Raw genomic sequence first — 47,225 nt, 5'->3', positions numbered from 1 at the left:
TTGAATGGGTGTTCCCAAAACAGTCGTGCATAAAAAAGCGCCGCCATCCCGGCAGCGCTTTGACCAATCCCTGTTGTTCTTCTTATCCTTCCATTACAGCCCACAATGCATCCAGTTCGGCCTCGCTGAACAGGCCAGCGGGGTAACGCTCGATCATCGTCCGGCGCGGATCAGGTTCCCTGATCTGACGCGTTCCATTGGACTTCAACCAGTGCGCGACAATCTGGAGCGATTCGCCGTTAACGGCCATGGGATGCAACGTCCGCTCGCTGACTACGTTCACTTCGGCGTTCATTTCAGCGCTCTCTCCCCGTTCATGAGCGGCTAAGTTATCCAAGGTTTATGACAGAACTGTTGAAGTTCTCCCCCCTCCCTAGTGCATGGGTGATGAATACAAGAGCTATGCCAAGGTTTCGCATTTGTCGACAAGCGGATACAAAGAAGCCCGCAATCCAACCGGGCTGCGGGCTTCTTCACATGCATAGCGAGCTAATCACTGCTCGGCCGATTTGTTAATCAACTCAAGCTGTTACGACTCAACTCACTCTTTGTGGGGTGCGGGTTGCTGTTGGGTAAGGCAGTGGATATTGCCGCCACCCAGTAACAGTTCGCGGCCCGGCACCATCACCACTTCGTGCTGCGGGAATAGTTTCTGCAGAATTTCCCTGGCCGGGGCATCCATCGGATCGTCGAAGCTCGGCGCGATGATGCCGCCATTGACGATCAGAAAGTTCACGTAGGAGCCGGCCAGGCGCACGGACGGATTGCGCTCCTGCGTGCCGTCCACCGGGTCGACACCATCGCACTCTTCTTCGGTCGCGTACAGCGGCCCCGGAATCGGCATTTTGTGCACCGTGAACGGGCGACCTTTGGCATCGGTGCTGCTTTGCAGGACTTTCATCGCAGCCTGGCAGCGCGGGTAGTTCGGATCCTGTGGATCGTCGGTCCACGCCAGCAGCACTTCGCCCGGACGCACGTAACAGCAGAAGTTATCCACATGGCCGTCGGTTTCGTCGTTGAACAAACCGTCCGGCAGCCAGATGATCTTATCCACAGACAGATTGGCGCTGAGCACCGCTTCGATTTCTTCGCGGCCCAGGTGCGGGTTGCGATTGCGGTTGAGCAGGCATTCTTCGGTGGTGATCAGCGTGCCTTCGCCGTCGACGTGAATCGAACCGCCTTCGAGCACAAAACCTTCAGTGCGATAACGCGGGCTACGCTCGATCTCGAGGATCTTGCCGCCGACCTGCGAATCACGATTCCACGGCGAATACAGACCACCGTCGAAACCGCCCCAGGCGTTGAAGTCCCAGTTCACACCGCGCACTTCGCCGCTGTTGTTGATGACGAAAGTCGGGCCGCTGTCGCGTACCCAGGCGTCATCGCTGGACATCTCGACTACGCGGATATTCGGTACGTCGAGGCGCGCGCGGGCGTTTTCGTATTGGCCGGCGGACACGGCCACGGTCACTGGTTCGAAACGTGCGATGGCTTTGGCCACCGCAGCGTGTGCGGCTTGCGCCGGTTTGCCGCCCAGACGCCAGTTGTCCGGGCGCTCGGGCCAGATCATCCAGGTCTGCGTTTGCGGCGCCCACTCGGCCGGCATGTGAAAGCCGTCGGCGCGCGGGGTACTTTTCAAGGTGGTCATCGGGATCAGGACTCCAGGGAACCGTCGAGGGTTTTCAACGCACCGTACAGGTTCGGACGGCGGTCACGGAATGAACCCCACGCGCTGCGAATGTGTTCGAGCTCGTCGAGGTTGAAAGTGTGCACAAGAATACCTTCTTCGGTTTTATTCAGCTCCTGCACTTTTTCGCCGAACTGGTTGGCGATGAACGAAGAGCCGTAGAACGTGATGTCGTAGCCGTCCTGTTCTTCATTGCCGATGCGGTTGCTGGCGATCAGCGGCATCAGGTTGGCGCCGGCGTGGCCCTGTTGTACGCGCTGCCAGTGATCGCGCGAGGAGATGCTCTTGTCGTGCGGCTCGCTGCCGATTGCGGTCGGGTAGAAGAGGATTTCCGCCCCTTGCAACGCCATGCTGCGCGCGGCTTCCGGGAACCACTGGTCCCAGCAGATACCCACGCCGATCTTCGCGTAACGGGTGTTCCACACTTTGAAACCGGTGTCGCCCGGGTTGAAGTAATACTTCTCGTGGTAGCCCGGGCCATCCGGGATGTGGCTTTTACGATAAATCCCGAGGTTGCTGCCGTCGGCATCGATGATCGCGATGCTGTTGAAACGTGCGCGGCCGGCCAGTTCGTAGAAGCTGATCGGCAGCACCACTTGCAGCTCTTTGGCGATTTTCTGGAAATGTTTGATCGCGACGTTTTCTTCCACCGTCGTCGCCAGTTGCAGGTAGTCCGGGTTCGGCTTCTGGCAGAAATACGGCGCCTCGAACAGCTCCTGAATCAGGATGATCTGCGCGCCTTTGGCGGCGGCTTCGCGCACCAGCCTTTCAGCGATTTCGAGGTTGGCTTCCAGATCCCAGGAACAGGCCATCTGAGTGGCGGCAACGGTAACGATACGGCTCATGAATCATCTCCGGGCAGTGCTTTGACGGTCGACAATTCGACCGAAAAGAAAAATGCGCGCACCGGACATGAGATCGCCATGCCGGAGCAATGGCGACTTTATAGCCGATAAATATCGGCTTTAGAAGCTAAAGAAATGCATTCCGTCTAATTTTACCCACAAAATACCGATACAAATCGAATTAGCTCCGAACCTCTGTAGGAGCTGCCGAAGGCTGCGATCTCTTGATTTTGCTCTTGAAAAACAAGATCAAAAGATCGCAGCCTTCGGCAGCTCCTACATGGGGTGAGTGTCAAAGGCCCTCGGTGAGCACCCGATCGAGCATGTCGACAAAGAAATCCACACTCTTACGCGACGTCACCATCGGTGGCTTGATCTTGAGAATGTTCAGATCATCCCCAGTCGGCTGCATGAAAATCCCCAACTCGCGCAGGCGATCACACAGCAACACCGTCTCCTCGGTCGCCGGCTCCAGCGTCTCGCGATTGCGGATCAACTCAAGCCCGAGATAGAACCCGGAACCGTGCACCGCGCCCACCAGCGGATGTTTATCGATCAGCGCTTCGAGTCGCGCCTTGAAGTGGCCACCGACCACCTGCGCGTTCTCCCAGAGCTTTTCTTCTTCCATGACATCGAGCACCGCCATGCCGATCTGGCAACTCACCGGGCTGCCACCCGCCGACGAGAAGAAATAGCCCTCGGCCTCCAGCGCTTCGGCGATTTCCCGGCGAGTGATTACTGCACCCAGCGGTTGACCGTTGCCCATGCCCTTGGCCATGCAAATGATGTCCGGCACCACGCCCTGCTCTTCAAAGCCCCAGAAGAAATGGCCCATGCGCCCGTAACCGACCTGCACTTCGTCGGCGATGCACACGCCGCCCTGCGCGCGCACCAGCCCGTAAACCTGTTTCAAATATCCCGGCGGCAGCGAGATGCCCCCGGCATTGCCATACACCGGCTCGCAGATGAACCCGGCCAGTTGGCGCTTCTGCTCGGCGAGTTTTGCCAGGTGATGCTCAACGCTGCGCACGTAATCCGGCGCCGAATCGAGGCCTCGGAATTCACCGCGATAGGTGTTTGGCGCAGGCACCGGATGCACCCAGTCCGGGCGGCTTTCCAGGGCTTTCGGGTTGTCGGCGACCGAGGTCGATACCGCATCGGCGCCGACCGTCCAGCCGTGATAGGCCTCAAGCACACTGATCATGTCGCGGCCGCCGCTGTAAGCCCACGCCAGACGGATCGCCAGGTCGTTGGCCTCGCTGCCGCTGTTGACCAGAAACACCCGATCCATGCCTTCCGGCGCGAGTTTCAGCAAGCGCTCGGAAAACTCCGCCACCGCCGCATAGTTGAACCGCGAGTTGGTGTTGAGCAGTGACCATTGGCGCGCCGCGACCGCCGCCATGCGCGGGTGACCGTGACCGAGCACTGCCACGTTGTTGAGCATGTCCAGATAGGAGCGGCCCTGCATGTCGATCAGGTGATTGCGCCAGCCACGTTCGATGCGCGGCGGATCGACGTAGTAGTGTTTCTGGGTACGGGCGAAACTGGCATCGCGGCGTTCGAGCAGGGTTTTCGCGTCCAGCTCCGGTTCGGCATCGCAGGCCAGCCCCAACAATGCGGCCGGCGATGGGCACAGCGCCTGCCAAGCCGCTGCTTGCGCCGGGGTGCAAAACAACGGTGCATCGAGCTGCCCGCCCCGACACAACTGCACCCGCAACGGGCCGCTGACCGCACCCAGCACCTGACCTTTGACCAGCGCCGCGTCGCTGTGCAGCGACGGTGTCACGCCCCACAGCCGCAGGCTGAGTTGCGGGCCATCGAGTTGCAGCACACCGTCTGCGGCCTGATGCACGACGCCTGCGAACGGCGCCTCCACGGCGCTGCCATCGGGTACGCGCAATTCCACGTGCAGCGGGAAGGTGTCCGGTTCAACGGCACTGTCGGCACGAGTGCGCGACAAACGGTACTGACCATAACGGCTCGCCGCCAAACCATGCGCCACAGCCGCTTCAGTCAGCAGGCGCTGGTCGATACCCTCCTGCTCCCAATTTCCAGCGTCGAAATGCGGACTCAGCACGCCAAGATCGATCAGCGCAAATTCGCGTCCGACCAGACCGGGCAACAATGGCGCAAAACCTTCACTCTCAATCGCCGGCAAAGCCTGTCCCACCGCCGCCAGAATCGCCGCCTCCATCAACGCCTGAGGCACCGATGTCGCCACGCGGAAAATCTCCCACTCGTGGGTAAGGTTGTCCCGGCTGTACGTATTCGCCGGGTCGATGCTGACTTGCTGCTCGCCACTGAGCACCAGCACCGCCGCGCGCGCCACAATCAAAGGCCACAGCGCTTGCAACTCTTCGTGTTGCAGTGGGTTGACCGCGTGGTAGGCCTGCACCGCCGGCAGGATGACAAACGGATCACCACCAGCGTGATGCAGCAACGCCGCACACGTCACTGACAGATCGGTGATGCGCCAGGTGCGCACCAGATCGCCAAAGTCGATCACGCCCTGCAACTGCCAGTGACGCTGGGCATCGCGCGCCCAGACAGCGTTGTCATCGGTGATGTCCATGTGAATCGCCTGCACCGGCAGCTTGTCCAGCCACGGCTGCAAACGGCGCTCGGCCTGAGCGGCGGCCTCGGCGATCAATGTGCGTTGCTGCTCGTCCTTGATCACCGGCAGCAGATGGCTGATCAGAGCACTGGCGTGGCGCGCATCCCATTGCAACGTGCGCTCAAGGCCCGGATGATCGAAACCGGCCAGCGCCAGATCCATCTCACCGCAGAGCCGGCCAAACCCCGCCACTACGTCGCGCCCCAAGTGATCAAGATGCGTGAGCGGCTGGCCCTCGATGTAATCCAGCAGCCGCACATGGACGGCTTCGCCGCCGACCTCGAGTGACAGCAGATCCTCGCCATTATTGGCCGCGATCACCCGTGGCACCGTCACCGCCGAGTGCTCGGCCAGGTACTTGAGGCCGGCATGCTGGGCTTGCAGCTCCACCAGAGCGTAATCGCCACGGCAGATTTTCAGCACGAACCGACCGCGCGGACTGTCGACGCGAAAATTCAGATCCTGCTGGCTGCCGAGCGCCTGCAACCTGCCGCTGAGCCCGTAATGCTCCGCCAGCCATTGCTGGGCCTGCTCTGCAGAAACCTGCGGGCTGGGCAAACTGGCGCGATGAATCAACGTGGCGAGCGGCATGAAACGACCCCTGAAATTTTATTAGGCGCCTATATCGCCATTGCTTGGCAGGATCCGCAACCCCCATCCACGAAAAGGCGTCAGGGCTATTTGTCTTCCTGCACTCGCGCCCTCCAGCACTTTGCGCAAGAATGTCGACCATTAACACTGGCCTATGGAAACCCCATGAATGTAATCACCACCGACCTGCCCGGTGTCCTGATCATCGAACCCAAGGTGTTTGGTGACGAGCGCGGGTTTTTCTACGAAAGTTTCAATGCCAAGGCTTTTCAGGACGCAACGGGGCTGGACACACAATTCGTTCAAGACAACCACTCGCGCTCGCAAAAAGGCGTATTGCGTGGTCTGCATTACCAACTGCAAAACACTCAGGGCAAACTGGTCCGCGTAACGGTCGGTGAAGTATTGGATGTCGCCGTGGACATTCGCCGCAGCTCACCGCACTTCGGAAAATGGATGGCCGTGCGCCTGTCGGCAGACAACCATCGTCAGTTGTGGGTCCCGGAAGGTTTCGCCCACGGGTTCGTCGTGCTGAGCGAGTTCGCCGAATTCCTCTACAAGACCACCGACTACTACACGCCGTCGGCAGAACGCAGCATTCGCTGGGACGATCCGGATCTGGCCATCGATTGGCAACTGGACGAAGCCCCGAAGCTGTCCGCCAAGGATCAGGCTGCAGCCTTCTTCAAGGACGCTGACGTCTTCGCCTGAGGCCGGGCATAATGCGCCTGTCCCTACAGGCGCTTCCGGCTCATGAAACCAACCCTTCCCCGCAGACCTCGCTGGCGCAGCCTCGCGCTGTTGGCCCTGTGTCTGGCGCCGCTGTTGTGGCCGCTGGAACATCTTGCCGAGCGCTATTACCGCAGCGAACTGGCCGGCCAGAACCGCCAGACCCTCGACCTGTACGTCGCCAACCTGCTGGGCACCCTGCACCGCTATGAAGTGTTGCCACAGATTCTCGGCGACCTGCCGGCCCTGCGCTCGGTACTCGGCGCACCGGACGACGGCGTGACCCAAGGCAATGCCAACCGCCTGCTGAAGAACATCGCCGCGCAGACCGGTGCCGAAGTCATGTACCTGATGGACACCAGCGGGCAGACGCTGGCAGCATCGAACTGGGACAAGCACGACAGTTTCGTCGGCCGTAATTTCTCCTTCCGTCCGTACTTCAGCGAAGCCATGGCCGGGCGCCTCGGGCGCTTCTTCGGGCTCGGCACCACGTCGGCCAAGCGCGGTTATTTCTTTGCCGCCGCCGTGCGTAACGGCGAAAAAATCATCGGCGTGCTGGTGATCAAGGTTGACCTCGACCACACCGAAAGCCTCTGGGGCAAAACCCCGGAACAACTGTTGGTCACCGACCACAACGGCGTGGTCATCCTCACCTCGCGCCCGGAATGGCGTTTTCGCTCAACCCGTAATTTGAGCGACAGCGAGCGCTCGGCGATCACCGCGATCCAGCCTTACCCGACCCGCGAGCCGCGCCCGCTTAACCTTAGCCCGACGGCGTGGCTGATCCAGACCCACGACATTGCCGAAACCGGCTGGAGCGTCAGCATCCTTGCCCCGCGCACGCTGATCGACCGTCCAGTGCGCACCGTGGTCGCCATCGGCGGCGCCACGCTGCTGGTGCTGATGTTGTTGCTCGGTCTGATGATGCAGCGCCGCCGGCATTATCTGGAGCGCATCGCCTTCGAGGCCAAGGCACGCCGCGAACTTGAGGGCCGCGTGGCGGAACGCACCAGCGACCTTGAAGGCCTCAACCGGCGCTTGAAGGAAGAAGTGCTGGAGCGTGAACAGGCCCAGCAGGAACTGGTGCGCGCCCAGGATGACTTGGTCCAGGCCGGCAAGCTGTCGGCGCTGGGGACCATGTCAGCGAGCATCAGCCACGAACTCAATCAGCCGTTGGCAGCGATCCGCAGCTACGCGGAGAACGCCGAAGTGCTGCTCGATCATCAGCGCACCGACGACGCTCGCGGCAACCTCAAACTGATCAGCGAACTGACCGGGCGCATGGCCTCGATCATCGCCCACCTGCGCGCCTTTGCCCGCCGCGATCGCCACGCGCCGGAAAGCGTTGCCCTGCAACCAGCGCTCGACGATGCCTTGGCGCTGCTGGCCAAACGGCGCCGGAGCATGGAAGTCGAGCTGATCCGCGATCTGCCGGCCGCCACGCTGTGGGTCGAGGCCGGGGAAACGCGCCTGCGTCAGGTGCTTGGCAATCTGCTCGCCAACGCCCTCGACGCGCTCACCGAAAAAGGTCCGCCGCGCAAACTCTGGCTGAGTGCCGAATCCACCGCCGAGGGCGTCAATCTGTACATTCGCGACAACGGCCCGGGCTTTTGCATGGAGGCCCTCGGCCGCGCCAGCGAGCCCTTTTACACCACCAAGACCCGTACTCAGGGTCTGGGGCTGGGGTTGGCCATTTGTGAAACGCTGATGCGCGCCTTCGGTGGTGAACTGTCGTTCGCCAACCACAAGCAAGGTGGCGCCTTGATTACCCTGCGACTGCGCGCCGGTGCGCCCGGGGTCAGCCTGCAACCGTCCGAGGATCGAAGTGCATGACCATCGACAATCGCATTCAGGTGGTGTTGATCGACGACGATCCACACCTGCGTCAGGCCCTCGGCCAGACACTGGATCTGGCCGGTCTGAAAATTTTGCCGCTGTCCGAAGCCAAGGGGCTGGCCGCACAGCTTGAACGCGACTGGCCGGGCGTGGTGGTGAGCGACATCCGCATGCCGGGTATGGACGGCCTGGAATTGCTCAGCGAATTACACGCGCAGGATCCCGAACTGCCGGTGCTGCTGATCACCGGCCACGGCGATGTACCGCTGGCGGTGCAGGCCATGCGTGCCGGCGCTTATGACTTTCTCGAAAAACCTTTCGCCAGCGATGCGCTGCTCGACAGCGTACGCCGCGCGCTGGCCCTGCGCCGCCTGGTGCTGGACAACCGCAGCCTGCGTCTGGCCCTCAGCGACCGCAATGAATTGAGCGCGCGTCTGGTCGGCCATTCGACGCCGATGCTGCGCTTGCGTGAGCAGATCGGTGCGCTGGCCGCGACCAAGGCTGACGTGCTGATCCTCGGCGAAACCGGCGCCGGCAAAGAAGTGGTCGCCCGTGCGCTGCACGATTTGTCCAGCCGTCGTAATGGCCCGTTCGTGGCGATCAATGCTGGCGCACTGGCCGAGTCCGTGGTGGAAAGCGAACTGTTCGGCCACGAACCCGGCGCCTTCACCGGCGCGCAGAAACGCCGGATCGGCAAATTCGAATTCGCCAATGGCGGCACGCTGTTTCTCGATGAAATCGAAAGCATGAGCATGGACGTGCAGGTTAAGTTGCTGCGCATGCTGCAAGAACGCGTAGTCGAACGCCTGGGCGGCAATCAATTGATCCCGCTGGACATCCGCGTGATTGCCGCAACCAAGGAAGACCTGCGTCAGGCCGCCGATCAAGGCCGCTTCCGCGCCGACTTGTATTACCGCCTCAATGTCGCGCCACTGCGCATTCCACCGCTACGCGAACGCGGCGAAGATGCGTTGGTGCTGTTCCAGCATTACGCCGATGAAGCCAGCGCCCGCCACGGCCTGCCGCCCCACGAACTGCAACCGGCACAACGCGCCTTGCTGTTGCGCCACACCTGGCCGGGTAACGTGCGCGAACTGCAGAATGCCGCCGAACGTTTCGCCCTCGGTCTGGAACTGGCACTGGATAACAGCGGCGCCGAAGGCACTGGCAACACACCGGTTGAAGTCATCAACGGCGGTCTCAGCGAGCAAGTGGAAAACTTCGAGAAGTCGTTGATTGCCGCCGAACTGGCGCGCTCTCACAGTTCAGTGCGCAGCCTCGCCGAAGCCTTGGGCGTGCCGCGCAAGACCCTGCATGACAAGTTGCGCAAGCATGGCCTCAACTTTGGCGATAGCAGCCATGGGGATGAAAACGAATGAGCACTGACAGTCGCTATCTGGAATCGGTCCTGCATCACGACATTCCCCTGACACGGGACATGGGGCTGAAGGTGCTCGACTGGCATGCACACCAATTGAGTCTGCATCTGCCACTCGAGCCGAACGTCAATCACAAGAGCACGATGTTCGGCGGCAGTCTTTACTGCGGTGCGGTGCTGGCCGGTTGGGGCTGGTTGCATCTGCGTTTGAAGGAAGAAGGCATCACCGACGGGCACATTGTGATTCAGGAGGGGCAGATCAGTTATCCGCTGCCGGTCACGGGCGACGCCACGGCAATCTGCCCGGCACCGGACGCGAAGGTGTGGAGGAAATTTCTGGCGATGTATCAGCGTTATGGGCGGGCGCGGTTGACGTTGAGTACGCGGATCGTCAATCAGGGCAGCGAAGAAGACGCCGTGACATTTACCGGGCAGTACGTTTTGCACCGCTGAAGATCAACGGCCCCTCACCCTAACCCTCTCCCCGAGGGAGAGGGGACTGATTGGGGGATGCTTCAGACGTACACCGACCTGATGGCGCTTTGCTGAATCCTTAATCGACCTCATCTTACAGGTCGATGACGCAAGACAACTCGGTCGGCTCCCTCTCCTGGGGGAAAGGGCTGGGGTGAGGGCGATTGCCGATCAGCCCGCTTAACCGCGAGCCAACTCCAACAATCTGGAACGCCAGGCCGCCTTCGCCGGCAGCGCCAAAAAGAACTCGTTCAACAGCGATTCCCGCGCCGGATAGCAGAACGCATCCCCGCGCAGATCCAACACTTCACCGCCCGCTCCTTCCAGCACGCCTTGCGCCGCCGCCGTGTCCCACTGCGAAGTCGGCGCCAGTCGCGGATAGCAATCCGCTGCGCCTTCCGCCAGCAGACAAAATTTCAGCGAGCTACCAATGTTCGCCAATTGCAGCTCGCCCAGACTTGCACTCAGCCCTGCCAGCAGACGCTCCTGCTCGGGACTCGAATGCCGCCGGCTGGCCACAACCGTAAACGCCTCGCCCGGCCCCGGCACATCTCGCACCTGAATCGCAACCGGCGTGCCGCCCTCGTCGCAGCGCCACGCACCAAGCCCGGCGCCGCCAACGTAGAAACGACCATTGGTCGGCATCGACACCACACCAAACACCACGCGACCGTTTTCGATCAGCGCGATGTTCACGGTGAACTCTTCGCTGCCGCTGATGAACTCCTTGGTGCCATCCAGCGGATCGACCAACCACCAGCGCTGCCAACCCGCGCGTACGCTCTGGGGGATGTTGGCGTCTTCTTCCGACAACACCGGAATGCTCGGATCCAGCGCCGTCAGCCCGGCGAGAATCAGGTGATGCGCGGCCAGATCCGCCGCCGTCACGGGCGATTCATCGGACTTGGCCGTGACTTCAACGCCGGCGCGCCAGAACGGCAAGATCGCCTCGCCGGCCTGCAAGGCCAGTTCAATCACCGGCGCCATCAACGGATGGGGAAACTTCATCGACATTTCACTCATGCTGGAAAGAATCCGCGATCGGTCAGCAGATCGCGGGTCAAATACAGTGCAGCCAATGCACGGCCTTCGGAAAACTGCGGATTGAGCGCCAGCGACGACAATTTACGCAGATTCACCTTGTCGACGCGCATCGGCTCTGGCTCGTCGCCTTCCAGCCGCTCTTCGTACAAATCGGTAGCCAGAACGACCTGGATCTTCTGGCTCATGTAACCGGGCGACAGCGACAGCTCGGTCAGATGCTCCAGTTGTCGCGCGCCAAATCCGGCTTCTTCCTTGAGCTCCCGCTCGGCTGCCGCCAATACGTCTTCGCCCGGTTCGATCAAACCTTTAGGCAAGGACAGTTCGTACTCATCGGTACCGCCGCAATATTCCTCGACCAACACCGCGTGTTCGGCATCCAGCATCGCCACGATCATCACCGCGCCGTAGCCCGCACCTTTGCCGACCAGACGCTCGTAAGTGCGTTCCACGCCATTGGAAAAGCGCAGTTTGAGTTCTTCGACGCAAAACAGACGGCTGGTGGCGACGATCTCGCGGGCAAGTACGGTGGGTTTCTGGCGCATGCAAAGCTCCTTGGCGTGAACGCGCTACTATAACGCGGCTTTCCCGATTGTTTATGTCGGATATCTTTCTACCGTTCGAGACGTTGCCATGCCTTCATTACCGTGGTCCGACATCGATACCGTTCTGCTGGACATGGACGGCACGCTGCTGGATCTGCACTTCGACAATCATTTCTGGCTGGAACACCTGCCCCAGCGTTACGCCGAACTGCACGGGGTCAGCCGGGCCATGGCCGAGATGGAATTGCAGCCGCTGTTCGAACGCCACGCCGGCCAGTTGCAGTGGTACTGCCTGGATTTCTGGAGTGCCGAGTTGAAGTTGTCGGTACGTGAATTGAAGCTGGAAACCGCGCACCTGATTGCCTTGCGGCCGGATGCCGATACCTTTCTGGAAGCGATCAAGCGCGCCGGTAAACGGGTGATCATGATCACCAACGCGCACCGCGATTCACTGTCGCTGAAGCTGGAACGGATTGAGCTGGCGCCGTATTTCGAACGGCTGATCAGCTCGCATGATTATGGGTTTCCCAAGGAGAACCCGCAGTTCTGGGATGCCTTGCAGGCGGACATCGGCTTTGATCCGGCGCGCAGTCTGTTTATCGACGATACCTTGCCGATTCTGCGCAGTGCGCGGGATTTTGGCGTGGCACATTTGCTGGCGGTGAAAGAGCCGGACAGCCGCAAGGGGCCGAAGGACACGGCTGAGTTTGCGGCGGTTGAGGATTACCGCAATCTGATCGCTGGCCTTTGATCTTTGTAGGAGCTGCCGAAGGCTGCGATCTTTTGATCTTGTTTGGAAAAATCAAAATCAAAAGATCGCAGCCTGCGGCAGCTCCTACAGGAGTGTTGTGTTACTCAGGAATACGCAGTGTCTGCCCCGGATAGATTTTGTTCTCATCCTTGAGCATCGGTTTGTTGGCCTCGAAAATTTTCTTATATTTGTTGGCATCCCCGTACACACGCAGAGAAATCGCGCTGAGGGTGTCACCAGACTTGACCACGACAAACTGTGCGGCAGTAACAACCGGGCCGGTCACGGTGATCTGATCATCCACGCTGCCAACTCCGGCAATATTGCCCACCGCCAGCAAAATCTTCTCTTTCTCTTCCTGACTCGCGACTTCACCGGTGACAGTCACTTTGTCGCCATCCACCGTTGCCTGCACATTCGGATTGCCCAAGCCGACCTTGCTGATGTGTTCCTTCAACTGCTCACTGGCATTGGCGTTGCCCGGGGTCAGCAGATCGATCAGCTTCTCACCGGCTTCTTTTACAAAACTTAAAAGACTCATCGTGGTTCTCTCCATGGAATAAAAGGATCAGTCGTCCAAGCCTAGACCACCGCAGACAAACCCGGTTCCAAGCCGACCAATGACCCTGCCACCGCGCAAGCGGTAGAATCCCCCACCCCTGCCAGCGCCCGGAGCGAAGATGGACATCAAGCAGCTGAAATTCCTCATCGCCCTCGACGAAACCCGCCACTTCGGCCAGGCCGCCGCGCGTTGCCATATCACCCAGCCAACGCTGTCGATGCGCCTGCGCAGTCTTGAAGAAGAACTCGACCTGCCACTGGTCAACCGTGGCCAGCGTTTCGAAGGTTTCACCGCGCCGGGCGAGCGCGTGCTGGCGTGGGCACGTTCGGTGATGGCGGCGTATGACGGTTTGCACGCGGAAGCGGCGGCGTGTCGCGGCAATCTGATCGGCACGCTGAGGCTGGGCGTGGTGCCGCTGTCGAGTTTCGATCCGCTGCCGTTGATGCAACGCCTGCACAGCGCCCACCCGAATTTGCGCTTTGAAATGTCGGCGCTGAGTTCCGAGCAGATCCTCGAGCATTTGGCGAATAACCGCATCGATCTCGGCGTGTCCTATCTGGATCGTCTGGATAACGAGCGCTTCGAATCCCTGGCCTTCAGTGAAACGCGCATGGGCCTGCTCTACGATCAGCGCTCATTCACATTTGGCGACGCCGCGTTGAGTTGGCAGTCGCTGATCGAGCTGCCGTTGGGCATGCTCACCAGCGGCATGCATTTTCGCCAATCCATCGACCACAACTTCCACAGCCGCGGCCTGACTCCACAACCGTTGCTACAAACCGATGCCGTGCATCAATTGTTACAAGCCGTGCACGGCGGTTTTTGCTGCGCGATCATGCCGCTGGACGGCGGCCTGGAAAAACTCACCGATCACCTGCGCCTGCAACCGATCGAAGACGCCCAGACCCTCGCCCCGCTGGGCCTGATCATGCGTCGCGGCGCCCCACGTTCCGCGCTGGCGGAAGCCTGTTTCGCGCTGTATCGGGAATCACCAACAGCCTCTTGATCGACGGCATCTATCGATAGATCGACACTAGCGATTAGACGCGACAACTTGCCGCGCCTAGTCTTAACGTTGATCAAACCGTCGGTGATGCCATGAACGCCAAGCGCCCAGCCTGCGCGGCGCCTGCACTCGAAACGCCCGCGCCAGCCGCCAGCCAGACCTACAGTTACAGCGATTTACCCCGTGAGGAATCGGCCAGCACCGCGCTGGCCGAGGAAGTCGCGTTGGCGATCGCCTACAACGGCATCAGCCAGGCGGTGATGTTGGTGACGCCGACCGACCTTGAAGACTTCATCGTCGGTTTCAGCCTCGGCAGCGGCATCATCATCGACGCTACTGACATTTATGACCTGCAACTGACCGGCGCCGGCTCCGCGCAATATGCGCAAGTAACCATCGCCAATCGCGCGTTCTGGAACCTCAAGCAACAACGTCGACAAATGGCCGGCACCAGCGGTTGCGGATTGTGCGGCGTTGAAGCGGTCGAGCAAGCACTGCCCGATCTGAAGGTGTTGCCCGGTGCGCCGTTGCCGCCGATTGAATGGCTCGATGGTTTGCGTCAGCGCATCAGTGCATTTCAACCTTTGGGCCAATACTGCGGTGCGGTGCACGCGGCGGTATTCATGAACGCCAGCGGCGAATTGCTACTCGGCCGCGAAGACATCGGCCGGCATAACGCCCTCGACAAGCTGATCGGCGGGCTGATCCGCCAGAAGATATCCACAGAAGGCGGCCTAGCGATTGTGACCAGCCGTTGCAGCCTCGAATTGATCCAGAAAGTCTTGCGTGCCGGCATCCAGACGCTGGTCAGCCTGTCCGCGCCCACGGGCCTTGCCGTGCAATGGGCCCGTCGACACAACCTCAATCTCATCCACCTGCCGCAGAAAAGTGCGCCGCGGGTGTACAGCCCCGCGATGGAGAATCAAGCGTGAGCCAACATCATCAAGCCGACCAGAAACCTGTCCCGCGCTATAAGCCTTACAAAGGTGCCGCCGGCGGCTGGGGTGCCCTGATCAGTGTGGCTCAGGCCTGGTTGACCAGCGACAACGCGCTGAAGAACCTGCGCATGATGCTCAAGACCAACCAGAACGGCGGCTTCGACTGCCCGGGTTGCGCGTGGGGCGATTCGCCGGAAAGCGGCATGGTCAAGTTCTGCGAGAACGGCGCCAAAGCGGTGAACTGGGAAGCAACCAAGCGCCGCGTGGACGCCAAGTTCTTCGCCAAGCACAGCGTCACTTCGTTGCTGGAGCAGAGCGACTACTGGCTCGAGTATCAGGGGCGCCTGACCGAGCCGATGGTGTATGACGCCGAAACCGATCGCTACAAGCCGATCAGTTGGGACGACGCCTACACCCTGATCGCCAAACACCTGCAAAGCCTGCCGAGTCCGGACCTGGCCGAGTTCTACACCTCGGGTCGTGCCAGCAACGAGGCGGCTTACCTGTATCAACTGTTCGTGCGCGCCTACGGCACCAACAACTTCCCTGACTGCTCGAACATGTGCCACGAGGCCAGCGGTGTGGCGTTGGCGCAAAGTGTCGGCGTCGGCAAAGGCACCGTGACCTTCGACGATTTCGAACACGCCGATGCAATTTTCGTCTGGGGCCAGAACCCGGGCACTAACCACCCACGCATGCTCGAACCGTTGCGTGAAGCGGTGAAACGCGGCGCGCAAGTGGTGTGCATCAACCCGTTGAAAGAGCGTGGCCTGGAACGCTTCCAGCACCCGCAACACCCGATCGAAATGCTCACCAACGGTGACAAGCCGACCAACACCGCGTATTTCCGCCCGGCACTTGGCGGTGACATGGCGCTGCTGCGCGGCATGGCCAAGTTTCTCCTGCAGTGGGAGCGCGATGCGCAGAAGGCTGGCGAACCTGCCGTGTTCGATCACGATTTCCTCAACGCCCACAGCGCTAACGTGCTGGAGTATCTCGGCGTGGTCGATGACACGCCGTGGGAACAGATCGTCGAGCAATCCGGCCTGACCCTCGTCGAAATCGAGCAAGCGGCGCGCATGTACGCCAAAGGCAAGAACGTCATCATGTGCTGGGCGATGGGCATCACCCAGCATCGCCATTCAGTACCGACCATCCAGGAAATCGCCAACCTGATGCTGCTGCGCGGCAACATCGGTAAACCCGGTGCTGGTCTGTGTCCGGTGCGCGGCCACAGTAACGTGCAGGGCGACCGCACGATGGGCATCAACGAGCGTCCGCCAGTGGCGTTCCTTGATTCGCTGGAACGACGCTTCCAGTTCAAGGTGCCGCGTCATAACGGCCACAACGTGGTCGAGGCAATCCATGCGATGGCCGAGGGACGCGCCAAAGTCTTTATCGGTCTGGGCGGCAACTTCGCCCAAGCCACGCCGGACAGCCCGCGTACCTTCGCCGCACTGAGCAATTGCGACCTGACCGTGCAGATCAGCACCAAACTCAACCGCAGCCATCTGGCTCACGGTAAAGACGCGCTGATCCTGCCGTGCCTCGGCCGGACCGACATCGATATCCAGACCGAAGGCCCGCAAGCGGTCACCGTGGAAGACTCCTTCAGCATGGTTCACGCCTCCAACGGGCAGTTGCAACCGCTGTCGAACCAGATGCGCTCGGAGCCGTCGATCATTGCCGGCATCGCTGCCGCCACACTGGGTAGCATACCGGTCGACTGGAACTGGCTGGTGGCCGATTACGGGCGCATCCGCGAACTGATCGCCGACACCATTCCCAATTTCAAAGAGTTCAACGAGAAGATCAAAAACCCAGGCGGCTTCTACCTCGGCAACAGCGCTGGCGCGCGTAAGTGGAACACACCGTCGGGCCGGGCCAACTTCCGCGCGAACATGCTGCCCAAAGATCTGGTACACGAACGCACCCGCGCCACCGGGCAGCTACCGGACCTGATCTTGCAATCGATGCGTTCCCACGATCAATACAACACCACGATTTATGGTCTCGACGACCGTTATCGCGGAGTGAAGGGCCAGCGTGATGTGCTGTTTGCCAACGAGGCCGACATCATTCGTCTGGGCTTCCGTCCGGGGCAAAAGGCCGACATCGTGTCGCTGTGGGACGATGGTCGTGAGCGTCGGGTGAAGGGCTTCACTTTGTTGGCGTTTGATATTCCGGCCGGGCAAGCGGCGGCTTATTACCCGGAAGTGAATCCGCTGGTGCCATTGGAGAGCACCGGGGATGGCAGCCATACGCCGACGTCTAAGTTCATTGCGATTCGGTTGGAAGCGGCGAGTGAGACTGGGTTGATCATGGCCAAATCTGCTTAATTCAAAATCAAAAGATCGCAGCCTTCGGCAGCTCCTACACCGATTCCTGTAGGAGCTGCCGAAGGCTGCGATCTTTTCGCTTCTGCTTTTCAACCGCCCACAAAAAAGGCCGCTTTTTCACAAAAGCGGCCTGTCCGAAGTAGCTAAAGACCGGCGAAAAACGGTTAAGTTCCGCTGATAAAACAGCAACTTGCAAAATTGTATACAAGTCGTGTTATTCGTCGGATTTCGATTGTCACGCTTGTTACACAGCCTCAGGATCGGCGCCGTCATCCCTTTGAGGCTCCTCTATGAAGTTCTCCTCGATTCTCTTGTTGTCCCTTGGCCTGGTCAGTGGCTTTGCGTCTGCTGGCGGCACCACCGAAGCAGGTGTGGGCGGCGCATTGGGCGGGGTTCTTGGCTCGGTCGTCGGTCAGTCCTTAGGCGGCAATACAGGTTCCACCATCGGCGCAGCCTTGGGCGGTGCGGGTGGTAGCGCGGTCGGCGCCGACAAACGCAGCCGTGGCGAAGCCGCCATCGGTGGTGCGCTGGGCGCAGCCGGCGGTAACGTAGTCGGCCGCAGCATGGGCGGCACCACCGGCAGCCTGATCGGCTCCGCAGCAGGTGGCGGCGCCGGTGGCGCGCTGGGTAACTACATGGGCAACAAAAGCGATGACGATGATCGTCGTTACGACCGTCGTCACGATGATCGTCGCTACTACCGCGACGGCCACCCAGGTCGCGGCCATGCCTACGGCCACCGCAAGCATCACAAGTACTATCGTCACCGTTAAGGCGAATGCTTGAAGAAAAATCGCGGCCCGAGGGCTGCGATTTTTTTTGCCTTTTTTAAACCACAAGGTATTCCAGTGCCTGCCGCAGCTTGGCGGGAATCGGCACTGGCTGGTTACTCGCCCGATCGACGAATACATGAACGAAGCGCCCGGCCGCGCAGGCCTCGCTATCGCCGACCTTGAACACCGCCAACTCGTATTGCACCGAACTGTTGCCCAATTTGCCGACCCGCAGACCGATCTCGATCAGATCAGGAAAGGCAATCGAGGCGAAGTAATCACACGCCGAACTGACCACAAACCCCACCACCTCGCCATCATGGATATCCAGACCACCGACCTGTATCAGGTAAGTGTTCACCGCCGTGTCGAAGAAGCTGTAGTAGGTGACGTTGTTGACGTGACCGTAGGCGTCGTTGTCGTGCCAGCGTGTGGTGATGGGCTGGAAGTGTGGGTAGTCGGTGCGCTGAGGGGTGGACATGGTTGTGCTGGTTCTCTTGTTTTTTCAGTGAGGCTGCTTGCCCTCACCCTAGCCCTCTCCCAGAGGTAGAGGGGACTGACCGAGGTGTTCTCTCGAAATACACCGACCTGAACTGTCGAGTCGAACGCGAAAGGCACAGAGATCGGCTCCCTTTCCCCCTCGCCCCCTTGGGGGAGAGGGCTGGGGTGAGGGGGTAAGATTTTGACTTCAACACTAATCCTGAGCAAACCGCCTACCCTGCGCCGCCAACTCACCAATCAACCGCGCCGGTTTCCACTGATCGCCCTGACGCGTCTCCAGCGCCAGCAAGCGCTGATGAATATCCGCCAGCCCCTGCTGATCCGCCCAGGCCATCGGCCCGCCCTTGTCCGCCGGGAAGCCGTAGCCGTTCAGGTATACCAGATCGATGTCGTGTGCAGACTCGGCAATGCCCTCCTGCAAAATCTTCGCACCCTCGTTGACCAATGCCAGAAGACTGCGCTCCAGGATCTCCTCAGGACCGATCTCGCGGCGCTGGAAGCCCAACCCTTCGCTGACCTGCAATACCAGCGCATCGACCTCAGGATCGTGCTCGGCCTGACGACTGCCCGGCTCGTAATGGTAATAACCGTTGCCAGACTTCTGGCCAAACCGGCCCATCTCGCACAAGCGGTTGTCCACCTGAACCTCTGGCGCATCCTGGCCCTTGCCGGCCAATTCGCGCGCACGCCACTCCAGATCGATGCCGACCACGTCGTACATGCGAAACGGCCCCATGGCAAAACCGAAACCTTGCAGTGCCGCGTCGACCTGCTGTGGATAAGCGCCTTCGAGCAGCATCTTGCGCGCCTCCAGGACATACGGATGCAACATGCGATTGCCGATAAAGCCGTGGCAGTTGCCCGACACCACACTGACCTTGCCCATGCGTTTGCCCAGCGCCAGCGCCGCTTCCAGCACCGCCGCGGAAGTCTGCGCACCGCGAACGATTTCCAGCAATTTCATGATGTGCGCCGGGCTGAAGAAATGCAGACCCAGCACCTGCTCCGGACGCCTTGTCGCCGCAGCAATCGCATCGATATCCAGCGCCGATGTATTGCTCGCCAACAGTGCTTCAGGCTTGAGCAAGCCATCCAGCTCACGAAAGATCTTCTGCTTCAGCTCAAGATTTTCGTACACCGCCTCGATCACCAGATCGACATTGCGAATCGCCGGGTAATCCGCCGCCGCACTGACCCGAGCGATACGTGCATCCGCTTCGGCCTGATCAATCCGGCCCTGGCGCACGTTGTGTGCATAAGTCTCGGCCACTGTGGCGAGCGCCTGTTCAAGCATCTGTGGATTGTTATCCACCCACTGCACGTTCACGCCGGCATTGGCCAGACACATGACAATGCCCCGGCCCATCGTGCCCGCACCGATCACTGCGGCCTGCTGAATATCGAAGGATGTCTGGCTCATGTTGTTCTCTTGTTGGCGATCCAAAGACAGACCTCAACCATAGTCAGCCAACGACAGTTTTTGAAGTTTATTACCGTGATGATCGACATTCAGCGGATGGATAGAGCCCCCGCCTTGATGACACTTAATGTAGGAGCTGCCGAAGGCTGCGATCTTTTGATCTTGAACAAATCAACATCAAAAGATCGCAGCCTTCGGCAGCTCCTACAACGATCAGAGGTGCTCTTGCGCCCAGCTGCGGACTTCGCCGTAGGGATATTCTTCCAATACCGCAAACCCGGGAATCGCACGCGCCTTGAGCTTGGTGAACAGCGGCACGCTGATCCCGCACAGAAACCTCGTCAGCCGCTCAGCCGTTGGAATCACCCCAGTGTGCTGCTCGTGCCTGTGGATAAAATCGCCACATAACGCCGCAAAGTTTTTATCCACAAGCGCTGGCAACTCCGGTGGCGCCGGCAACCGCGCAACCTGGCCGTGACACACTGAACAATGCCCACACTGCTCGGGCGCATTGTGATCACCGAAATACTCGGCCAAGCGATAGCCCAGGCAGCGCTCGCTGGCGAAGACTTCAAGCATCGTGTGGATGCGCGCCACTTCGGCCTGCTCATGCCGGGTGAAATAGTCATGCAACTCAGCGCTCAGGGCATCGCTGTCAAATTCACTATTCAGCAGGCTATAGACCTCGGTCATCTGCTTGCTTTCCAGCTCGACCCAGCCCTTCTCCTGAAAATAATCCAGCGCCTTCACCACTCGATTGCGCTCGGCGGAATACTGCGAGTACATCGCCTCGAAATTCACCGTGGCCCAGGTGCGTGCGCGCGCCGAGGTCTGAATGATCGCAGCGACGAAATCCCTGCGTTCACCTTCGAAGCGCTCAAGCAGCGCTTCGGGTTCCAGCAGGTATTTGAAACGGTATTCGGCGTAGTAGGCGTAGCGCGGCGCGATCAAGCCGCGCAGTTCCAGTTGCACCAGCAATGTCTTCAGCGGAAGTGAGCGAATATTGCTCTGATCCGCCAATGGCCCAAGCAGAAACTCCCACTGCCCTTCCGGCACCGAAGCTTTCAGTTCGTCGAGCACATAACGAATGCCGTCACGCTCCGGCGTATCACCGTAGACGAAATTTTCCAGCACATTGAGGCTGTCGCGATTGGCTAATACCAGACAGTCCGACGGCTGCCCGTCACGCCCGGCGCGGCCGATTTCCTGGCTGTAGTTTTCGATGGATTTTGGCAGGTCGAAGTGCACGACATTGCGGATGTCACTTTTGTCGATGCCCATGCCGAACGCGATGGTCGCGACGATGCAATTGGATTGCCCGGCCATGAAGCGTTTCTGGATCGCTTCGCGTTTGTCGTGGGCTAAACCGGCGTGATACGCCTCGGCCTGAATGCCGTTGCGCTCAAGGTGTTCGGCGATGTGCTCAGCAGTCTTCTGCAAGGTCACATAGACGATGCTTGGCTGCCCCGGCCGCTCGGCCATCCACTCCACCAGACGCCGGCGCTTGTCCTGGCCACGTACCGGTTCCACCAGTAGATTGAGGTTGGGCCGATAGAAACCGGTGGTCACCACATCGTCAGCGGCGATAGCGAATTTGGCCTGCATGTCGGCGATGACTTTCGGCGTTGCGGTGGCTGTCAGCAGCAAAGTTTGCGGGATGTTGAACTGGCGCTGATAGTCCGGCAGCTTCAGGTAGTCGGGGCGGAAGTTGTGGCCCCACTCCGAGATGCAATGCGCCTCGTCCACCACCAGTAACGAGATCGGCACCTGCTGCAGAAAGTTGCGGAAGCGCTCGTTTTTCAAGCGCTCCACCGAGATCATCAGAATCTTCAACTCACCCGAACGGGCGCGAGCCATCACGTCATTGGCATCGTCGCGACTCTGCGCCGAATCGATGCTGCCCGCCGAGATACCGTGACGTTGTAAAAAGGCCAGTTGATCCTGCATCAACGCCAGCAACGGCGAGACCACCAATGTCAGATGCGGCAGCATCAGCGCCGGCAATTGATAGCAAATCGACTTGCCGGAACCGGTGGGGAAAATCGCCGCCGCCGAGCGCCCGGCCAGCACCGCACTGATCGCGGTTTCTTGACCGGGTCGAAACTGTGGAAAACCAAAAACCTGTTCCAGGGTGTTGTGCATTCGCTGTCACTCCATTGACTGCTGCCATGCCAACAGCCTAGCGGGCGATCGCAGCGAGTCGAGAAAAGGTCGGGGCCAAATCGATTCGGAATGATACAGCGGATGTTACGAACACCGTGGCACTCTGTGGGAGCGAGCCTGCTCGCGAAGAGGCCAGTCGCCACATCACAAAGCTTAAAAAATCAGGGACGCAACACCGCCACCCGCAACTGCTCATTCAGCATCTGCTCATGCACGCCCTGACTTTTGCTCGCCCACAACGCATGGGCCGGGCTGATGTCGCCGGTAAACGCTGCCGCCAACTGACGCAAGTCAGCGACGCTGCGCACACGCGGGCAAAACGGTTGCTCATCACAGTTCTGGCTGGCGTTGCGATAGGTGCTCAGCAATCCCTCCCAGAGGCCGTCGCGCACGTGGCGAATCGACTTCAGTTGCACGTGGGGCACACCGAGTCGCTGCTCAAGCCCTTCCTCATCCAGCGCCTCGCTGGCCAGCAGGGCTTTAGCGAACATCAACACCTCACCGCGTGAAGCCGTGTCCATATTCGCCTGGCTGATAAGGGCCTCCGGCCAGTCGGTACGATCGAGACGATCCAGCACCCATGCATTGCCAACTTCAGAGGCCATGGCCAAACGGCAAGTGCCCAGCCCGAGCAATAAAATTGCGGCCATTCGTAGCCAGTGCATACCTAATTCCCTTTAAGCGCGTGTCAGACGTTTGGAAACGCCCTACAGATTCTGGCGCGCACGATACAGCGGTTTACCGCGAATCGCCTGACAATCACGTAGGAATTATTACGCCTAAGGGTTTTGGCCTGAAAAAGCTGCGAAAACACGTAGGGCATTTCCTCAAAACACGGAAAAACCCCTACGAATACTGTCCATTGCAGCTGTCTTGTCCCACAGAGAAACGCCCTTCTATAGTGGCCGGCGCGGCTGCAAACCCGCTGCCGGCCCGCCCCAGCGCCTTCGAACAGGACACGCCTCACCATGATCAACCGCTATCGCCCCCTCAAGACCTGCTACAGCGAAAACCCGGTACTGCTTATCGACAGCCACTCAAGCCAGACGGATCTGATCAATGCCGCCGATCAGCGTTTACGGGCGGCCGGGGATTTGCTGGAAACGCTCTACTGCTTATGTTTCAAGCAGGCTGACGTGAAAGATATTCCCAACATCGTCAATGCACTTTATCTGTTGGTGCAGGATGGCTGCGACTTACTTGAAGTTGCCAAACAAAAACCACCGCAAACAACATACAACTAAACCGCACTACAAATACGGAAACACCACCACGCTTTATTTATACATGCAACTGACACTAACTTGTTCGCTCTTACAACTAAACGAGAGCAACACCATGACAGTTTTAACCATATTTTTTTGCGGCACCGGATCCAACAAGTTTGACACCACCCATGAAAACTTCTGGGACGGCGAACTGGTTTCCACACTGGCATCCAACCATACCGGCCGGGAATTCGCCGAGTGGATCGTGGTCGACGGACCTGGCAGTGGCAACCTGCAAGCCGACGACCTGTTCACCAAGACCGAGGAGTACGGTCTTACCGGCACGCTGTTTGGCAAAGGCTGGGAGGAAAACGTGCGGCATGCCATCAATATCATCAAGGGCAAATGCGACTGGCAGCGCGAACAACTCACCGAGGCCGAATACAACCGCCTTAAAGCGGCTGGCATTCCTATTGAGGATGTAAAAATCGAAGGTTCGTGGCTCTGGCGTAAATATAATTATGGCGATCGCTGCGTGACCCAACAGAAGTTACAGGAGCAGATCATCAAGACGTTTCGCAAGGATGGCGTTATTCCCACTCAGGTCAATCTGGTGGGCTGGAGTCGCGGCGGCATAAGTTGCCACATGCTGGCCAATGCGATGTTAAATGATCGAGAGCTGAACAATATTCCGGTGAATATATTTGCTCTTGATCCAGTACCGGGAATCGGCAACTTCCAGGATCAGCGCGTAAAACTTGGCGCCAACGTCAAAGAATATGTTGCGTTCTATGCCCGTGATGAACGTTCCAAAGGTTTCAGCTGTGTGATCCCGCAGACCGCCACCGGCACCAAAACCAGCGTCTACCCCATGGCCGGCCGCCACGCGACCATGGCCGGCAACGCCACAGCTGACGGTGGCGTGCCCACCAGCAGCGGCGACCTGAAAACGCTGGTCGAGCCTGGCCGCATCGTTCGCCACCTCGCCGAAACCTGCCTCAAGCGCTGGGGCGTGCAACTGAACAAAACCCTGAACCTGAGCGAAACAGATCTGCTGCGCCTGACTGGCGCCATCGTCGCCGACGAATCGCGCTACAAGCAGATGCACAGCGTTTCCTACACCTACTTCACCGAACTGGATCAAGGTGAGCGCTACGTTTCGCTGGGTAGCAAAGGCGTGCCGTTTTCGGCGGTGAAGGGTTCGATCTACGCGCCGGCAACGGGGCTGACGACGAGTTTGTTGGATGTTTCTGCGTATAAACACCTGCGTTGAAAAAAGATGAAGCGTTGGTAGGAACGTCTGATGAAATCTTCGTCCCGTTCCTACGCAACCAGACGCTTTGTCGCCTATCGCCACTTGAGGGCGCGAACCTATAGTCGTGGCTGTCGCTAAGCAATCAGCGGCTCAGGTTTGGTCACCTGAAAACAGAGATAACTGATGCATGCCCTTGTATGCTGCCAGCACATTCTGTCGGCACGCTTTTTATGGCGGCTGTGTTTGGGACGCTTCGGCGTACCGGGTTATCTCTGCCGGTTTGACCAACTTGAACACAGCCCGCCTCCACCGCTTGGTCACGGTAGCAGCGGTTTTTCGATACCTTCAGAGATATCTAAAATGAAAACATGGAATCAGTTTCTTACCGAACGCTACCGCCCACTAGAATCCAATCTCACAGACACCAAGCCTCTGCTCATCGACACCGAGGCTAATCCCCAAGACATCCTCGAATGCGCCGTCCAGCGCCTGCGCGCTTCAAGCGACCTGCTACGCACCCTCTATTGCCTCAATTTCAAACAAGCCGACGTCGAAGACATCCCCCACATCACCCACGCCCTCTATCTGCTGACGCAGGACGGCTGCGACCTGCTGCAGGTTGCGCAGCAGCGGATGCTCAACTGGAAGGCTCCAGCCTGAAATCGAGTGATCGTATCGCTCTTATGCACTCTGTGAGAGCGATCAAAAAACGGTAATCAACCATGGGAGCAACCATAAGCAAATTCTTTGATGAGCTGATGGAAAGCGTGCGAGAAATGGACGAAATTCTGCGTGGTGAATGTGCACCATCGCGTATATCCAAGGCTGGCAAAATGATTCAAAAAAACCAACAGACTCTCGATGAACAGCCTCGCTTTAAGGATCGAAAATCCCGACCTATCACTCCACACGATTGCGCTACACTGGAGTCCTGCACCAAGAGGCCTATGAAATGAGCGAATTGACGTTCCAGCAGAAGCAGGCTTATTACGACAAAGTACGCCGGTCAAACTATCTGGCGAGCTTACGTCTGGAAGGTTTCGATACCAGCCGTGCCGATGCCGAGAAACCGCTTCCATCAAGGGAATCGGTCATTGAAAAATATCGTCAGACTGCACGTTAATGACGGACAAATATGGGGTCGGACAAGACCCCTATTGCTACCCTCATAGTGATGTTCTGCGTAACTTGCTCGACATCCATTCTGAAGAAGAACTGCAAAAAGCAGAGCGAGAGCTCTCGGAAATCGCGATCAGTCGATTTCGTCTTCTCCCCCCTCCTTATGATTTAAGTGTCCTGCAGCACGCCCATAAAATTCTTTTTTGCGATGTTTACGATTGGGCCGGGCAGTTGCGTACCGTTAACATCAAAAACGGACAAACATTTTTCTGCACTGCAGAGCGAATTCTTCCAGAAGCGCAAAAAATCTTTAGCGTGATGGAGCGCTCGGCGTGGTTCGCGGGAATGGGCAAACCAGAACTTGTGGTGAACATCGCTGAGGCTTATGGCGATTTGAATGTCATCCATCCTTTTCGCGAAGGTAATGGCCGAGCGCAACGCCTATTATTTGAACAAATCATTATTAACGCAGGCTTCCCAGTCGATTGGTGGCTGGTTAAAGATGACGCTTGGGTCCCAGCAAACATTGATGCTGTGTCATGTGATTATCGGGGGCTAGTGGCGATCTTTGACCGCTGCATTGGCGAAAAGCTGGCTCTTTAAGTGGCAGTATTCTGGTAGTTAAGGCCATTTTCTGCGGGAATATTGCCAGTTAGTCTTGTTTTCGCCCACAAAAAAGCCGCCCCTAAAGGGCGGCTTTTTCATTCACAAAAAACCAATCTTACAACTTCGGCCCTGCAGCCTTGATCGCGTCGCTCACTTCGAACTTCTTGAAGTTCTCGATGAACAGACCGGCCAGTGCTTTCGCAGCCTCGTCGTACGCAGCCTTGTCAGCCCAGGTGTTGCGTGGGTTGAGCAGGTTGGTTTCAACGCCCGGTACGGCCAGTGGCACATCGAGGTTGATAGTGTCGAGGTGTTCAGTGGCTGCACCGATCAGCGCGCCGCTCTGAATCGCTGCGATCACTGCGCGGGTGGTCGGGATGTTGAAGCGTTTGCCGACGCCGTAGCCGCCGCCGGTCCAGCCGGTGTTGACCAGGTAGACCTTGGAGCCGAAGCCACGGATGCGCTTGATCAGCAGCTCTGCGTATTCGCCAGCCGGACGCGGGAAGAACGGTGCGCCGAAGCAGGTGGAGAAGGTCGACTTGATGCCGCTGCCCGAACCCATTTCAGTCGAGCCCACCAGCGCGGTGTAGCCGGACAGGAAGTGGTAGGCCGCTTGTTCTTCGTTGAGAATCGACACTGGCGGCAGTACGCCGGTCAGGTCGCAGGTCAGGAAGATTACAGCGTTTGGCTCGCCACCGAGGTTGTGCTCGGAACGCTTGGCTACGTGCTCCAGCGGGTACGCGGCGCGGCTGTTCTGGGTCAGGCTGACATCGGCGTAGTCGGCGTGCTTGGCGTCGTCGATGACGACGTTTTCCAGCACCGCGCCGTGCTTGATGGCTTTCCAGATAACCGGCTCGTTCTTCTCGGAGAGGTCAATGCACTTGGCATAGCAACCGCCTTCGATGTTGAACACCACGCCTTCGCCCCAGCCGTGTTCGTCGTCACCGATCAGGTAACGGCTTTCGTCAGCCGAGAGAGTGGTTTTACCGGTGCCCGACAGACCGAAGAACAGGGTCACGTCGCCTTCTTCGCCAATGTTGGCGGCGCAGTGCATTGGCAGCACGTCAGCAGCCGGCAGCAGGAAGTTCTGCACGGAGAACATGGCTTTCTTCATCTCACCGGCGTAACGCATGCCGGCGATCAGCACTTTCTTCTGTGCGAAGTTGAGGATCACGCAACCGTCGGAGTTGGTGCCGTCACGCTCAGGCACGCACTCGAAGTTGGCCACGTTGAGCACTTGCCACTCTTCACGACCGGCCGGGTTGTACTGGGCCGGGTTGATGAACAGGCAACGACCGAACAGGTTCTGCCAGGCAGTCTGGGTGGTCATTTTCACGGCCAGGTAGTGATCTTCCGCCGCGCCTACATGCACGTGGGACACAAAGTGCTCTTGCGCGTTGTTGAATGCTTCTACACGAGCCCACAGCGCGTCGAACTTGTCGGCCGGGAACTTGCGGTTGATCGGGCCCCAGGCAATAGCGGCCTGGGTGGAAGGCTCTTCAACGATGAAACGGTCAACAGGCGAACGACCGGTGCGGTGACCAGTGCGAACAACCAGAGCGCCGGTATCGGCAAGCTCGCCCTCACCGCGGTTCAGGGCTTCTTTTACCAGATCATCAACACTCAGATCGGTGTACACGGCGTTATTGGCTTGCGTCATGAGGTTCCCCGTCGGCCAGTGGCCGAGTGTGCTCCAAACGTTTTGTAGTAGAAAGTCGTGCACTACTACCGCGAAAAAAGTGGGCCGGATTATGCCAGAAAAGCCCAAAAAGAGTAGGGTCCTCCCGTCGTAACGGCGAAATTCCGTCGTTACGCAGTGAATTTACCTGCGCTGAACCGTTTTAGTGCCGGGTATCTGACGGCGTGTCGACGCCTGCGCCAGCGAACAATTGAGCAACATCCGTGGCATCGAACAGGTAGCGCTCGTTACAGAACTGGCAATCAACCTCGATGTTGCCACCGTGCTCGACCACCAATTGCTGCGCATCTTCCAGACCAAGACTGACCAACGCATTGCCGGAGCGTTCCCGCGAGCAGCTGCAACGGAAGCGCAGTTTCTGCACATCGAACAGACGAACCTGCTCTTCGTGGTAGAGGCGATGCAGTACGGTTTCGTTGTCCAGGCTGAGCAATTCATCGGCGGTCAGGGTGGTGGCCAGTGCGGTGATGTGCTGCCAGCTGGCGGCGCGATCTTCTTCGTCTTTCAGACGATCGGCCGGCAGTTGCTGCAGCAGCAGGCCGCGAGCGCGACGACCGTCGGCAAACAGCTTGAAGCGGGTGCCAACCTGTTGCGACATGACGAAATAGTTGGTGAAGCAATCGGACAGGGTTTCGCCGTCGAGATCGACGATGCCCTGATAGCGCTGGCCGACAGTCGGGTCGACGGTCAACGCCAGAACGCCATTGGGCATCAGATCGGCGAGGGTAGCGTCCGCAGCAATCTGGTCAGCGTGATAACGCGCCAGACCACGGATGTCGCGCTCGCTGGAGCACTCGATCATCAGCATCGGGATCGGGCCTTCGGAACGCGCCTGCAGAATCAGCAAGCCGTCGAACTTCAAGGTGCCCACCAGCAACGAGGCCGCCGCCATCAATTCGCCGAGCAGTTGCGCAACCGGCTCCGGGTACGGGTGCTTGGCGAGGACTTCGGCGTAGCTGCGTTCAAGTGCGACCAGTTCGCCGCGTGTGTCGCTGTCATCAAAGATGAAACGTTGGGTGAAATCGGTATCCGGTAGGTCGGTCATAATTTTGGGTATCTGAATGTGGTGACAAAATGGTTACAAGACGTGAAAATTTGCACTTCTTGGCACTCTTTTTGGTGCCGACTGCTCTGCCATGGGAGGCATTTTATGAACAATCCGGGTTTGTTCCAATCAAGGTGGAACCTCGGCCGGCTGGTTCTGTGCAACATAGTGCCATTAGCGCTACTGGCTTTCTGGTTATGGCCTACGGGTAACTCGCTGTGTGTGATTTTCGACGAGTGGCTGTTCCGCTCACTCAATGCACCACTGACCAGCAACCCCATATGGCTCCACATCTGGGCAATTGCAAGTATGCGTCCGTTCGACATCGTCGTGGGCTTGATCCTGCTGACGCTGCTGATCAAGGGCGACTGGGTGTTCAAGGCGATTGACGTGCGCCGGGCTTTTTTCGGTTTTCTTTCGATCCTGCTATTGATGGTGGTGATTCGCGCACTGTTTTCCAAGTTCGCCGACCATATGGATTGGCAGCACAGCAGCCCGTCGATGATGCTTGAGGGAGCTGTGCACATCAGCGATTACTTCCCGAATCTGGAAAAAACCTGGGAAGTGAAGGATCGCTCGAGCCAGAGCTTTCCCGGTGACCACGCTTCGGTGTTGTTGATCTGGGCGCTGTTCATGGGCGTGTTCAGCCGTACGGCCGGCCAGTTCGTGACGATCTGGGGCCTGGCGCTGTTGTTCATGCTGCCGCGCCTGGTGGCCGGTGCGCATTGGGGTCAGGACGATTACATCGGCGGTGTGCTACTCGCGGTGTGGGCGTTGGGCTGGGGTTACTACACGCCGTTTGCGTATCACGCCTCGAACTTCTGGCTGAAGGTGACGGCGCCGATCTTTGTGTTGCTGGGCAAGTTGCCGCTGGTTGCGCGGATGAGTGTGGTGCGTAGCGCCTGATACCGAGCGGTCTTCGGCGAGGGCTGCGCCCTCGATTCGCGAGCAGGCTTGCTCCCACATTATCCTGTGGAAGTGAGCCTGCTCGCGAAGAAGCCAGCAGCAACAACGCGATTATTCGTCGTTACTACTGCCGCGAAACTTGAACAAATCCCGCCGCTGCTTCTTGCTCGGTTTGCCGTCGGTGCTCACGCCCAACGCCCCCGCCTTGCGCATTGCCGCAGCCGCTTCACGTTTGGCAATACTCGCCTCGGTCTCCGCATACAACGTCTGCGCTTCGGGTGCGCCGCGTCGAACAATCGACAACGCCTCGACCTTCACCGTACGCACTTCAAAGCCGGTACGAATCTCGAACTCATCGCCGATGCGTGGCTCTTTGCCAGGCTTGCAGCGCTCGCCGCGACAATGCACCTTGCCACTCTCGATCGCTGCTTTGGCCAAGGCACGGGTTTTGTAAAAACGCGCGGCCCACAGCCACTTGTCGAGACGGACCTTGTCGTCCTCTTCGCTTTTTTGTGCCATGGCATTTCCTCATTCTGAAATATTGATGAACTGTACTACCGTTTCACTCATGTCATGAATGACCGCGTCCCGGATTACAATGCGCGCGTTTCGGCGCCTGCTTCCGGGGCCGGAAATCCGGGCTGTAGAAATCTGTCGCCTTTTAACCCTTATTCTGCGTGAATACCGCGAATCCGGCCTCGTGCGGGCTGAAGCGGTTGTCACGGTTGAGCATTTTTTTGAAGACATTTGACCATTTGACCGTTGTCGGTCTGCGCGAGTGGGTGGCGCTCCCGGATTTGGGAGTTGCGGGCCTGCGAGCAAAAATCGACACCGGCGCCAGCACCTCCAGCCTGCATGCCACCGACATCGAGCCGTTCGAACGCGACGGCGAGAAGTGGGTGCGATTCACTGCGCACCTGGGCACGGTGGTGCAGTTGCGCCACCGCCGCTGCGAAGCCCCTCTGGTAACACGCAAAACCATCAAAAGCTCCAACGGCCATGCGCAGGTGCGCTACGTCATCAGCACTACCCTGGCCCTCGGTGATCGGGTCTGGCCGGTCGAGTTCACGCTCGCCTGCCGCAAGTCCATGCGCTATCGCCTGTTGCTCGGTTCCAAAGCCCTGATCGATGGCCAGTTGGTGGTCAATCCGGGCATCAAATATGTACAAGACAAGCCGGTGTTCCCGGTATCTACCTCTTCCACAGGTGTTGCATGAAGATCGCTGTGCTGTCGCGGAACCCGCGTCTGTATTCCACCCGCCGTCTGGTCGAAGCCGGAACCGAGCGCGGGCATGAAATGGTAGTGATCGACACCCTGCGCGCCTACATGAACATCGCCAGCCACAAGCCGCAGATCCACTATCGCGGCAAACCGCTGGAAGGCTTCGATGCGGTGATCCCGCGGATCGGCGCGTCGGTGACGTTCTACGGCTGCGCGGTGTTGCGCCAGTTCGAAATGATGGGGGTATTTCCGCTCAACGAGTCGGTGGCCATCGCCCGTTCGCGGGACAAGCTGCGTTCGCTGCAACTGCTGTCGCGGCGCGGCATCGGTCTGCCGGTGACGGGTTTTGCTCACTCGCCGGATGACATTCCCGATCTGATCGACATGGTCAACGGCGCACCGCTGGTGATCAAGGTGCTGGAAGGCACGCAGGGCATCGGCGTGGTGCTGTGCGAAACCGCCACGGCCGCAGAATCGGTGATCGAGGCGTTCATGGGCCTGAAGCAGAACATCATGGTTCAGGAGTACATCAAGGAAGCGGGCGGTGCGGATATTCGTTGCTTCGTGGTCGGTGACAAAGTCATTGCAGCGATGAAGCGCCAGGCCAAACCGGGTGAGTTCCGCTCCAATCTGCATCGCGGCGGCAGCGCCAGCCTGATCAAAATCACCCCGGAAGAACGCATGACCGCGTTGCGCGCGGCCAAGGTCATGGGCCTGGCAGTGGCGGGTGTGGATATCCTGCGTTCCAATCACGGGCCGTTGGTGATGGAAGTGAATTCGTCGCCGGGGCTGGAAGGGATCGAGACCACCACCGGCAAGAATGTGGCGGGGATCATCATTGAGCATCTTGAGAAGAATGGCGGGCCGAATATGACCCGGACCAAAGGCAAGGGCTAAAAGCGAGCCCCTCACCCTAGCCCTCTCCCGAAGGGAGAGGGGACTGATTGGGGGATGCTTAAAAGATACGCCGACCTGATCCTGCTGTGCCGAATCCACAATCGCCCCAGTCTTTCAGGTCGATGTATGACGCCAGACACGTCGGTCAGCTCCCTCTCCCTCTGGGAGAGGGGCCGATTGGGGGATGATTAAGAGATACGCCGACTTGATCTTGCTGTACCGGATCCATAATCGACTCAGTCTTTCAGGTCGATGTATGACGCAAAACACCTCGGTCAGCTCCCTCTCCCTCTGGGAGAGGGCTGGGGTGAGGGGCTTTTGACCTACACAGCATCTCGCGGCAGCATCAATCCCAAAGGCAACCTCACCCGCGCTTCCAGTCCACCACCGGACCGATTGCGCAATTCAACATTGCCGCCATGCATCGAAGCAATCCGCTTCACGATCGCCAAGCCCAAGCCAGTGCCCTTCCCGCCCCGCGCACGATCACCACGGGTAAACGGGTTGAAGATCGCCTCCAGCTCCGAAGGGTCAATCCCCGCGCCTCGGTCCATCACGCTCAGCACCACATACGGCGCACTGACGTCCCCGGACACATAAGCGGCGACCTCAACGTGACCGCCGGCATGGTTCAAGGCGTTGCCGATCAGGTTGTTCAGCAAGCGTTTCATCGATACCCGACGCAGCGGAAACGGCTGGATCGGCTCCAGACGCAAACGCACTTTCTCTTCATTCTGGTTGTACGGTGCTGCAACCTCGCGCACCAGATCAGTCAGATCCACTTCTTCCACCGACTCGTCACGACCGTCGCGGATGAACGCGAGGAACTGGTCGAGAATCGCGTCCATGTCTTCAATGTCGCGCACCATGTCGTCGGTCAGGTCATTGCGATCGCCCATCAACTCCAGCGACAGCCGCAACCGGGTCAGCGGAGTGCGCAAATCATGGGACACACCGGCGAGCATCAACTCACGCTCGCGCCCGGCCTGCTCGACGTCTTCGGCCATCTGGTTGAAGGCGCGATACACCTCGGTCATCTCGCTCGGCGTATCGCTGATCGGCAGACGTACGCTGCGACCCTGACCGAGTTGCCGGGCGGCATAGACCAGGCGTTTCAATGGCTGGTTGAGCTGGCTGACGAAAATCCACGCCGATGCCGTCGACAGCAAGCCGATGGCAAGGAACCAGCCAAGCACGTTCCAGATTTTCTGGCCGCGCAACGGGTGCGGATACAACGGCACCTTGAGCCAACCGTCACCGAGGCTCGGTGCGCGCACCCACAACGCTGGCGGTGAATGCATGCGCAAGCGCACTTCGGTGTCGGCACCCAGTTCCGCCTGCATCTGCCGCTGGTAGATTTCGCTGTACGGCCAGTGCTGTTCGCCTTCCGGCACACCGGCGCCCACGACCCGAATCAAGGTGGCGGCATCAGCGATCTTCGCGCGGTTTTCTTCATCGGCAGCCCAATAGGCTCGCAGCGTCAGGGCGACGCCGTGGCTGTATTGGCGATCCACCAGCACGTCCTCGTTCATCAACAGATAAACCAGGGTCAGCGCCTTGGAAAACAGCACGACGATAAGCACCAGCCAGAGGGTGCGAGAGAAAAAACTTTGGGGGAACCAGACAGGGGTTTTCATCTATAACCGCTACACACTTGCAGGAGCGAGCAATGCTCGCATATTGCGGATTGCGAGTCTGCGGGCCTGGCCGTTCGACCAAAACCTGCAGACTCGCTCCTACAAATCGCCGATCACTTGGTGGCGGCGCCATCCGGTACAAACACGTAGCCCACGCCCCAGACGGTCTGGATGTAGCGCGGCTTCGATGGATCCGGCTCGATCATGCGGCGCAGACGGGAAATCTGCACGTCGATGGAACGCTCGAGGGCATCCCACTCGCGGCCACGGGCCAGGTTCATCAACTTGTCGCGAGTCAGCGGCTGACGCGCGTTCATCACCAGAGCCTTGAGTACCGCAAACTCACCGGTGGTGAGCATGTGCACTTCGTCGCCGCGTTTCAGTTCGCGGGTGGCCAGCGACAAGACGTAATCACCGAACGTGACGTTTTCGTCTTCACTGCCCGGTGCGCCTGGTACCGGTGTGGCCTGACGACGCAACACGGCTTTGACGCGGGCCATCAGCTCATCCGGGTTGAACGGCTTGGCCAGATAATCGTCGGCGCCCAGTTCCAGGCCCTTGATGCGGCTCAACTCATCGCCCTTGGCGGTGAGCATGATGATCGGAATCTGGTTGTTCGCGCCACGCAGACGGCGGCAAGCGGTCAGACCGTCTTCGCCGGGCAGCATCAGGTCGAGGACGACCAGATTGAAAACTTCACGCGACAGCAAACGATCCATCTGTTCGGTGTTCGGTACGGTGCGGGCACGGTAGCCCTTGCTGACGAAAAAACGTTCCAGCAGGCTGCTCAGGCCCGGATCGTCGTCAACGATGAGAATTTTTTCGCCTTCAGCAGTTTGTGCAGTGCTGCTCATTGGATGCTCCTTTTAGCTCGGCGCGCATTATGGCGTAGCTGCCGTTATACGCACCGTGTGCATTGTTAGCAGATTTTTCCTTCACTGCCAGAAAACCGGGGTTTATGCCTACAGACTGCAACGCCCCCGAACGACAGAACGCTGGTTATAATGCGCGGCGTTTTGTGCCAGGCAACGTCTGAATCGTTACCGCAGGTGGCAGGCTTTTTTCCTGCCGAGCGCAGTAATTGTTCGATTTCACGGGTCAATGGGCTGCCTTTTGACCCAGGCAGCGGCAATTTTCTAGCCGCTCAACCAGACTCCGGGCCTTTATTTCCGTGCCTGCGAGCCTGCTTTCACAATATGTCAGGTGGTTTTATGGACAGCATCAACAGCCGCATTGCCGAGGAACTCGGTGTACGCCCACAACAGGTCGAAGCGGCCGTCGCGCTACTCGATGAAGGCTCTACCGTTCCCTTCATCGCCCGTTACCGGAAAGAAGTCACCGGCAGCCTCGATGACACCCAGTTGCGTCATCTGGAAGAACGTCTGCGCTACCTGCGAGAACTCGACGAACGGCGCATCAGCATCCTCGCCAGCATCGAAGAGCAAGGCAAACTCACCCCTGCCCTCGAGCGCGACATCAAACTCGCCGACACCAAGACCCGCCTCGAAGACTTGTACCTGCCGTACAAGCAGAAGCGCCGCACCAAGGGCCAGATTGCCCTGGAAGCCGGCCTCGGCGACTTGGCGGACGGCCTGTTCAACGACCCGAACCTGAACCCGGAAACCGAAGCCGCACGCTTCGTCGACGCCGAAAAAGGCGTGGCCGATGTGAAGGCAGCGCTGGAAGGCGCCAAGTACATCCTGATGGAACGCTTTGCCGAAGACGCCAGCCTGCTGGAAAAACTGCGTAACTATCTCAAGCAGGAAGCGACCCTCAGTGCCCGCGTCATCGCTGGCAAGGAAGAAGAAGGCGCCAAGTTCCGCGATTACTTCGAACACGACGAACCGCTGAAAAGCATGCCGTCGCACCGCGCGCTCGCCATTTTCCGTGGCCGCAACGAAGGCATCCTCAGCTCCGCGCTGAAAGTCGGCGATGAACTGCCGGGGACCATGCACCCGTGCGAAGGCATGATCGGCCAGCAATTCAACATCCAGAACCAGAACCGCCCGGCCGACAAATGGCTCGGCGAAGTGGTGCGCTGGACCTGGAAGGTCAAGCTCTACACGCATCTGGAAACCGACCTGCTCGGCGAACTGCGTGACGGCGCCGAAACCGAAGCGATCAACGTGTTCGCCCACAACCTGCACGACTTGCTGCTGGCCGCCCCAGCCGGCCCGCGCGCGACTCTGGGTCTCGACCCGGGCCTGCGTACCGGTTGCAAAGTGGCCGTGGTCGACTCGACTGGCAAGCTGCTGGATCACGCCACGGTTTACCCACACGTGCCGCACAACAAGTGGGATCAGACCATCGCCATTCTGGCCGCCCTGTGCGCCAAGCACTCGGTTGACCTGATCGCCATCGGCAACGGCACCGCCAGCCGCGAAACCGACAAACTGGCCATCGAGCTGATCAAAAAGTATCCAGCGATGAAGATGACCAAGGTCATGGTTTCCGAAGCGGGTGCATCGGTGTACTCGGCGTCGGAACTGGCGGCCAAGGAATTCCCGGATCTGGACGTGTCGATCCGTGGCGCCGTATCCATCGCCCGTCGTCTGCAGGATCCACTGGCAGAACTGGTGAAAATCGATCCGAAATCCATCGGTGTCGGCCAATACCAGCACGACGTGTCGCAGTTGAAACTGGCGCGTGGCCTGGACGCAGTGGTCGAGGATTGTGTGAACGCCGTCGGCGTTGATGTGAACACTGCTTCGGTAGCACTGCTTGCGCGGATCTCCGGCCTCAACGCGACGCTGGCGCAGAACATCGTGACGCACCGCGATGAGCACGGCGCCTTCAAAACCCGCGCGGCGCTGAAAAAAGTCGCACGTCTGGGCGAAAAAACCTTCGAACAGGCCGCCGGTTTCTTGCGCGTGATGAACGGCGACAACCCGCTGGATTCGTCGGCGGTTCACCCGGAAGCCTATCCGCTGGTGCAGCGCATTGCCGCTGAAACCGATCGCGACATCCGCTCGCTGATCGGTGATGCAAGCTTCCTCAAGCGTCTGGATCCGAAGAAATTCACCGACGAAACCTTCGGTCTGCCGACCGTGACCGACATCCTCCAGGAACTGGAAAAACCGGGCCGCGACCCGCGTCCGGAGTTCAAGACTGCCGAGTTCCAGGAAGGCGTCGAAGACCTGAAAGACCTGCAACTGGGGATGATCCTCGAAGGCGTCGTCACCAACGTGACCGCGTTCGGCGCATTCGTCGATATCGGCGTGCATCAGGACGGTCTGGTGCACATCTCGGCGCTGTCGGAGAAATTCATCAAGGATCCGCGTGAAGCGGTGAAGGCTGGTGACGTGGTGAAAGTGAAGGTCATGGAAGTCGACATCCCGCGCAAACGCGTTGGCCTGTCGATGCGCATGGGCGACACCCCCGGCGAGAAAATCGACGGTGCCCGTGGTTCGCGTCCGGGCTCGGCGCAGCGCCAGCCTTCGAACAATGCGCCACGCAAGGAAACCTCGACCGCCGCACCAGTGAACAACGCGATGGCCTCGCTGTTCGCCAACGCCAAGCAGTTGAAGAAACGCTGATGGAAATTCCGGCCGGGCTCGTCGAGAGCGCGTTTTTCAAGCTGTTGGGCTGCCGCCTGCACAGCCTGGAAACCGGGGTGGCGCAAGTCGCCCTGGTGCTGGAACCGGAACTGCGCAATCGCGGCGGCAAATTGCACGGTGGCGCGCTGTTCAGTCTGGTCGACATCGCCATGGGGCTGGCCTGTTCCAGCACCCACGGCTTCGATCAGCAGAGCGCGACGATCGAGTGCAAGATCAACTATATCCGCGCCGTTTCCGACGGTGAGGTGCTGTGCACGGCGCGGGTGATTCACCCGGGCCGGCGCACGTTGGTGGTCGAAGCCGACGTGATGCAGGGCGACAAACTGGTCGCAAAAGCGCAAGGCACGTTCGCTGTCCTGTAGCTAGACGCCATCAATTTGAGTTAATTTCGGCGCAACGAATCCTGTGGGAGCTGCCGCAGGCTGCGATCTTTTGATTTTGTTTTTCAATAGCAAGATCAAAAGATCGCAGCCTGCGGCAGCTCCTACAGGTATGTGTGCGGCTGACCGGCTAGAAAAACCAGGCGATAACGCCAGTTTCAACTTCACCCTTGTAGACCGTCCTGCCCACCCCCATATTGGGGCGACTGACGCGTGAAGGAATCCAAATTGAGCGAACTTCTCAACCGCCGCCTGGCTCTGCTCGGCGAGCGCGCTAACCTCTCTCTGCTCGAGCAGTGCCTGCACGGTATCGAACGTGAATGCCTGCGCGTGACCAGCGAAGGTCGCCTGGCGCAAACGCCGCACCCCGAAGCCTTGGGTTCCGCGCTGACCAACGAACAGATCACCACCGACTACTCCGAGTCGCTGCTGGAATTCATCACGCCCGCCCTGCCGGATCCGGCTGATACCTTGGCGAGCCTGGACAAGATTCACCGTTTTGCCTACAGCAAACTCGGCAACGAGTACCTGTGGAGTCCATCGATGCCGTGCCCGTTGCCGGCCGAGGAAGACATCCCGATCGCCTATTACGGCACCTCCAACATCGGTCAGCTCAAATACGTCTACCGCAAGGGCCTGGCCCTGCGTTACGGCAAGACCATGCAGTGCATCGCCGGGATTCACTACAACTTCTCCCTGCCGGAAAAGCTCTGGCCGTTGCTGCGCGAAACCGAAGGGTTTGTCGGCACTGACCGCGATTACCAGTCGTTTTCCTACATTGCACTGATCCGTAATTTCCGTCGTTACAGCTGGTTGCTGATGTACCTGTTCGGGGCATCGCCAGCGCTGGATGCCGGTTTCCTGCGTGGTCGTTCGCATCAGTTGGAACAGCTCGATCCGGACACCTTGTATCTGCCGTACGCCACCAGCCTGCGCATGAGCGACCTCGGTTACCAGAGCAACGCCCAGGCCGGTCTGACCCCGTGCTACAACGATCTGGCGAGCTACACCGACAGCCTGCGCAAAGCCGTTGCGACGCCGTACGCGCCGTACGTTGAAGTCGGCACGCACCAGGATGGTGAGTGGGTGCAGCTCAACACCAACATCCTGCAGATCGAAAACGAGTACTACTCCAACATCCGCCCGAAACGCGTGACCTACACCGGCGAGCGGCCGATTCAGGCGCTGGTGGCCCGTGGCATTCAGTACGTCGAAGTGCGTTGCCTGGACATCAACCCGTTCCTGCCAATGGGCATCGACCTCACCGAGTCGCGCTTCCTCGACGCGTTCCTGCTGTATTGCGCGCTGAACGACAGTCCGCTGCTGACCAACACGTCGTGCGGCAACGCCACATCGAACTTCCTCAGCGTGGTCAAGGAAGGTCGTCGTCCGGGTCTGCAATTGCAGCGTGACGGTGAGTCGGTGGAGATGAAGACCTGGGCAGCCGAACTGCTGGAACAAATTGCTCCATTGGCGGCGTTGCTGGATCAGAGCCATGGCGGTGATGCGCACAGCAAGGCGCTGGATGCACAACTGGCCAAGGTCAACGACCCGTCCCTGACGCCATCCGCGCAAGTGCTGGCGGCGATGGCTGAGCACAAGGAAAGCTTTGCGCAGTTCTCGTTGCGTCAGAGCCAGGCGCATGCCGAGTTTTTCCGTAGTGAGCCTTTGGCGGCGGATGAGCAGGCGAAGTTTGAGGAGTTGGCGCGTACTTCTCTAGCGGCGCAGGCTGAGCTGGAGCAGAACGAGGTGGGGGATTTTGACGTGTTTGTTGGGTCGTATCAGGCGAGTATTTTGGCGATCAGCAACTGAAGAGCCCCTCACCCTAACCCTCTCCCAGAGGGAGAGGGGACTGACCGTGTTGTCAGTTCGAGCTACACCGACCTGAACGACCAAGTCGAACTCAGGATTTGAAAAGCCCCCGATCTGCTCCCTTTCCCCCTCTCCCATTGGGAGAGGGCTGGGGTGAGGGGCTGGATCTCAATGACACAACTTTTCTCGAACACATCTCCCGCTTAGATTTTTCCGCTCATAAGCTCATTCTAAAAAGTTATTTATTTACCGATTCTTAGATCATTTAGTCTCCTTTCACGCCGACGCTCGGTCGCCTGATATGGAGCTGTTCAATGAAACTGAATTTCCCGCTTCGCCTGCTCGCCGTAGCCTCCTTGGCTGCCGCAAGTTTCCTGGCTCAGGCCGCCGACCTCACCGTCGCTTACCAAACCACTGTTGACCCGGCGAAAGTCGCTCAGGCCGACGGCGCTTACGAAAAAGCCACCAAAGCCGACATCGCCTGGCGCAAGTTCGATAACGGCGCCGACATCATCGCCGCCATCGCCTCCGGTGACGTGCAGATCGGCTACCTCGGCTCGAGCCCGCTGACTGCCGCGATCACCCGCAAAGTCCCGGTCGAAACCTTCCTCATCGCCACCCAGATCGGCGCCGCCGAAGCACTGGTCGCTCGCGACGGTTCCGGCATCAAGACCCCGCAAGATCTGATCGGCAAGAAAATCGCCGTGCCGTTCGTGTCCACCGGTCACTACAGCCTGCTCGCCGCGCTGAAACACTGGAACATCGATCCAGCGAAAGTCACCGTGCTCAACCTCGCGCCGCCAGCGATCATCGCGGCGTGGAAACGCGGTGACATCGACGCCACTTACGTGTGGGATCCGGCGCTGGGCGTGGCCAAGGAAAACGGCAAAGTACTGATCACTTCCGGCGAGCTGGCCAAGTTCGGCGCGCCGACTTTCGACGCGTGGATCGTGCGCAAGGACTTCGCCGAGAAGCATCCGGAAATCGTCACCGCCTTCGCCAAGGTCACCCTCGACGCCTACGCCGACTACCGCAAAGACCCGAAAGCCTGGCTCGCCAATCAGTCCAACGTCGACAAACTGGTGAAACTCTCCGGCGCCAAGGCCAGCGACATCCCATTGCTGCTGCAAGGCAACGTCTACCCGCTGGCAGCTGATCAGGTGGTTACTCTCGGCGCGCCGACCACCAAAGCCATCACTGACACCGCCGCGTTCCTCAAGGAGCAAGGCAAGGTCGAAGCCGTTCTGCCGGACTACGCGCCGTACGTCAGCGCCAAATTCATCACCAACTGATCGGGAGTTAATCGCGATGGCCTTGCTACAGCTGGAGCGCATCAGCGCACAGTACCCGGGCAGCCCGACACCGGTGCTGGCGGATATTTCTCTGACCCTGGGGCCTCAGCAATTGCTGGTCGCCCTCGGCCCGTCCGGCAGTGGCAAGACTTCGCTGTTGAACCTGATTGCCGGTTTCGTCGAACCGAGTGCCGGGCGCATCACCCTCGACGGCGTACCGGTCAAAGGCCCGAGCGCCGAACGTGGCGTGGTGTTCCAGGACGATGCTTTGCTGCCCTGGCAGGATGTGTTGGCCAATGTCGCGTTCGGTCTGGAACTGGCTGGTGTCGCCAAAGACAAGCGCGAAAAGATCGCCCGCGAAATGCTCGCACTGGTTGACCTCTCCGGTTTCGAAAGCCGTCGTATCTGGCAGCTTTCCGGTGGCCAGAAACAACGCGTCGGCCTCGCCCGCGCCCTCGCCGCTGATCCGCGCGTGTTGCTGATGGACGAGCCCTTCGGCGCGCTCGACGCGTTCACCCGCGAACAGATGCAGGAGCTGTTGCTGCAAGTCTGGCAGCGCACGGCCAAGCCGGTTTTCCTGATTACCCACGACATTGAAGAAGCGGTGTTCCTCGCCACTGACCTGATTCTGCTCGCGCCGAATCCGGGGCAGATCGTTGAGCGCCTGCATCTGGACTTCGGTCAGCGTTACGCCGCCGGTGAGTCCGCCCGCGCGATCAAATCCGATCCGCGTTTTATCGAAACCCGCGAACACGTGCTGAGCAAAGTGTTCTCGCAACGCAGCGCCGGGCAACGGCAGGAGCGCGCATGAGCAGTTACGACGTTTCTTCGGCGGCGGTAAAACCCGCCACCGCGTCGGTGGCGATTCCGCTGCGCCGCAGCCTCAGTACACGCTGGATAAGCCTGCTGACGTTGTTCGCTTTGTTGGCCATCTGGTGGGCGGTGACTGCTACTGGATTGATCGAACCGCTGTTCCTGCCACCCCCCTCCGCCGTGCTGCAAAAGGGCTGGTTGCTGGCGACCACGGGCTATATGGATTCGACGTTGTGGCAGCACCTCGGCGCGAGCCTGAGCCGCATCGGTCTGGGCCTCGGTTTTGCGATTCTGACTGCCGTACCGGTGGGCATCGCGATCGGCGCCAACCGTATCGCCCGTGGCGTGCTCGATCCGCTGATCGAGTTCTACCGCCCTATTCCGCCGCTGGCTTATCTGCCGCTGATCGTGATCTGGTGCGGCATCGGCGAGTTGTCGAAAGTGCTGCTGATTTATCTGGCGATTTTCGCGCCGATTGCCATCGCTACTGCCACCGGCGTGCGCACGGTTGACCCAGCGAAATTGCGTGCGGCGCAGTCGTTAGGTGCGACGCGTTTGCAGCTGATTCGTCATGTGATTTTGCCGAGCGCGTTGCCGGACATTTTGACGGGCGTGCGCATTGGTCTGGGGGTTGGTTGGTCGACGTTGGTCGCCGCTGAACTGATCGCCGCCACCAGCGGTTTGGGCTTCATGGTGCAGTCGGCCGCGCAGTTCCTGGTCACCGATGTGGTGGTGCTGGGGATTCTGGTCATCGCCCTGATCGCCTTCGCCATGGAAATGGGCCTGCGCGCCCTGCAGCGCAAACTGGTGCCGTGGCACGGCCAGGCCCACTAAAGCATTTTTTGAATCACCCCCTGTAGGAGCTGCCGCAGGCAGCTCCTACAGGGAGGTGGTTATCCGAAATTTAAGAGAAAGACCATGAGCAGCCTCAACATCACCCCGTTAAGCTCGGCCCTAGGCGCGCAAATCAGCGGCGTCGACATCAGCCAGCCGTTGACCCTGGAACACCGCGACGCCATCGAACAGGCGCTGCTCAAGTATCAAGTGTTGTTCTTCCGCAACCAGCCAATCGAGCCTTCGCAACAGGCACGTTTCGCCGCCTATTTCGGCGACCTGCACATTCACCCGATCTACCCAAACGTACCGGAACAACCGGAAGTGCTGATTCTCGACACCGCCGTCACCGACGTGCGCGACAACGCGATCTGGCACACCGACGTGACCTTCCTGCCGACACCTGCGATGGGCGCGGTGCTCAGCGCCAAGTTGCTGCCGGAGTTTGGTGGCGACACATTGTGGGCCAGCGGCATTGCCGCGTATGAAGCGCTGTCAGCGCCGATGAAAAGTTTGCTCGAAGGGCTGACCGCAACTCACGATTTCACTCGCTCGTTTCCGCTGGAGCGCTACGGCAATACGCCTGAAGCGCTGGCGCAGTGGGAAGAAGCTCGACGCAAGAATCCACCGCTGTCGCACCCGGTGATTCGTACACATCCGGTCAGCGGGCGGCGCTCGTTGTTCGTCAATGAAGGCTTCACCTCGAAGATCAATGAGCTGTCGGAAACCGAGAGCGAAGCGATTCTGAAGTTCCTGTTCGCCCATGCGACGCGGCCGGAATTCACCATTCGCTGGCGCTGGCAAAAGGACGACATTGCGTTCTGGGATAACCGCGTGACCCAGCATTACGCGGTGGATGACTACCGCCCGGCGCGGCGGGTGATGCAGCGGGCGACGGTGTTGGGGGATGTGCCGTTTTTTCGTTGAGACGTTTTAAAGCCAAAAGCCCCTCACCCTAACCCTCCCGAAACGTCGGAACGCCCCGAGGGAGAGGGGACTGACCGAGGTGTTTGTACGAGCTACATCGACCTGAAATGTCGGGTTGAATTCAAGTTTTGAAAAGCATGAAGATCTGCTCCCTTTCCCCCTCGCCCCCCTGGGGGAGAGGGCTGGGGTGAGGGGGTTGGATCTTGCTGACCCAACCCAATCTTCATCACTCCGCCGTCGAAGGCTTCTCCCAAAGATTGATCCCGCCCTCTTGGGCAAACCGGTCAATCTCTGCCAACTCTTCAGCACTGAAACTCAAATTCTTCAACGCCCCGACGTTCTCGATAATCTGCTCCGGCCGGCTCGCACCAATCAGCGCCGACGTCACCCGAGGATCGCGCAGCGTCCACGCCAACGCCAATTGCGCCAGACTCTGACCACGACGCTTGGCAATTTCATTCAACGCCCGTACATGAGCAATGTTGGCCTCGGACAGGTGCGAAGCCTGCAACGAACCACCGCCCGGACGATTGACCCGCGCATCCGCCGGCACGCCATTGAGGTATTTGTCGGTGAGCAGACCTTGCGCCAGTGGAGTGAAAGCAATCACGCCAGTACCGAGTTCATCGGTGGTATCCAGCAGGTCTTTTTCCACCCAGCGATTGAGCAGGTTGTAAGCCGGCTGATGAATCAGCAGCGGCACTTTCCACTCTTTCAACAGCGCCGCGATCTCACGGGTTTTCACCCCCGAGTACGACGAGATACCGATGTACAACGCCTTGCCCTGCTGCACGGCTGTAGCCAGGGCGCTGGCGGTTTCTTCCAGCGGGGTGTCCGGGTCGAAGCGGTGCGAATAGAAGATATCCACATAGTCCAGACCGAGGCGTTGCAGGCTCTGGTCGAGGCTGGCCAGCACGTATTTGCGCGAGCCACCGCCCTGACCGTAAGGGCCGGGCCACATGTCCCAACCGGCCTTGCTGGAGATGACCAGTTCGTCGCGGTACTGCTTGAAGTCTTCGCGCAGCAGACGACCAAAATTGATCTCGGCGCTGCCGTAGGGCGGGCCGTAATTGTTGGCCAGGTCGAAGTGGTTGATACCCAGATCAAACGCGGTGCGCAGCAAGGCGCGCTGGGTGTCGATCGGCGTGCTGTCGCCAAAGTTGTGCCACAGGCCCAGCGACAGCGCCGGCAGCACCAGACCACTGCGCCCGACGCGGCGGTAAGGGATGGAGTCGTAGCGGTTTTCGGCAGCGGTGTAAGTCATCGAATCCTCTCTTGTCTGTCTTGAAATGGGTGTCGACTTCATCGCTAGCAGGCTAGCTCCCACATTGGAATGCAGTCTCCTGTGGGAGCTAGCCTGCTAGCGATTGGGTGCTACAAAAATCTATTGCCGGGTCGAGCCAGGCCAAGGTTCTCGCGCAACGTCCGGCCTTCGTATTCAGTTCTGAACAACCCACGCCGTTGCAGTTCCGGGACCACGCCATTGGCGAAGTCTTCGAGACCGCCCGGCAAGTGGGGTACCAGCACGTTGAAGCCGTCCGCCGCGCCCTGTTCGAACCACTCCTGCAAGCGATCAGCGATCTGCTCCGGCGTACCAACCAGGCTGTAATGCCCACGCCCGCCGGCTATCTTGCGACCGAGTTCAGCAAGGCTCAGGTTCTCGCGGCCTGCCAATTCCGTCAGCAGTTTCTGCCGGCTCTGCTGACCGCTTTCGGTTAGCGGCAACTCCGGCAACGGCCCGTCCAGCGGGTACTTCAACAAATCGAAGTTGCCCAGCATACGCCCAAGCAAGGCCACGCCAGCCTCGGGTTCGACTAATTGCTGAAACGTTTCATACTTTTCCTGCGCCTCGGCTTCAGTGCGACCGACCACGACAAAAACACCCGGCATGATTTTCAGCGAATCGGCGCTGCGTCCGTACTTGGGCAGACGTCCTTTGAGGTCGGCGTAAAAAACCTGGGCATTGGCTAATGATGTCTGCGCGGTAAACACCACTTCAGCCGTCTGCGCCGCCAACTCGCGCCCGGTTTCCGAAGAGCCGGCCTGGACAATCACCGGTTGCCCCTGCGGCGAACGCGCAACGTTCAGCGGACCTTTGACCCTGAAGTGTTCACCGACGTGATCCAACACATGCAGTTTCGAAGGGTCGTAATACGCCCCACTGGCCTTGTCGCGCGCAAACGCATCGTCCTCCCAGCTGTCCCAAAGCCCGGTCACCACTTGATGAAATTCGCGAGCGCGGCTGTAGCGTTCGGCGTGGCCGATATGTTCGTCGCGGCCGAAATTCAGCGCTTCGGCAGCATTGTCCGAGGTTACAAGATTCCACCCTGCTCGCCCGCCCGAAAGGTGATCGAGCGAAGCGAATTTGCGCGCCACGTGATACGGCTCGTTGTAACTGGTGGTGGCCGTGGCAATCAGGCCGATGTGCTCGGTCACCGCACTCAGGGCCGAGAGCAACGTCAGCGGTTCGAAGTGATCGGAGCGTGCCATGCGACTGGCGATGTCCTGGGTCGGCGCGGCGACGCTGTCGGCGACAAACAACGCATCGAATTTCGCCGCCTCGGCGATCTGCGCCAGCCGCTTGTAATGGGCGAAATCCAGACCCGCATTCGCCGGCACCTCCGGATGACGCCACGCCGCGACGTGGTGCCCGGTGGCCATGAGAAACGCGCCGAGTTTCAACTGTCTGCTCATCTCAAAAATCCTTGCGCAGTTGCACGCCGAAGTAGCGCTCGTCATCCCGTGGCACAGCGCGATAGATGTAGTTGCCGCCGCTGGCGAGCAATGGCGAATAGGACTTGTCGGTGAGGTTCTTGCCCAGCAGCGCGACGCGCCAGCCGTTGCTGTAATCGGCCAGAGCGACGCTGGCGTTCCACAGGCCGTAGGCGCCCTGCTTGGTGTCAGGATTCTGGCTGATGTCGTACTGCACTTCGCTCTGCCAGCTGTAGTCGGTGCCGAGTTCGATATCCAGACCGTTATCCAGCGGGATGCTGTAGTCGGCGCGCACGTAGCTTTTCCAGTCCGGGCTGAACGGCAGCGGTTTGCCGTTAACGTTGCACGACGCCGCCGCGCCCGCCGGGCAGGCGAATTCGTCGATGCGCGCGCGGGTGTAAGCCAGCGCTCCGGACAGCTTCAATTGCTGAGTGGCCTGCAAGGCGTAGTCGAGTTCGACGCCTTCGGTGCTGACACTGCCGGCGTTGATCAGACGCGTCACAACCTGGCCGGCGACGGTGTCGAAGAAGTTCGCCTGATAGTTGTCGTACTCACTGTGGAACACCGCGAGGTTGGTGGTCAGGCGATTGTTCCAGCTCGTCGCTTTGATCCCCGCTTCCCAGGTGTTGGAGGTTTCCGGTTTCAGTGCTTCGGTATCACGCGGCTGCATATTGAAGAACACGTTGTAGGCCGGGCCTTTGTAACCGCGCGAATAGGTCAGATACGTAGTGACGGCGTCGCTCAAGTCGTACTGCACACCGAGGCGGCCGGACCAGCCGTCTTCGTCGACAGAACCTGAGCTGCTGGTCGCCGGTTGGATACCGCTGACCGTGGTCGCGGAGGTCGAAACGCGGCGGTGATCGTATTCGAGATCATCGTGGGTGTAGCGCAGGCCGGCGATGCCGCGAAAGTCCGACGTGAAGTTCAGCGTGCTCTCCCCGAACACCGCATAGCTGTCGCTGCTGGTGCTGTAATCAGCGACGCCGCGATCGGTGCGCGTGGTCGTTGTCAGCGTGCGCTGATAGGTCTCGTCGTCCTTGCCGTGCATGTAGAACAGACCGCCGACGTACTCGAGGAACTCGCCCTTCGGCGAGGCCAGACGCAACTCTTGCGA

43 protein-coding genes (1 of these 43 running past the window's edge) are annotated in these 47,225 nt (G+C 59.4%); 24 read left to right on the top strand and 19 right to left on the bottom strand.

All coding sequences use genetic code 11. The annotated features are described in order from the left end of the window. Positions 1-82: 82 nt before the first annotated feature. The 4 genes from ACM6IN_RS06835 to ACM6IN_RS06820 form a co-directional block, all read right to left on the bottom strand. The gene (locus tag ACM6IN_RS06835; protein ID WP_007909115.1) at positions 83-295 is read right to left on the bottom strand and encodes a hypothetical protein; all 213 of its coding nucleotides are present in this window, start codon (positions 293-295) and stop codon (positions 83-85) included. Between the two features lie 246 nt (positions 296-541). Further along, positions 542-1,648 (bottom strand): agmatine deiminase, encoded by a 1,107-nt coding sequence (gene aguA / locus ACM6IN_RS06830; RefSeq protein WP_414894993.1) that lies wholly within the window; start codon positions 1,646-1,648, stop codon positions 542-544. A 5-nt stretch (positions 1,649-1,653) separates the two neighbouring features. Continuing rightward, positions 1,654-2,532: an N-carbamoylputrescine amidase gene (aguB, locus tag ACM6IN_RS06825; protein WP_400753552.1), complete on the bottom strand. Its 879-nt coding sequence runs from the start codon at positions 2,530-2,532 to the stop codon at positions 1,654-1,656. 292 nt (positions 2,533-2,824) lie between these two features. Continuing rightward, positions 2,825-5,737: an aminotransferase gene (locus ACM6IN_RS06820; protein ID WP_414915640.1), complete on the bottom strand. Its 2,913-nt coding sequence runs from the start codon at positions 5,735-5,737 to the stop codon at positions 2,825-2,827. Between the two features lie 165 nt (positions 5,738-5,902). On the opposite strand from ACM6IN_RS06820, the gene rfbC reads away from it, so the two are divergent. From rfbC to ACM6IN_RS06800, 4 genes are read left to right on the top strand one after another with little or no spacing between them, the layout of a single operon-like run. After that, complete coding sequence (gene rfbC, locus ACM6IN_RS06815; RefSeq protein WP_007909101.1) at positions 5,903-6,448, top strand: dTDP-4-dehydrorhamnose 3,5-epimerase; 546 nt, start codon at positions 5,903-5,905, stop codon at positions 6,446-6,448. Positions 6,449-6,490: 42 nt separating this feature from the next. Next, positions 6,491-8,299 (top strand): sensor histidine kinase, encoded by a 1,809-nt coding sequence (locus tag ACM6IN_RS06810; protein WP_095113943.1) that lies wholly within the window; start codon positions 6,491-6,493, stop codon positions 8,297-8,299. Then, positions 8,296-9,681 (top strand): sigma-54-dependent transcriptional regulator, encoded by a 1,386-nt coding sequence (locus ACM6IN_RS06805; RefSeq protein ID WP_007909097.1) that lies wholly within the window; start codon positions 8,296-8,298, stop codon positions 9,679-9,681. The genes ACM6IN_RS06810 and ACM6IN_RS06805 overlap by 4 nt, the downstream gene beginning before the upstream one ends. Then, positions 9,678-10,133, top strand: a complete 456-nt coding sequence (locus tag ACM6IN_RS06800) for a YiiD C-terminal domain-containing protein (RefSeq protein ID WP_007909095.1) — start codon at positions 9,678-9,680, stop codon at positions 10,131-10,133. Before ACM6IN_RS06805 ends, ACM6IN_RS06800 begins: the two co-directional genes overlap by 4 nt. A gap of 201 nt (positions 10,134-10,334) precedes the next feature. Here ACM6IN_RS06800 and cysQ read toward each other — a convergent pair whose 3' ends face one another. Together cysQ and nudE are read right to left on the bottom strand one after the other, a co-directional pair. Further along, complete coding sequence (gene cysQ, locus ACM6IN_RS06795) at positions 10,335-11,168, bottom strand: 3'(2'),5'-bisphosphate nucleotidase CysQ (protein WP_095113985.1); 834 nt, start codon at positions 11,166-11,168, stop codon at positions 10,335-10,337. 5 nt (positions 11,169-11,173) lie between these two features. Further along, the gene (nudE, locus tag ACM6IN_RS06790) at positions 11,174-11,740 is read right to left on the bottom strand and encodes an ADP compounds hydrolase NudE (RefSeq protein WP_007909093.1); all 567 of its coding nucleotides are present in this window, start codon (positions 11,738-11,740) and stop codon (positions 11,174-11,176) included. Positions 11,741-11,828: 88 nt separating this feature from the next. On the opposite strand from nudE, the gene yrfG reads away from it, so the two are divergent. Continuing rightward, entirely contained in the window at positions 11,829-12,491 is a 663-nt protein-coding gene (yrfG, locus tag ACM6IN_RS06785; RefSeq protein WP_007909091.1) for a GMP/IMP nucleotidase, read from the top strand. Between the two features lie 100 nt (positions 12,492-12,591). On the opposite strand, the gene lysM is transcribed toward yrfG, so the two are convergent. After that, on the bottom strand, positions 12,592-13,032 hold the full coding sequence (gene lysM, locus ACM6IN_RS06780; RefSeq protein ID WP_414894991.1) for a peptidoglycan-binding protein LysM: 441 nt from the start codon (positions 13,030-13,032) through the stop codon (positions 12,592-12,594). Positions 13,033-13,171: 139 nt separating this feature from the next. On the opposite strand from lysM, the gene ACM6IN_RS06775 reads away from it, so the two are divergent. The 4 genes from ACM6IN_RS06775 (at position 13,172) to ACM6IN_RS06760 (ending at position 18,109) form a co-directional block, all read left to right on the top strand. Next, a complete protein-coding gene (locus tag ACM6IN_RS06775; RefSeq protein ID WP_007909077.1) occupies positions 13,172-14,059 on the top strand; it encodes a LysR family transcriptional regulator in 888 nt (295 codons plus the stop codon). Positions 14,060-14,151: 92 nt separating this feature from the next. After that, positions 14,152-14,991: a formate dehydrogenase accessory sulfurtransferase FdhD gene (gene fdhD, locus ACM6IN_RS06770; RefSeq protein WP_007909076.1), complete on the top strand. Its 840-nt coding sequence runs from the start codon at positions 14,152-14,154 to the stop codon at positions 14,989-14,991. Next, positions 14,988-17,336 (top strand): FdhF/YdeP family oxidoreductase, encoded by a 2,349-nt coding sequence (locus ACM6IN_RS06765; protein WP_414915639.1) that lies wholly within the window; start codon positions 14,988-14,990, stop codon positions 17,334-17,336. Before fdhD ends, ACM6IN_RS06765 begins: the two co-directional genes overlap by 4 nt. A 290-nt stretch (positions 17,337-17,626) precedes the next feature. Further along, positions 17,627-18,109 (top strand): glycine zipper domain-containing protein, encoded by a 483-nt coding sequence (locus ACM6IN_RS06760; protein ID WP_007909074.1) that lies wholly within the window; start codon positions 17,627-17,629, stop codon positions 18,107-18,109. Positions 18,110-18,164: 55 nt separating this feature from the next. Here the strand turns inward: ACM6IN_RS06760 and ACM6IN_RS06755 are convergent, their stop codons facing one another. The 4 genes from ACM6IN_RS06755 to ACM6IN_RS06740 all read right to left on the bottom strand — a co-directional run bounded on the left by ACM6IN_RS06755 (position 18,165) and on the right by ACM6IN_RS06740 (position 22,858). Beyond that, complete coding sequence (locus tag ACM6IN_RS06755) at positions 18,165-18,590, bottom strand: acyl-CoA thioesterase (protein ID WP_095113942.1); 426 nt, start codon at positions 18,588-18,590, stop codon at positions 18,165-18,167. Between the two features lie 213 nt (positions 18,591-18,803). Next, positions 18,804-20,030 (bottom strand): 3-hydroxyacyl-CoA dehydrogenase, encoded by a 1,227-nt coding sequence (locus ACM6IN_RS06750; protein ID WP_042705072.1) that lies wholly within the window; start codon positions 20,028-20,030, stop codon positions 18,804-18,806. 213 nt (positions 20,031-20,243) lie between these two features. Continuing rightward, positions 20,244-22,172 carry an ATP-dependent DNA helicase RecQ gene (locus tag ACM6IN_RS06745; protein ID WP_414915638.1) on the bottom strand — a complete coding sequence of 643 codons (1,929 nt, stop codon included), beginning with the start codon at positions 22,170-22,172 and terminating at the stop codon, positions 20,244-20,246. A gap of 182 nt (positions 22,173-22,354) precedes the next feature. Beyond that, complete coding sequence (locus tag ACM6IN_RS06740) at positions 22,355-22,858, bottom strand: hypothetical protein (RefSeq protein WP_007917950.1); 504 nt, start codon at positions 22,856-22,858, stop codon at positions 22,355-22,357. Positions 22,859-23,161: 303 nt separating this feature from the next. Here ACM6IN_RS06740 and ACM6IN_RS06735 point away from each other — a divergent pair, with 303 nt between their 5' ends. The 5 genes from ACM6IN_RS06735 (at position 23,162) to ACM6IN_RS06715 (ending at position 26,378) form a co-directional block, all read left to right on the top strand. Continuing rightward, a complete protein-coding gene (locus ACM6IN_RS06735) occupies positions 23,162-23,437 on the top strand; it encodes a hypothetical protein (protein ID WP_007917948.1) in 276 nt (91 codons plus the stop codon). A 94-nt stretch (positions 23,438-23,531) separates the two neighbouring features. Beyond that, positions 23,532-24,674: a hypothetical protein gene (locus tag ACM6IN_RS06730; protein ID WP_095113940.1), complete on the top strand. Its 1,143-nt coding sequence runs from the start codon at positions 23,532-23,534 to the stop codon at positions 24,672-24,674. Between the two features lie 342 nt (positions 24,675-25,016). Then, on the top strand, positions 25,017-25,316 hold the full coding sequence (locus ACM6IN_RS06725) for a hypothetical protein (RefSeq protein WP_095113939.1): 300 nt from the start codon (positions 25,017-25,019) through the stop codon (positions 25,314-25,316). Between the two features lie 292 nt (positions 25,317-25,608). Further along, entirely contained in the window at positions 25,609-25,779 is a 171-nt protein-coding gene (locus tag ACM6IN_RS06720; protein ID WP_007917944.1) for a YhfG family protein, read from the top strand. Further along, a complete protein-coding gene (locus ACM6IN_RS06715) occupies positions 25,779-26,378 on the top strand; it encodes a Fic/DOC family protein (RefSeq protein ID WP_414915637.1) in 600 nt (199 codons plus the stop codon). Before ACM6IN_RS06720 ends, ACM6IN_RS06715 begins: the two co-directional genes overlap by 1 nt. 118 nt (positions 26,379-26,496) lie before the next feature. Here the strand turns inward: ACM6IN_RS06715 and ACM6IN_RS06710 are convergent, their stop codons facing one another. Together ACM6IN_RS06710 and hslO are read right to left on the bottom strand one after the other, a co-directional pair. Then, positions 26,497-28,038 (bottom strand): phosphoenolpyruvate carboxykinase, encoded by a 1,542-nt coding sequence (locus tag ACM6IN_RS06710; RefSeq protein ID WP_007917942.1) that lies wholly within the window; start codon positions 28,036-28,038, stop codon positions 26,497-26,499. A gap of 181 nt (positions 28,039-28,219) precedes the next feature. Further along, positions 28,220-29,122, bottom strand: coding sequence for an Hsp33 family molecular chaperone HslO (hslO, locus tag ACM6IN_RS06705; protein ID WP_007917941.1), 903 nt, complete (start codon positions 29,120-29,122; stop codon positions 28,220-28,222). Between the two features lie 105 nt (positions 29,123-29,227). Here hslO and ACM6IN_RS06700 point away from each other — a divergent pair, with 105 nt between their 5' ends. Beyond that, positions 29,228-30,028 (top strand): phosphatase PAP2 family protein, encoded by an 801-nt coding sequence (locus tag ACM6IN_RS06700; RefSeq protein ID WP_414915636.1) that lies wholly within the window; start codon positions 29,228-29,230, stop codon positions 30,026-30,028. 111 nt (positions 30,029-30,139) lie between these two features. Here the strand turns inward: ACM6IN_RS06700 and ACM6IN_RS06695 are convergent, their stop codons facing one another. Further along, positions 30,140-30,547 (bottom strand): RNA-binding S4 domain-containing protein, encoded by a 408-nt coding sequence (locus ACM6IN_RS06695; RefSeq protein ID WP_007917939.1) that lies wholly within the window; start codon positions 30,545-30,547, stop codon positions 30,140-30,142. A 236-nt stretch (positions 30,548-30,783) separates the two neighbouring features. Between ACM6IN_RS06695 and ACM6IN_RS06690 the strand changes: the two genes are divergently transcribed. Then, on the top strand, positions 30,784-31,245 hold the full coding sequence (locus ACM6IN_RS06690) for an ATP-dependent zinc protease (RefSeq protein WP_171057267.1): 462 nt from the start codon (positions 30,784-30,786) through the stop codon (positions 31,243-31,245). Continuing rightward, positions 31,242-32,147: a 30S ribosomal protein S6--L-glutamate ligase gene (gene rimK, locus ACM6IN_RS06685; protein WP_007949201.1), complete on the top strand. Its 906-nt coding sequence runs from the start codon at positions 31,242-31,244 to the stop codon at positions 32,145-32,147. Before ACM6IN_RS06690 ends, rimK begins: the two co-directional genes overlap by 4 nt. A gap of 323 nt (positions 32,148-32,470) precedes the next feature. Here the strand turns inward: rimK and ACM6IN_RS06680 are convergent, their stop codons facing one another. Further along, positions 32,471-33,784: an ATP-binding protein gene (locus ACM6IN_RS06680; RefSeq protein WP_007917930.1), complete on the bottom strand. Its 1,314-nt coding sequence runs from the start codon at positions 33,782-33,784 to the stop codon at positions 32,471-32,473. Between the two features lie 113 nt (positions 33,785-33,897). Beyond that, the gene (ompR, locus tag ACM6IN_RS06675; protein ID WP_007917928.1) at positions 33,898-34,638 is read right to left on the bottom strand and encodes a two-component system response regulator OmpR; all 741 of its coding nucleotides are present in this window, start codon (positions 34,636-34,638) and stop codon (positions 33,898-33,900) included. 357 nt (positions 34,639-34,995) lie between these two features. Here ompR and ACM6IN_RS06670 point away from each other — a divergent pair, with 357 nt between their 5' ends. From ACM6IN_RS06670 to tauD, 7 genes are all read left to right on the top strand, one after another. Beyond that, complete coding sequence (locus tag ACM6IN_RS06670; RefSeq protein ID WP_414894990.1) at positions 34,996-37,320, top strand: Tex family protein; 2,325 nt, start codon at positions 34,996-34,998, stop codon at positions 37,318-37,320. Further along, on the top strand, positions 37,320-37,703 hold the full coding sequence (locus ACM6IN_RS06665; protein ID WP_007917925.1) for a PaaI family thioesterase: 384 nt from the start codon (positions 37,320-37,322) through the stop codon (positions 37,701-37,703). Before ACM6IN_RS06670 ends, ACM6IN_RS06665 begins: the two co-directional genes overlap by 1 nt. Before the next feature lie 246 nt (positions 37,704-37,949). Beyond that, positions 37,950-39,533 carry a glutamate--cysteine ligase gene (gene gshA, locus ACM6IN_RS06660; protein ID WP_414915635.1) on the top strand — a complete coding sequence of 528 codons (1,584 nt, stop codon included), beginning with the start codon at positions 37,950-37,952 and terminating at the stop codon, positions 39,531-39,533. A 314-nt stretch (positions 39,534-39,847) separates the two neighbouring features. Next, entirely contained in the window at positions 39,848-40,825 is a 978-nt protein-coding gene (gene tauA / locus ACM6IN_RS06655; protein WP_414915634.1) for a taurine ABC transporter substrate-binding protein, read from the top strand. A gap of 16 nt (positions 40,826-40,841) precedes the next feature. Then, complete coding sequence (tauB, locus tag ACM6IN_RS06650; RefSeq protein ID WP_007917917.1) at positions 40,842-41,636, top strand: taurine ABC transporter ATP-binding subunit; 795 nt, start codon at positions 40,842-40,844, stop codon at positions 41,634-41,636. Then, on the top strand, positions 41,633-42,472 hold the full coding sequence (tauC, locus tag ACM6IN_RS06645) for a taurine ABC transporter permease TauC (RefSeq protein ID WP_414915633.1): 840 nt from the start codon (positions 41,633-41,635) through the stop codon (positions 42,470-42,472). Before tauB ends, tauC begins: the two co-directional genes overlap by 4 nt. Positions 42,473-42,556: 84 nt before the next feature. Next, a complete protein-coding gene (gene tauD, locus ACM6IN_RS06640; RefSeq protein WP_414915632.1) occupies positions 42,557-43,399 on the top strand; it encodes a taurine dioxygenase in 843 nt (280 codons plus the stop codon). Positions 43,400-43,625: 226 nt separating this feature from the next. On the opposite strand, the gene mgrA is transcribed toward tauD, so the two are convergent. The 3 genes from mgrA to ACM6IN_RS06625 form a co-directional block, all read right to left on the bottom strand. Continuing rightward, entirely contained in the window at positions 43,626-44,663 is a 1,038-nt protein-coding gene (mgrA, locus tag ACM6IN_RS06635; protein WP_414915631.1) for an L-glyceraldehyde 3-phosphate reductase, read from the bottom strand. A gap of 110 nt (positions 44,664-44,773) precedes the next feature. Next, positions 44,774-46,093 (bottom strand): LLM class flavin-dependent oxidoreductase, encoded by a 1,320-nt coding sequence (locus ACM6IN_RS06630; RefSeq protein WP_414915630.1) that lies wholly within the window; start codon positions 46,091-46,093, stop codon positions 44,774-44,776. A 1-nt stretch (position 46,094) separates the two neighbouring features. Continuing rightward, positions 46,095-47,225 carry the 3' portion of a TonB-dependent receptor gene (locus ACM6IN_RS06625; RefSeq protein ID WP_414894984.1) on the bottom strand. 1,095 nt of this gene lie beyond the right edge of the window, so 1,131 of the gene's 2,226 nt are visible here — the last part of the coding sequence; the start codon falls outside the window, past its right edge — the gene reads right to left on this strand; it ends in the stop codon at positions 46,095-46,097.

Origin of the sequence: Pseudomonas sp. IT-P395 (assembly GCF_949767675.1) — a bacterium.
Taxonomy (GTDB): Bacteria; Pseudomonadota; Gammaproteobacteria; order Pseudomonadales; family Pseudomonadaceae; genus Aquipseudomonas.
Note: the sequence above shows the minus strand (reverse complement) of the source record. Positions and strands in the feature narration are given on the sequence as shown.

Bases quoted from the DNA above. Each gene is read 5' to 3' on its own strand.
- ompR (WP_007917928.1), bottom strand. From the start codon at position 34,638: ATGAGCAGCACTGCACAAACTGCTGAAGGCGAAAAAATTCTCATCGTT.
- cysQ (WP_095113985.1), bottom strand. From the start codon at position 11,168: ATGTCGATGAAGTTTCCCCATCCGTTGATGGCGCCGGTGATTGAACTG.
- tauA (WP_414915634.1), top strand. From the start codon at position 39,848: ATGAAACTGAATTTCCCGCTTCGCCTGCTCGCCGTAGCCTCCTTGGCT.
- tauD (WP_414915632.1), top strand. From the start codon at position 42,557: ATGAGCAGCCTCAACATCACCCCGTTAAGCTCGGCCCTAGGCGCGCAA.
- ACM6IN_RS06730 (WP_095113940.1), top strand. From the start codon at position 23,532: ATGACAGTTTTAACCATATTTTTTTGCGGCACCGGATCCAACAAGTTT.
- ACM6IN_RS06665 (WP_007917925.1), top strand. From the start codon at position 37,320: ATGGAAATTCCGGCCGGGCTCGTCGAGAGCGCGTTTTTCAAGCTGTTG.
- ACM6IN_RS06715 (WP_414915637.1), top strand. From the start codon at position 25,779: ATGACGGACAAATATGGGGTCGGACAAGACCCCTATTGCTACCCTCAT.
- tauC (WP_414915633.1), top strand. From the start codon at position 41,633: ATGAGCAGTTACGACGTTTCTTCGGCGGCGGTAAAACCCGCCACCGCG.
- ACM6IN_RS06810 (WP_095113943.1), top strand. From the start codon at position 6,491: ATGAAACCAACCCTTCCCCGCAGACCTCGCTGGCGCAGCCTCGCGCTG.
- ACM6IN_RS06670 (WP_414894990.1), top strand. From the start codon at position 34,996: ATGGACAGCATCAACAGCCGCATTGCCGAGGAACTCGGTGTACGCCCA.
- rfbC (WP_007909101.1), top strand. From the start codon at position 5,903: ATGAATGTAATCACCACCGACCTGCCCGGTGTCCTGATCATCGAACCC.
- ACM6IN_RS06805 (WP_007909097.1), top strand. From the start codon at position 8,296: ATGACCATCGACAATCGCATTCAGGTGGTGTTGATCGACGACGATCCA.
- ACM6IN_RS06835 (WP_007909115.1), bottom strand. From the start codon at position 295: ATGAACGCCGAAGTGAACGTAGTCAGCGAGCGGACGTTGCATCCCATG.
- ACM6IN_RS06820 (WP_414915640.1), bottom strand. From the start codon at position 5,737: ATGCCGCTCGCCACGTTGATTCATCGCGCCAGTTTGCCCAGCCCGCAG.
- ACM6IN_RS06680 (WP_007917930.1), bottom strand. From the start codon at position 33,784: ATGAAAACCCCTGTCTGGTTCCCCCAAAGTTTTTTCTCTCGCACCCTC.
- ACM6IN_RS06745 (WP_414915638.1), bottom strand. From the start codon at position 22,172: ATGCACAACACCCTGGAACAGGTTTTTGGTTTTCCACAGTTTCGACCC.
- mgrA (WP_414915631.1), bottom strand. From the start codon at position 44,663: ATGACTTACACCGCTGCCGAAAACCGCTACGACTCCATCCCTTACCGC.
- ACM6IN_RS06700 (WP_414915636.1), top strand. From the start codon at position 29,228: ATGAACAATCCGGGTTTGTTCCAATCAAGGTGGAACCTCGGCCGGCTG.
- tauB (WP_007917917.1), top strand. From the start codon at position 40,842: ATGGCCTTGCTACAGCTGGAGCGCATCAGCGCACAGTACCCGGGCAGC.
- yrfG (WP_007909091.1), top strand. From the start codon at position 11,829: ATGCCTTCATTACCGTGGTCCGACATCGATACCGTTCTGCTGGACATG.
- ACM6IN_RS06775 (WP_007909077.1), top strand. From the start codon at position 13,172: ATGGACATCAAGCAGCTGAAATTCCTCATCGCCCTCGACGAAACCCGC.
- lysM (WP_414894991.1), bottom strand. From the start codon at position 13,032: ATGAGTCTTTTAAGTTTTGTAAAAGAAGCCGGTGAGAAGCTGATCGAT.
- nudE (WP_007909093.1), bottom strand. From the start codon at position 11,740: ATGCGCCAGAAACCCACCGTACTTGCCCGCGAGATCGTCGCCACCAGC.
- ACM6IN_RS06800 (WP_007909095.1), top strand. From the start codon at position 9,678: ATGAGCACTGACAGTCGCTATCTGGAATCGGTCCTGCATCACGACATT.
- aguB (WP_400753552.1), bottom strand. From the start codon at position 2,532: ATGAGCCGTATCGTTACCGTTGCCGCCACTCAGATGGCCTGTTCCTGG.
- ACM6IN_RS06695 (WP_007917939.1), bottom strand. From the start codon at position 30,547: ATGGCACAAAAAAGCGAAGAGGACGACAAGGTCCGTCTCGACAAGTGG.
- ACM6IN_RS06710 (WP_007917942.1), bottom strand. From the start codon at position 28,038: ATGACGCAAGCCAATAACGCCGTGTACACCGATCTGAGTGTTGATGAT.
- aguA (WP_414894993.1), bottom strand. From the start codon at position 1,648: ATGACCACCTTGAAAAGTACCCCGCGCGCCGACGGCTTTCACATGCCG.
- ACM6IN_RS06735 (WP_007917948.1), top strand. From the start codon at position 23,162: ATGATCAACCGCTATCGCCCCCTCAAGACCTGCTACAGCGAAAACCCG.
- ACM6IN_RS06725 (WP_095113939.1), top strand. From the start codon at position 25,017: ATGAAAACATGGAATCAGTTTCTTACCGAACGCTACCGCCCACTAGAA.
- ACM6IN_RS06750 (WP_042705072.1), bottom strand. From the start codon at position 20,030: ATGAGCCAGACATCCTTCGATATTCAGCAGGCCGCAGTGATCGGTGCG.
- ACM6IN_RS06755 (WP_095113942.1), bottom strand. From the start codon at position 18,590: ATGTCCACCCCTCAGCGCACCGACTACCCACACTTCCAGCCCATCACC.
- ACM6IN_RS06740 (WP_007917950.1), bottom strand. From the start codon at position 22,858: ATGCACTGGCTACGAATGGCCGCAATTTTATTGCTCGGGCTGGGCACT.
- fdhD (WP_007909076.1), top strand. From the start codon at position 14,152: ATGAACGCCAAGCGCCCAGCCTGCGCGGCGCCTGCACTCGAAACGCCC.
- hslO (WP_007917941.1), bottom strand. From the start codon at position 29,122: ATGACCGACCTACCGGATACCGATTTCACCCAACGTTTCATCTTTGAT.
- rimK (WP_007949201.1), top strand. From the start codon at position 31,242: ATGAAGATCGCTGTGCTGTCGCGGAACCCGCGTCTGTATTCCACCCGC.
- ACM6IN_RS06760 (WP_007909074.1), top strand. From the start codon at position 17,627: ATGAAGTTCTCCTCGATTCTCTTGTTGTCCCTTGGCCTGGTCAGTGGC.
- ACM6IN_RS06630 (WP_414915630.1), bottom strand. From the start codon at position 46,093: ATGAGCAGACAGTTGAAACTCGGCGCGTTTCTCATGGCCACCGGGCAC.
- ACM6IN_RS06720 (WP_007917944.1), top strand. From the start codon at position 25,609: ATGAGCGAATTGACGTTCCAGCAGAAGCAGGCTTATTACGACAAAGTA.